This window comes from Sphingomonas silueang, from assembly GCF_040049155.1.
Classification (GTDB): Bacteria; Pseudomonadota; Alphaproteobacteria; order Sphingomonadales; family Sphingomonadaceae; genus Sphingomonas; species Sphingomonas silueang.
This window is the reverse complement of record NZ_JBDZDK010000003.1, coordinates 1-57,095: the sequence shown is the minus strand read 5'-3', so window position 1 is coordinate 57,095 and position 57,095 is coordinate 1. Positions and strand designations below refer to the sequence as shown.

General features: G+C 68.7%; 49 protein-coding genes (1 of these 49 running past the window's edge). 28 read left to right on the top strand and 21 right to left on the bottom strand.

The genetic code is table 11. The features are described 5' to 3' along the window. Positions 1-1,105, bottom strand: the 5' portion of a protein-coding gene (locus tag ABLE43_RS04020) for a hypothetical protein (RefSeq protein WP_348977192.1). 56 nt of this gene lie to the left of the window's left edge; only the first 1,105 of its 1,161 coding nucleotides appear in the window; the start codon lies at positions 1,103-1,105; the stop codon falls past the left edge of the window. 187 nt (positions 1,106-1,292) lie between these two features. Then, positions 1,293-2,819 (bottom strand): lipopolysaccharide biosynthesis protein, encoded by a 1,527-nt coding sequence (locus ABLE43_RS04015; protein ID WP_348977191.1) that lies wholly within the window; start codon positions 2,817-2,819, stop codon positions 1,293-1,295. Between the two features lie 168 nt (positions 2,820-2,987). Between ABLE43_RS04015 and ABLE43_RS04010 the strand changes: the two genes are divergently transcribed. Beyond that, positions 2,988-3,374: a DUF305 domain-containing protein gene (locus ABLE43_RS04010; protein WP_348977190.1), complete on the top strand. Its 387-nt coding sequence runs from the start codon at positions 2,988-2,990 to the stop codon at positions 3,372-3,374. Positions 3,375-3,654: 280 nt separating this feature from the next. Here the strand turns inward: ABLE43_RS04010 and polA are convergent, their stop codons facing one another. Continuing rightward, positions 3,655-6,411, bottom strand: coding sequence for a DNA polymerase I (polA, locus tag ABLE43_RS04005; RefSeq protein WP_348977189.1), 2,757 nt, complete (start codon positions 6,409-6,411; stop codon positions 3,655-3,657). Positions 6,412-6,506: 95 nt separating this feature from the next. Here polA and ABLE43_RS04000 point away from each other — a divergent pair, with 95 nt between their 5' ends. Together ABLE43_RS04000 and ABLE43_RS03995 are read left to right on the top strand one after the other, a co-directional pair. Next, a complete protein-coding gene (locus ABLE43_RS04000; RefSeq protein WP_348977188.1) occupies positions 6,507-7,004 on the top strand; it encodes a TlpA family protein disulfide reductase in 498 nt (165 codons plus the stop codon). A 106-nt stretch (positions 7,005-7,110) separates the two neighbouring features. After that, the gene (locus ABLE43_RS03995) at positions 7,111-7,863 is read left to right on the top strand and encodes a hypothetical protein (RefSeq protein WP_348977187.1); all 753 of its coding nucleotides are present in this window, start codon (positions 7,111-7,113) and stop codon (positions 7,861-7,863) included. Positions 7,864-7,986: 123 nt separating this feature from the next. Here ABLE43_RS03995 and typA read toward each other — a convergent pair whose 3' ends face one another. Together typA and ABLE43_RS03985 are read right to left on the bottom strand one after the other, a co-directional pair. After that, a complete protein-coding gene (typA, locus tag ABLE43_RS03990; RefSeq protein ID WP_348977186.1) occupies positions 7,987-9,828 on the bottom strand; it encodes a translational GTPase TypA in 1,842 nt (613 codons plus the stop codon). 434 nt (positions 9,829-10,262) lie between these two features. Continuing rightward, positions 10,263-11,495: a glycoside hydrolase family 27 protein gene (locus tag ABLE43_RS03985; RefSeq protein WP_348977185.1), complete on the bottom strand. Its 1,233-nt coding sequence runs from the start codon at positions 11,493-11,495 to the stop codon at positions 10,263-10,265. 143 nt (positions 11,496-11,638) lie between these two features. Between ABLE43_RS03985 and ABLE43_RS03980 the strand changes: the two genes are divergently transcribed. The 3 genes from ABLE43_RS03980 to ABLE43_RS03970 all read left to right on the top strand — a co-directional run bounded on the left by ABLE43_RS03980 (position 11,639) and on the right by ABLE43_RS03970 (position 14,285). Then, the gene (locus ABLE43_RS03980; RefSeq protein WP_348977184.1) at positions 11,639-12,841 is read left to right on the top strand and encodes a toxic anion resistance protein; all 1,203 of its coding nucleotides are present in this window, start codon (positions 11,639-11,641) and stop codon (positions 12,839-12,841) included. Between the two features lie 3 nt (positions 12,842-12,844). Further along, positions 12,845-13,543: an HAD family hydrolase gene (locus tag ABLE43_RS03975; RefSeq protein ID WP_348977183.1), complete on the top strand. Its 699-nt coding sequence runs from the start codon at positions 12,845-12,847 to the stop codon at positions 13,541-13,543. Positions 13,544-13,619: 76 nt separating this feature from the next. Further along, a complete protein-coding gene (locus ABLE43_RS03970) occupies positions 13,620-14,285 on the top strand; it encodes a hypothetical protein (RefSeq protein WP_348977182.1) in 666 nt (221 codons plus the stop codon). Between the two features lie 4 nt (positions 14,286-14,289). Here ABLE43_RS03970 and ABLE43_RS03965 read toward each other — a convergent pair whose 3' ends face one another. From ABLE43_RS03965 to carA, 5 genes are all read right to left on the bottom strand, one after another. Then, entirely contained in the window at positions 14,290-15,024 is a 735-nt protein-coding gene (locus ABLE43_RS03965; RefSeq protein ID WP_348977181.1) for an energy transducer TonB, read from the bottom strand. A gap of 624 nt (positions 15,025-15,648) precedes the next feature. Next, entirely contained in the window at positions 15,649-16,293 is a 645-nt protein-coding gene (locus ABLE43_RS03960) for a rhomboid family intramembrane serine protease (RefSeq protein ID WP_348977180.1), read from the bottom strand. A 5-nt stretch (positions 16,294-16,298) separates the two neighbouring features. Next, positions 16,299-16,775 (bottom strand): transcription elongation factor GreA, encoded by a 477-nt coding sequence (gene greA, locus ABLE43_RS03955; protein ID WP_348977179.1) that lies wholly within the window; start codon positions 16,773-16,775, stop codon positions 16,299-16,301. Between the two features lie 87 nt (positions 16,776-16,862). Then, positions 16,863-20,195: a carbamoyl-phosphate synthase large subunit gene (carB, locus tag ABLE43_RS03950; RefSeq protein ID WP_348977178.1), complete on the bottom strand. Its 3,333-nt coding sequence runs from the start codon at positions 20,193-20,195 to the stop codon at positions 16,863-16,865. Between the two features lie 276 nt (positions 20,196-20,471). Next, positions 20,472-21,662 (bottom strand): glutamine-hydrolyzing carbamoyl-phosphate synthase small subunit, encoded by a 1,191-nt coding sequence (gene carA, locus ABLE43_RS03945; RefSeq protein ID WP_348977177.1) that lies wholly within the window; start codon positions 21,660-21,662, stop codon positions 20,472-20,474. A gap of 147 nt (positions 21,663-21,809) precedes the next feature. Between carA and ABLE43_RS03940 the strand changes: the two genes are divergently transcribed. From ABLE43_RS03940 to ABLE43_RS03915, 6 genes are all read left to right on the top strand, one after another. Further along, on the top strand, positions 21,810-22,262 hold the full coding sequence (locus ABLE43_RS03940; RefSeq protein WP_348977176.1) for a GatB/YqeY domain-containing protein: 453 nt from the start codon (positions 21,810-21,812) through the stop codon (positions 22,260-22,262). A 59-nt stretch (positions 22,263-22,321) separates the two neighbouring features. Beyond that, positions 22,322-24,127 (top strand): DNA primase, encoded by a 1,806-nt coding sequence (dnaG, locus tag ABLE43_RS03935; RefSeq protein WP_348977175.1) that lies wholly within the window; start codon positions 22,322-22,324, stop codon positions 24,125-24,127. Between the two features lie 164 nt (positions 24,128-24,291). Beyond that, entirely contained in the window at positions 24,292-26,331 is a 2,040-nt protein-coding gene (gene rpoD / locus ABLE43_RS03930) for an RNA polymerase sigma factor RpoD (RefSeq protein WP_348977174.1), read from the top strand. Between the two features lie 250 nt (positions 26,332-26,581). Next, positions 26,582-27,238 (top strand): DUF6975 family protein, encoded by a 657-nt coding sequence (locus tag ABLE43_RS03925; protein ID WP_348977173.1) that lies wholly within the window; start codon positions 26,582-26,584, stop codon positions 27,236-27,238. Positions 27,239-27,325: 87 nt separating this feature from the next. Beyond that, positions 27,326-27,868 (top strand): CHAP domain-containing protein, encoded by a 543-nt coding sequence (locus tag ABLE43_RS03920; RefSeq protein ID WP_348977172.1) that lies wholly within the window; start codon positions 27,326-27,328, stop codon positions 27,866-27,868. A gap of 53 nt (positions 27,869-27,921) precedes the next feature. After that, positions 27,922-29,271: a hypothetical protein gene (locus tag ABLE43_RS03915; protein WP_348977171.1), complete on the top strand. Its 1,350-nt coding sequence runs from the start codon at positions 27,922-27,924 to the stop codon at positions 29,269-29,271. Between the two features lie 158 nt (positions 29,272-29,429). On the opposite strand, the gene ABLE43_RS03910 is transcribed toward ABLE43_RS03915, so the two are convergent. Beyond that, positions 29,430-29,720 (bottom strand): Hpt domain-containing protein, encoded by a 291-nt coding sequence (locus ABLE43_RS03910; RefSeq protein ID WP_348977170.1) that lies wholly within the window; start codon positions 29,718-29,720, stop codon positions 29,430-29,432. Positions 29,721-29,803: 83 nt separating this feature from the next. On the opposite strand from ABLE43_RS03910, the gene ABLE43_RS03905 reads away from it, so the two are divergent. Both ABLE43_RS03905 and ABLE43_RS03900 read left to right on the top strand, forming a co-directional pair. Then, complete coding sequence (locus ABLE43_RS03905) at positions 29,804-32,647, top strand: coiled-coil domain-containing protein (RefSeq protein WP_348977169.1); 2,844 nt, start codon at positions 29,804-29,806, stop codon at positions 32,645-32,647. A 45-nt stretch (positions 32,648-32,692) separates the two neighbouring features. Beyond that, complete coding sequence (locus ABLE43_RS03900) at positions 32,693-33,772, top strand: D-alanine--D-alanine ligase family protein (RefSeq protein WP_348977168.1); 1,080 nt, start codon at positions 32,693-32,695, stop codon at positions 33,770-33,772. A gap of 253 nt (positions 33,773-34,025) precedes the next feature. Here the strand turns inward: ABLE43_RS03900 and ABLE43_RS03895 are convergent, their stop codons facing one another. The 3 genes from ABLE43_RS03895 to ABLE43_RS03885 are packed head-to-tail and all read right to left on the bottom strand — an operon-like array spanning position 34,026 to position 36,784. Further along, positions 34,026-34,286, bottom strand: a complete 261-nt coding sequence (locus tag ABLE43_RS03895; RefSeq protein WP_348977167.1) for a DUF1467 family protein — start codon at positions 34,284-34,286, stop codon at positions 34,026-34,028. Positions 34,287-34,304: 18 nt separating this feature from the next. Further along, positions 34,305-35,945, bottom strand: coding sequence for a ribonuclease J (locus ABLE43_RS03890; RefSeq protein WP_348977166.1), 1,641 nt, complete (start codon positions 35,943-35,945; stop codon positions 34,305-34,307). A gap of 44 nt (positions 35,946-35,989) precedes the next feature. Continuing rightward, positions 35,990-36,784: a type III pantothenate kinase gene (locus ABLE43_RS03885; RefSeq protein ID WP_348977165.1), complete on the bottom strand. Its 795-nt coding sequence runs from the start codon at positions 36,782-36,784 to the stop codon at positions 35,990-35,992. Between the two features lie 390 nt (positions 36,785-37,174). Between ABLE43_RS03885 and ABLE43_RS03880 the strand changes: the two genes are divergently transcribed. From ABLE43_RS03880 to ABLE43_RS03855, 6 genes are all read left to right on the top strand, one after another. After that, positions 37,175-38,287 (top strand): DUF3089 domain-containing protein, encoded by a 1,113-nt coding sequence (locus ABLE43_RS03880; protein WP_348977164.1) that lies wholly within the window; start codon positions 37,175-37,177, stop codon positions 38,285-38,287. Further along, the gene (gene ruvX, locus ABLE43_RS03875; RefSeq protein ID WP_348977163.1) at positions 38,284-38,754 is read left to right on the top strand and encodes a Holliday junction resolvase RuvX; all 471 of its coding nucleotides are present in this window, start codon (positions 38,284-38,286) and stop codon (positions 38,752-38,754) included. Before ABLE43_RS03880 ends, ruvX begins: the two co-directional genes overlap by 4 nt. 37 nt (positions 38,755-38,791) lie before the next feature. Further along, a complete protein-coding gene (locus ABLE43_RS03870; protein WP_348977162.1) occupies positions 38,792-39,325 on the top strand; it encodes a hypothetical protein in 534 nt (177 codons plus the stop codon). A gap of 103 nt (positions 39,326-39,428) precedes the next feature. Then, entirely contained in the window at positions 39,429-40,364 is a 936-nt protein-coding gene (locus tag ABLE43_RS03865) for a cobalamin-binding protein (RefSeq protein ID WP_348977161.1), read from the top strand. Positions 40,365-40,375: 11 nt separating this feature from the next. Continuing rightward, positions 40,376-41,365 (top strand): aspartate carbamoyltransferase catalytic subunit, encoded by a 990-nt coding sequence (locus tag ABLE43_RS03860; protein WP_348977160.1) that lies wholly within the window; start codon positions 40,376-40,378, stop codon positions 41,363-41,365. Continuing rightward, complete coding sequence (locus ABLE43_RS03855) at positions 41,362-42,564, top strand: dihydroorotase (RefSeq protein ID WP_348977159.1); 1,203 nt, start codon at positions 41,362-41,364, stop codon at positions 42,562-42,564. The genes ABLE43_RS03860 and ABLE43_RS03855 overlap by 4 nt, the downstream gene beginning before the upstream one ends. Before the next feature lie 43 nt (positions 42,565-42,607). On the opposite strand, the gene ABLE43_RS03850 is transcribed toward ABLE43_RS03855, so the two are convergent. The 3 genes from ABLE43_RS03850 to ABLE43_RS03840 are packed head-to-tail and all read right to left on the bottom strand — an operon-like array spanning position 42,608 to position 44,906. Beyond that, a complete protein-coding gene (locus ABLE43_RS03850) occupies positions 42,608-43,852 on the bottom strand; it encodes an SPOR domain-containing protein (protein WP_348977158.1) in 1,245 nt (414 codons plus the stop codon). Continuing rightward, complete coding sequence (locus ABLE43_RS03845) at positions 43,849-44,196, bottom strand: hypothetical protein (protein WP_348977157.1); 348 nt, start codon at positions 44,194-44,196, stop codon at positions 43,849-43,851. The genes ABLE43_RS03850 and ABLE43_RS03845 overlap by 4 nt, the downstream gene beginning before the upstream one ends. After that, complete coding sequence (locus ABLE43_RS03840; RefSeq protein ID WP_348977156.1) at positions 44,196-44,906, bottom strand: AAA family ATPase; 711 nt, start codon at positions 44,904-44,906, stop codon at positions 44,196-44,198. Before ABLE43_RS03840 ends, ABLE43_RS03845 begins: the two co-directional genes overlap by 1 nt. 161 nt (positions 44,907-45,067) lie before the next feature. Between ABLE43_RS03840 and ABLE43_RS03835 the strand changes: the two genes are divergently transcribed. Together ABLE43_RS03835 and ABLE43_RS03830 are read left to right on the top strand one after the other, a co-directional pair. Then, positions 45,068-45,997 (top strand): SPOR domain-containing protein, encoded by a 930-nt coding sequence (locus ABLE43_RS03835; protein ID WP_348977155.1) that lies wholly within the window; start codon positions 45,068-45,070, stop codon positions 45,995-45,997. Next, on the top strand, positions 45,994-46,434 hold the full coding sequence (locus tag ABLE43_RS03830; protein WP_348977154.1) for a hypothetical protein: 441 nt from the start codon (positions 45,994-45,996) through the stop codon (positions 46,432-46,434). The genes ABLE43_RS03835 and ABLE43_RS03830 overlap by 4 nt, the downstream gene beginning before the upstream one ends. Before the next feature lie 100 nt (positions 46,435-46,534). On the opposite strand, the gene serB is transcribed toward ABLE43_RS03830, so the two are convergent. Continuing rightward, the gene (serB, locus tag ABLE43_RS03825) at positions 46,535-47,416 is read right to left on the bottom strand and encodes a phosphoserine phosphatase SerB (RefSeq protein WP_348977153.1); all 882 of its coding nucleotides are present in this window, start codon (positions 47,414-47,416) and stop codon (positions 46,535-46,537) included. Here serB and miaA point away from each other — a divergent pair. The 6 genes from miaA (at position 47,415) to leuA (ending at position 54,918) form a co-directional block, all read left to right on the top strand. After that, positions 47,415-48,347 (top strand): tRNA (adenosine(37)-N6)-dimethylallyltransferase MiaA, encoded by a 933-nt coding sequence (miaA, locus tag ABLE43_RS03820; protein WP_348977152.1) that lies wholly within the window; start codon positions 47,415-47,417, stop codon positions 48,345-48,347. The genes serB and miaA overlap by 2 nt on opposite strands. Before the next feature lie 89 nt (positions 48,348-48,436). After that, positions 48,437-50,182 carry an acetolactate synthase 3 large subunit gene (locus tag ABLE43_RS03815; RefSeq protein WP_348977151.1) on the top strand — a complete coding sequence of 582 codons (1,746 nt, stop codon included), beginning with the start codon at positions 48,437-48,439 and terminating at the stop codon, positions 50,180-50,182. Between the two features lie 145 nt (positions 50,183-50,327). Next, positions 50,328-50,843: an acetolactate synthase small subunit gene (ilvN, locus tag ABLE43_RS03810; RefSeq protein ID WP_348977150.1), complete on the top strand. Its 516-nt coding sequence runs from the start codon at positions 50,328-50,330 to the stop codon at positions 50,841-50,843. Positions 50,844-50,896: 53 nt separating this feature from the next. Further along, on the top strand, positions 50,897-51,916 hold the full coding sequence (gene ilvC, locus ABLE43_RS03805) for a ketol-acid reductoisomerase (protein ID WP_348977149.1): 1,020 nt from the start codon (positions 50,897-50,899) through the stop codon (positions 51,914-51,916). Between the two features lie 500 nt (positions 51,917-52,416). Beyond that, the gene (locus tag ABLE43_RS03800; protein ID WP_348977148.1) at positions 52,417-53,022 is read left to right on the top strand and encodes a YceI family protein; all 606 of its coding nucleotides are present in this window, start codon (positions 52,417-52,419) and stop codon (positions 53,020-53,022) included. A gap of 219 nt (positions 53,023-53,241) precedes the next feature. Beyond that, on the top strand, positions 53,242-54,918 hold the full coding sequence (leuA, locus tag ABLE43_RS03795) for a 2-isopropylmalate synthase (protein WP_348977147.1): 1,677 nt from the start codon (positions 53,242-53,244) through the stop codon (positions 54,916-54,918). A 164-nt stretch (positions 54,919-55,082) separates the two neighbouring features. Here leuA and ABLE43_RS03790 read toward each other — a convergent pair whose 3' ends face one another. From ABLE43_RS03790 to ABLE43_RS03780, 3 genes are all read right to left on the bottom strand, one after another. Further along, positions 55,083-55,814 (bottom strand): TorF family putative porin, encoded by a 732-nt coding sequence (locus ABLE43_RS03790; protein ID WP_348977146.1) that lies wholly within the window; start codon positions 55,812-55,814, stop codon positions 55,083-55,085. Further along, positions 55,811-56,257: a hypothetical protein gene (locus ABLE43_RS03785; protein WP_348977145.1), complete on the bottom strand. Its 447-nt coding sequence runs from the start codon at positions 56,255-56,257 to the stop codon at positions 55,811-55,813. Before ABLE43_RS03785 ends, ABLE43_RS03790 begins: the two co-directional genes overlap by 4 nt. Before the next feature lie 306 nt (positions 56,258-56,563). After that, the gene (locus ABLE43_RS03780) at positions 56,564-56,845 is read right to left on the bottom strand and encodes an SWIB/MDM2 domain-containing protein (protein ID WP_348977144.1); all 282 of its coding nucleotides are present in this window, start codon (positions 56,843-56,845) and stop codon (positions 56,564-56,566) included. Between the last annotated feature and the right edge of the window lie 250 nt (positions 56,846-57,095).

The window sequence follows — 57,095 nt, the reverse complement described above, 5'->3', positions numbered from 1 at the left end:
GCAGCGCCCCGCTGATCCGATCGACCGGCTGCCCGGCGCGCCCGTCGTGATAGTCGATGCGGAAACCGGTGAACGGCTTCCCGTCGGCAAGGCGCGGCAGGAGGCGGCAGGGACCGTCCTGCGCATTCACCCTGTCCGCGATACCCGCGAGCCAGCCCATCCCGTCGGGGTGCATCTTGCCCGCGCAGAAATACAGTTCGCGCTTTCCATGGTCCGGGCCGATATTGATCCGCAGCAGGATGCGTCCATGGTCGGTCGGGTGCCGGACGGTCACGGTCACGCGCGATGCATTGACCGGCAGTTCGATCGCGGTGGCAGGTCCGGCTACCGGACCGTTGCCGACCAGCTCGCGGATCAGGGCACGAAGCCCGGCCTGCTCCGCCTCGGTATACCAGCCCGGCCTGTCGCCGCCAAGCGGCGGCACCGGCCACACCGCACCGCCGGGCCGCGCCGCGATCGCCGCCGCGAGCGTGGGTTCACGCGACGCGAAACCGTCGAAATATGCCTCCACCACCGGTTGCAGGCCACGGAATAATGGTGACGCCGCCATACGATCGAAATGGTCCTGCCATGTGAACGCGGCGAGAACCTCGATCCGTTCGCCGGTGAAGCTGTCGTAGACGATCATCGGAGCTTCCTGCGCCATCCGCAGCGCCGGACCATAGTAGCGGGCGAACGGATACACCGGATCGGGATGGGTCTTTCGGTCGAGCCGGGCATCTTCGTGCGCGCCAACGAGGCAGACGGGCGTAAGCAGCGCGCGCGCGACCCGGTTGAGCCAAGGCAAGTCCGCCCATTCCGGTTCCAGCGGCGGTGCGATCGCCGCCTGCGGATCTAGCCGAAACGCATCTGCGTCGAGCGTGAACTGCAACGGCACGACATGCTCGAAACAGGATCCCCGTTCGTCAGGTACCAGCAGGTCGAGCGCAGCGGCATCGAGATCGGTCTGCTCGTGCAGAAACCGGTGGGTCACATACAGGGTCGGAATCCGCTTGGCGCGGTAGCTGCTGCCTTGGCGGATGAGGTCGAGCAGAACCTTGCCGGTCGGCAGCTGATGTTCCGGCAGGGCGAACGCCTGCATCGCCCGTTCCAGACGAGCGCGCATCGTCGCGGCCGCCTTTGCACCGACCACGGCATCATGCCCCCGCGGCCAGATTTGCGCGACCCGATCCCGTACTTCCTGCGGTGTGTATGGCATTGAGATTCCCTGCGGCGTGATCCGACAGGGATAGCGAGGCAATCCTTGCCGAAACCTTCCACCGTCCGCATCCCCACCGCAACGGCCGGGATGCTCAAACCTTGTACCGGTCCGTCGGGATCTGCGCCTCGCTCGCCGCCGCGCTCTTGTGGAACAGCGCCTTGTCCTCGGGGCGGAACGCCCAGCGCCACAGGATCGCGAAATAGGTGGCGAGGATCACGGGGATGCCGAACAGCATCTCCGCCCATTCGTACCGCCTGGGCAGTTGCATGATCGCCGATCCGACCAGCGCGGCGGCGAGCACCGCCCAGAGGAACGCCGGGCGGAAATCGCGCACGCTCTCGCCCAGCAGGCGCCCGAGCAGCCCCGACTTGATGACCGATCCGATCCCGACCGAGGTGACGAGCGCCACCGCAGGCCCCGCCGCCGCCCATTTCTCCGGCCAGCCGAGCGCGCGCATCACCGCGACCAGCGCGAAGCTGAGCAGCACCTGGAAGGTCAGCAGCCCGAGCGAGATCATCAGGTTGCGGTGCCGCGCCATATAGACCAGCGCCGCTTCGGACACCGCGCCGCGCGCCGCGAACACTTCGGCCACCAGCAGGAACGACAGTGCCCCTGCCCCGCCGACGAACTCGCGGCCCACCACGCCCATCACGCCCGATGCGGGGATGCTCCCGGCCAGCGCCAGCGCCGCCTGTGCCGCGATGATCCAGAAGCCGACCTGCCGCACCTGTCGCGCGACCGCCGCCTTGTCCCCCGCCGCAAGGCTGTGGGTGATGACCGGCCCGAGCACCGGATCGAAGCTGGTCTTGAGCTTCTGCGGCAGCGAGGCGACCTGCTGCGCCATGTAATAGACGCCGACGATCGCCGGGCCGAACAGCAGGCCGAGGATGAAGCGATCGACGTTGCGCGTCGCCCATTCGATCGCATCCGCCCCGGCCAGCGGCATGTTGCGCTTCACCAGCGCCAGCATCGGCCCCAGATGCGGCGACCAGCCATAGGGCAGGCCGTAGCTGCGGACGAACGGGATGAGCGAGGCGGTCAGCGCCGCCGCCATCGACAGGACGTAGGACATGATGAGCCCGTCGCGCGTCGAATAATAGCTGAAGCCCCATGCCGCGATCGAGATCGTCCACGGCTCGACGACGGCGCGCGCCGTCACCGCCGCCTTCACGTTCAGCCGGTAGGCGAGCGCCGCGAGGCTGACGTCGGACCAGGCGATGGCGAAGACGATCAGCGGCAGCAGCCGCTCGAACCCGATCACCCGGCTGTTGGGGTACATCACCTGCGGGAACACGAACAGCACCGCGCTCGCCGCGACCGAGAGGATGAAGGCGACGGCCAGCGCATCCCACACCACATGGGCATGGGGCCGCTCGGTCGCGGACAGTGCCTGCGCGAGGCCGCGTTTCAGGCCGAGCGTCGCGATCAACGCCGCCAGTTCGACCACCAGCACCGCGAGCGCGAACCGCCCGACGATCTCCGGCCCATAGATGCGCCCGGCGATGAACAGGAACGGCAGCCGCGCGACGAGGCGCAGGACGAAGCCGAACACGTTGGTCCGTCCGCCCTTGGCGAGGGCGGCGATATCGTCGGCGGGCGGGGTCGGCGCGTCGGTCATGCGGCGCGCGGGCGGCAGGTCATCGCCGGGTCATAGGCGATGGCGCGGGCGCGCCATAGCCCCGGTTTACGCTTTGGGCGGCAGGTGCGTCTTGGCTGCAACGGTCGGGAACGATCGGGGCGGTCGGCGAATTGATTTCCGTTACATGCGACAGCGAAAGGCGGGACGATGCGGACGATGATGGCGGCGGCGGCACTGCTGTTGCTGGCGGGTTGTTCCGGCAAGACGGAGACGGAGACGGAGACGGAGACGGGCGAGCGGCACGACGGGGCGATGACCGCGATGCAGCCCGCGGCGGGCGACAGCGCCGCGACGCAGGCGTACAAGGAAGCGATGGCGGCGATGATGCACGACGCGCCGGCCTATACCGGCGACGCCGATGTCGATTTCATGCGCCAGATGCGGGTGGATCATATCGCCGCCGTTGCGATGGCGCAGGCCGAACTGGCACACGGCAAGGACCGGCAGGCACGGCGGCTGGCGCAGGAGGTGATCGCCGCGCAACGCCGCGAGATCGCGGTCATCAACCGCTGGCTGGCGGCCAAGGGCGGGTAGCGCGGCGCGGTCGGGTACTGTGCATTGCCCGTCCGGGACCAAGCGTCGGGCGGAACGCCTCTGCACCGCGGCGAAGGCCGGGGTCCAGTTGGCGGGCGCTGGTACGGTAAAAAAACCATCCCGGCTGGACCCCGGCCTTCGCCGGGGTACGGATGGCTTCGGGTCAAGTGCGGGCGTCTCGCAGCGGTATCCCGAAAGCGGGGGGGGCGTCAGCCACGATGCAACCGGCTCCCGGCCTGCGCCGGGGCGCGTCAAGGGACGGCAACGGTCGCTCCACCCCTCAATGCGCCGCGCCCCAGCTCCTCCCAGTCCCGATCTCGACGCCCAGCGGCACCGACAGCTCGACCAGCGGTTCCGCCGCCGTCTCCATCACCCGGCGGATGACCGGGGTCGCTGCCTCGACCAGCCCCTCGGGCAGCTCGAACACCAGTTCGTCATGGACCTGGAGCAGCATCCGCACCTGGCCCAGACCCGCTTCGGCCAGCGCCGGGCCCATGCGGCACATCGCGCGCTTGATGATGTCGGCGCTGGTGCCCTGGATCGGGGCGTTGATCGCGGCGCGTTCCGCCCCCTGCCGCTCGTGCTGGACCTTCGACTGGATGCGCGGGAAATGCGTCTTGCGCCCGAACAGCGTGGTGGTGAAGCCCGACGAGCGCACGGCCTGTGTCGTCTCGGCGATGTAGCGGTTGATGCCGGGGAAGCGATCGAAATAGCGGTCGATCATTGCCTGCGCCTCGTCCGCGCTCACGTCCAGCCGCCCGGCCAGCCCCCAGCGGCTGATGCCGTAGAGGATCGCGAAGTTGATCGTCTTGGCCCGCCCGCGGGTGTCGCGGTTGACCTCGCCGAACAGTTCCTGTGCCGTGATGCTGTGGATGTCGTCGCCCCGCGCGAACGCCTCGCGCAGTTGCGGCACGTCGGCGATATGCGCCGCCAGCCGCAGCTCGATCTGCGAATAGTCGGCGGCGAGGATGACATTGCCCGCCTCCGCCACGAAGGCGTCGCGGATCTGGCGGCCGATCTCGGTGCGGATCGGGATATTCTGCAGGTTCGGATCGGTCGAGGACAGCCGCCCGGTCTGCGCGCCGGTCAGGCTGTAGGACGTATGGACGCGGCCCGTCGCCGGGTTGATCTGCGCCTGTAGCGCGTCGGTATAGGTGTTCTTGAGCTTGGTCAGCTGTCGCCAGTCGAGCACGCGGGCGGCGATCGTCGCGCCGGGGCCGTCCCTGTCGGCGGCGATGCGTTCCAGTTCGTTGACGTCGGTCGAATAGACGCCCGACTTGCCCTTGCGCCCGCCCTTGATCCCCATCGTCACGAACAGCACGTCGCCGAGCTGTTTCGGCGATCCGATGGTGAATTTCGTGCCCGCCAGCTCGTGGATCTCGGTTTCGAGGTCGGCGATGCGCGCGGAGAATTCGTCGGACAGGCGGGCGAGCGCGGCGGCATCGACCTTGATCCCGGCGATCTCCATGTCGGCGACCACCTGCACCAGCGGGCGATCGACCAGTTCGTAGACGCGGGTCACTTCCTCGAACGGCAGGCGGGGCTTGAAGCGCCGCCACAGCCGCAGCGTCACGTCGGCATCCTCGGCGGCATAGCGGGTGGCGGTCTTCAGGTCGATCTCGCCGAAGCCGACCTGCTTCTTCCCCGTCCCGACCACGTCCTTGTAGGCGATGCAGCTGTGCTGGAGATGCGTGGCGGCGAGTTCGTCCATGCCATGGCCGTGGTTCCCGGCGTCGAGGTCGAAGCTCATCACGATCGTATCGTCGTACGGCGCGACCGTCAGGCCGAGGCGCGACAGGACGATCAGGTCGTATTTCAGATTGTGCCCGATCTTCAGCACGGAGGGGTCGGCGAGCAGCGGCTGGAGCGCGGCGACGGCGGCGTCGCGGTCGATCTGCACCGGCTTTTCGGCGAACATGTCGGTGCCGCCATGCGCGAGGGGCACGTAACAGGCGCGGTTGGGGCCGAGCGCGAGGCTGAACCCGACCAGATCGGCGCGGGTGGCGTCCAGCCCGGTCGTCTCGGTATCGATCGCGACATGGCCCAGCGCGCGCGCCTCGGCGATCCAGCGGTCGAGGGTTTCGAGGTCGGTGACGGTTTCATAGGCGTCGGGGTCGCAGGCGACTTCCTCGTCCGGCGCGACCGGGGCGGCAGGCGCGGCGGGCGCGTCGGCGACGGTGCCGAGCTTGGTCAGCAGCGTGCGGAAGCCGTGGTGTTCGAGGAAGGCGCGCAAGGGCGCCTCCGGAATGCCCTGCATCGCCAGCGCATCGAGCGGTTCGGGCAGGCCCCCGTCGCACTTCAGCGTCACCAGCACCTTCGACAGCCGCGCGTTGTCGGCATGTTCGATCAGGTTGTCGCGCAGCTTCCCCTTCTTCATCTCCGGCGCGGCGGCGAGCACGGCTTCGAGGTCGCCGTGTTCGTTGATGAGCTTCGACGCGGTCTTGGGGCCGACGCCGGGGACGCCGGGCACATTGTCCACGCTGTCGCCCATCAGCGCCAGCACGTCGCCAAGCTTGTCGGGGGTCACGCCGAACTTCTCGACCACATGATCGGGGCCGAGCGTCCGGTTGTTCATCGTGTCGAGCATGTCGACCGACGGGTCGGTCATCAGCTGCATCAGATCCTTGTCCGAACTGACGATCGTGACCTGCCACCCCTCGGCCAGCGCCGCCTGGGTATAGCAGGCGATGATGTCGTCGGCCTCCAGCCCCTCTTCCTCGATGCAGGGGATGCTGAACGCGCGCGTCGCGTCGCGGATCATCGGGAATTGGGGCACGAGGTCTTCGGGCGGCGGCGGGCGGTGCGCCTTGTACTGGTCGTACAGGTCGTTGCGGAAGGTCCTGGACGACTTGTCGAGGATCACCGCCATGTGCGTCGGCCCGTCGGCCTTGTGCAGCGCATCGGCCAGCCGCCAGAGCATGGTCGTATAGCCATAGACCGCCCCGACCGGCTCGCCATGCTGGTTGGTGAGCGGGGGCAGCCGGTGATAGGCGCGAAAGATATAGCCGGAGCCGTCGACGAGATAGAGATGGGGCATGGGTGCCGGGATAGCAGCGCGGGGGGTGGGTTGCGAGCATCCTCTTGACCGCGCGCCGCACTCGGCGGAAGCTGCGCGCGGGGGGATAGGACGACATGCGCAACTGGATCGTGCCGCTGCTGGCGGGGATTCTGACGACCACGGCACCGGCGACGGCGAAGCCGATCAAGGTGGGCCAGCCCGCCCCGCCGATCGAACTGACGCTGACCGACGGGACCAAGGCGAACCTTGCCGACCTACGCGGGCAGGTGGTGCTCATCAACTTCTGGGCGACATGGTGCGTGCCGTGCCGGGTCGAGCTGCCGATGCTCGACGGCTATTACCGGGTGATGCGCAAGCACGGGCTCAGGATGTACGCGGTGACGACCGAGGGGTCGCTGCCGCTGTTCAAGCTCAAGCAGCTGTTCTCGGTCATGGCGATGCCCTCGGCCAAGGGGATCAAGGGCATTTCCGGGGACATGCCCGCCGTGCCGACCAACTATATCATCGATCGCAGCGGCATCGTCCGCTACGCCAAGGCCGGGGCGATGACGCTGGACGACCTGAACCGGGAGCTGGTGCCGCTGTTGCGGGAGGCGGCACCGGCGTCGTGATCGTCGGCGCACGATCGGGAACGCCGACGTAACGATCGCCTTTCGCCGAAACTTCCGCTAGGATGTCGTTCCGTGAGTTGTCGGGGGACGGCGCATGGCTACACGGATGATGTCGCGGTCGGTCGCGACGCGGGAACATCGGTTCTTTCTGGTTTCGGCGATCGCGATGGCGGTCGTGCTGGTCGCCGGGTTTTCGCTGAACCTCGCCGCCGGGCGATCGTCGTTCACGCTGCCGCTGATCTATCATGTCCACGGCGTCATGTTCCTCGGCTGGATCGCACTCTATGTGACGCAGACCGCGCTGGTCGCCGGGCGGGCCCTGCGCTGGCACCGGCAACTCGGCTGGCTGGCGCTGTTGTGGTTGCCGGTAATGGTCGCGCTCGCGCTGACGATCACCGTGCGGGCGGTCCGCGATCATGGCGGGCCGCCAGTGTTCGACGTCCATTCCTTCCTGATCGGCAATGCCGCCGGGATCATCGCCTTCGCCGCGCTCGCCGGTGCCGGGATCGTGCTGCGCCGACGCACCGACTGGCATCGCCGGATCATGTTCTGCGCGATGGCGGCGATCACCGGGCCGGGGTTCGGGCGGCTGCTGCCGATGCCGTTGCTGATCCCATGGGGCTGGTGGATCGCGGCGCTGGTCGCGCCGTCGGTCTTTCCGGTCGTCGGCATGATCGCCGATTGGCGGAGGACCGGGCGGGTCCATCCGGCATGGGTGCGGGGCTGGGGCTTCTTCGTCGCGATGTTCCTGCTCGCCGAACTGTTCGCCTACAGCCGCTGGGGCATGGCGCTGACGCAAGCGGTGATCGAGGGTACGCCGGGGGCCGCGCGGCCGATGACGGTGTTTTTTCCCGGATAGCAGACGGCCCCGGAATCGCTTCCGGGGCCGTTCCTGCTCCCATCGCCCGCCGCGGCGAAGCCGCGTCGTCGGTCCTTGCCTTGGCAAGGCCGGCCGGGCGAGCCTAGTTCGGCTCGGCGCGGCTTACGCCGCAGCCTTCGCCCGGCTCGCCTTCTTCCGCTCGTGCGGATCGAGGTGGCGCTTGCGCAGGCGGATCGACTTCGGGGTCACTTCGACCATCTCGTCGTCGTCGATGTACGCAATCGCCTGTTCCAGCGTCATCTTCTTTGGCGGGGTCAGGCGGATCGCGTCGTCCTTGCCGCCCGAAGCGCGGAAGTTGGTGAGCTGCTTCGCCTTCATCGGGTTGACTTCGAGGTCATCGTTCTTGGCGTTCTCGCCGATGATCATGCCCTCGTACAGCGCCTCGCCGTGGCCGACGAACAGGATGCCGCGCTCCTCGAGCGGCCCCAGCGCATAGCCCTGCGCCTCGCCCGCGCCGTTCGAGATCAGCACGCCGTTCTTGCGGCCCTCGATATTGCCCTTGTGGGGGCCGTACTTCTCGAACAGCCGGTTCATGATGCCGGTGCCGCGCGTATCCGACAGGAATTCGCCGTGATAGCCGATGAGGCCGCGCGACGGTGCCGAGAAGGTGATGCGCGTCTTGCCGCCGCCCGAGGGACGCATGTCGGTCATCTCGGCCTTGCGCTGGTTCATCTTGTCGACGACCGTGCCCGAGAATTCCTCGTCCACATCGATCACGACGGTTTCGTACGGCTCGGTCTTGCCGCCGTTCTCGTCGGTGCCGAACAGCACGCGCGGACGCGAGATGCCCAGCTCGAACCCTTCGCGGCGCATCGTCTCGATCAGCACGCCGAGCTGGAGTTCGCCGCGCCCGGCGACCTCGAAGCTGTCGCGGTCGTCGGCTTCCGTGACCTTCACCGCCACGTTCGATTCCGCCTCGCGGAACAGGCGGTCGCGGATCATGCGCGACGTGACCTTGGTGCCCTCGCGACCCGCCATCGGCGAGTCGTTGACGGCGAAGCGCATCGACAGCGTCGGCGGATCGATCGGCTGCGCGTGCAGCGGCTCGCTGACCGAGGTGTCGGCGATGGTGTTCGCCACGGTCGCGACCGCGAGGCCCGCGAGCGAGATGATGTCGCCCGCGCGCGCTTCGTCCACCGGCACGCGGTCCAGCCCGCGGAACGACATGATCTTCGACGCGCGGCCGGTTTCGATCACGTTGCCGTCGTTGTCGAGCGCGTGGATCGGCTGGTTCAGCTTCACCACCCCCGAGTTGACGCGACCGGTCAGGATGCGGCCGAGGAAGTTGTCACGGTCGAGCAGCGTCACGAGGAAGGTGAACGGCGCATCCTCGTCCAGCGCGGGCGGCGGCACGTGGTTGACGATCGTCTCGAACATCGGCTGGAGCGTGCCTTCGCGCGCGTCCATGTCGGTCGAGGCATAGCCGTTGCGGCCCGAGGCGTAGAGCACCGGGAAGTCGAGCTGGTCGTCGTTCGCGTCGAGCGACACGAACAGGTCGAACACCTCGTCCAGCACTTCCTGGATGCGCGCGTCGCTGCGGTCGACCTTGTTGACCACCACGATCGGGCGGAGGCCCAGCGCCAGCGCCTTGCCGGTCACGAACTTGGTCTGCGGCATCGCGCCTTCGGACGAATCGACCAGCAGCACCACGCCGTCGACCATCGAGAGGATGCGCTCCACCTCGCCGCCGAAGTCGGCGTGGCCCGGCGTGTCGACGATGTTGATCCGGACGGCCTCGCCACCGTTCGGCGGGGTCCATTCGACCGACGTCGGCTTGGCGAGAATGGTGATCCCGCGTTCCTTTTCGAGGTCGTTGGAATCCATCGCGCGCTCTTCGACGCGCTGGTTGTCGCGGAAGGTGCCGGACTGGCGGAACAGCTGATCGACGAGCGTGGTCTTGCCGTGATCGACGTGGGCGATGATCGCCACGTTGCGGAGGCTCATGATATTTCCTGGATCGTGCGGGAGTGCAGTTGGCCGCGCGCTTAGCGTATTTCTTCGGATTTCGGAAGGGGGGCGTTTTGTGCGCTGCGGCGTGGGGTGGAAGAAGAGTCGTTTTCACGCGAAGGCGCGGAGACGCGAAGCGGCGCGCCGGTCGAGCGGATCGCGTTCGGGAGACGCCGTACCACAGGTCAGGTATCGGAACGCGCTGCTTGCGGAGATGCCGGAGACGCGAACGCATTTCCTTCGCGTCTCCGCGCCTTCGCGTGGAAACTACCTTCTTCGTTCGGGGCGAGAAGAAGGAAGGATGGTTCGCGCGGAGACGCAGAGGCGCGGAGAGGGTGCCGGTGTCGCCTGCCTTCCGGTGCGACCGGGACGAAGGGTCTCCCGATCGCTCCTTCTCTGCGCCTCTGCGCCTCTGCGCGAAAAATCTTTCTCTACTTCCCCGGCGTGACCCGGACCATGACCACGCCGTGCGCAGGCACCGTCGCCGCGAACGCGCCCGCCATCCGCCCGAGCGACCGGTGCGCCCACAGGTCGCGGACCTCCGCCTTCACGCCTGCCGGATAGCCGATCTCCGGCCATGTCGCCGCGATCCGCGCCGGAGCCTCGCCCCGGTTGAACAGCAGCAGCGCGCGCGATCCGTCGGCGAGGGTGCGCGACCAGACCTCCTGATCGCCGTCGTCGCGCACCCTGCGGCCCTGTGCGCCGAGCGTGTCCTGGTCGACCGCGATCACTTCCCGGTTCAGCAGGATCGCCTTCGTCGCATCGTCCATGTTGGCGATGTCGTTGCCCGCGATCAGCGGTGCGGCCATCATGGCCCACAGGCTGAAGTGCGCGCGATATTCGGTGTCGGTCATGCCGCCGTTGCCGACCTCCAGCATGTCCGGATCGTTCCAGTGGCCGGGGCCTGCGTGCGGATAGAGCGGTTCGTTGAGATCGACGATATCGACCACGCCGATCGACCATTTCTCGCGCCCCTTCCATCCGTCGCGGATGTCGGACGCGGTGCGCCACAGGTTGCCGATCTTCTTCGCCCATTCCCACGGACGGTTGTTGCCCCATTCGCAGATCGCCAGCACGATCGGGCGTCCGCTCGCCTTCAGCGCGTCCGACATCAGCGCATAGGCTTCCTCGGCATTGCGCGATCCGGTCGCGCACCAGTCGTACTTCAGATAATCGACGCCCCAGCGGGCATAGGTCAGTGCGTCCTGATATTCATGCCCCTGGCTGCCGGGCTTGCCGCCGCAGGTCGTCCGGCCCGCATCGGAATAGATGCCGAACTTGAGGCCCTTCGCATGGATATAGTCGGCCAGCGCCTTGATCCCGCTCGGGAACTTGGCCGCGTCGGCGGTGATGAAACCGTCCGCGTCGCGTTTCCCGTGCCAGCAATCGTCGATGACGATATAGCGGTAGCCCGCGTCTTTCATGCCGTTGGTCGCCATCGCATCGGCCATGGCGCGCACGATTGTCTCGTCGATGGTGCAGCCGTATCTGTTCCAGCTGTTCCACCCCATCGGCGGGGTGCGCGCGAGGCCGTTGGCCTGCCGCGTCGGATCCAGCGAGGGCCGGAGGGTATTGGGATCGACGAACTGTTCCTGCGCCCGGGCAGGCTGGGCGACCAGCGCCAGCAGGACCGCAAGGAACAGGTTGGCAGCGGCTTTTACCATAGGATTCCCCCTCCTCCCTGCTGGCTATCGCGGATGACAGCGCAAGACAAGAACTTGCGGCGTACCGGTGTATTACCTAAATACCACAGTTGAACGCGGTCGCGTTCCCCGGCATTTAGGCGGGGACGACCGCTGGAGGGATTATGGCGACGCAGACGACCGACGAACCGACGCTGGTGCTGACCCCGCCCGATCCGGTGCCGACGGTGGCCCCGGCCAAGGCCGCCGGGCTGGTGCCGGTGGACGATACCAAGAAGACCGAGTTGCAGAACCGCGTCGACGATTTCATCGACCAGCTGATCGCGCAGGACGTGAACTCGCCCGAATTCGGCAAGCGCGTCGATGCGATCAGCAACCTCGGCGCGCGCGAGATCCGCGAGGCGGCGGGCCAGTCGAACCGCTTCCTCGACCGCCCGGTGCGGGCGATGGACCAGGAATCGGGCGTCGGCGCCGACCTGGCGCAGCTCCGCCGCACGATCGAGGACCTCGATCCGGGCAAACAGGGCAATCTGATGGAGCCCAAGCGGCTGTTCGGGATGATCCCGTTCGGCAGCAAGGTCCGCGACTATTTCGACGGCTATAAATCGGCGCAGAGCCACATCGCCGAAATCCTGAAGCGGTTGCAGTCCGGCAAGGACGAGCTGTTGATGGACAATGCCGCCATCGACACCGAACGCGCGAACCTGTGGACCGCGATGGGGCGGCTGGAGCAGATGATCTATCTCTCGAAGGAGATGGACCAGAAGCTGGAGGACAAGGCCAACGAACTGGACCACAGCGACCCGGCCAAGGCCAAGGCGATCCGCGAGACCGCGCTGTTCTATGTCCGCCAGCGTTCGCAGGACCTGCTGACGCAGATGGCGGTGACGGTGCAGGGCTATCTGGCGCTCGATCTGGTCAAGAAGAACAATGTCGAGCTGGTGAAGGGCGTCGATCGCGCCAGCACCACCACGGTCGGCGCGCTGCGCACGGCGGTGACGGTGGCGCAGGCGCTGACCAACCAGAAGCTGGTGCTCGAACAGATCACCGCGCTCAACACCACCACCGCCAACATCATCGATTCGACCGGCAAGCTGCTGCGGTCGCAGACCGCGCAGATCCACGAGCAGGCGGCGGCATCGGCGATTCCGGTCGAGGTGCTGCAACGCGCGTTCCAGAACGTCTACGACACGATGGACGCGATCGACACCTTCAAGCTGAAGGCGCTCGATTCGATGAAGACCACCGTCACCATCCTGTCGGGCGAGGTCGAGAAGTCGAAGGGCTATATCGCGCGGGCCGAGGGCGCGGCGCAGAATGCGGCGGCGGGCGGCCGGGGCGAGACGTTCAAGCTGGAGGCAATGTAGGCCATGGGCCGGTCCGACGAGGTGCTGGAGCGCGCCAGCCTGACGCTGGAGCGTGCGCGCGAACGCCACGGCGCGGTCGCCCCGCGCGCAAGGCGGCGGCGCGAGGCGGAGGTGCTCAGGCGCCTCGGGCGGATCGCGGCGGCGGACCTCGCGATCATTATCGGCGCGCTGGTGATCGGCTGGTTCGTGCCGCTGGGCCTTGGCGGCGCGATGCTGGTGATGGCGCTGCTGATCGCCGCCACCGCGCTGTTCGCGCTGATGCCGGTCACGCGCGAGGTGGTGGTCGAGCAGCTGGTGCAGGCGCCCTTGAAGTCGCTGCCCGCGCAGACCGAACGCTGGCTCTCGGCGCAGCGCCCCGCCCTACCCGCGCCCGCCGTCACGCTGGCGGATGCGATCGGGGTGAAGCTCGACACGCTCTCGGCGCAGCTGGCGGGATTGAACGAGGGCGAACCGGCGGCGGCGGAAGTGCGCAAGCTTGTGGGGGAACAGCTCCCCGAACTGGTGCGAGGCTACCAGCGCGTGCCCGAACCGCTGCGCCGGGTGCCCCGCAACGGCCGCACCCCCGACGAGCAGCTGGTCGAGGGGCTGAAGGTCATCGACGGCGAAATCGCGGCGATGACCGAACAGCTGGCGCAGGGCGATCTCGACAGCCTCGCGACGCGCGAGCGGTTCCTGCAGATCAAGTATCAGGGGGAGGAGTAGGCTCTACCGTTTGACCCTCAACCCATTGCACGCACCGATGTATTAACTACGTTTTACAGCGTGGCAGGAGGGTCAAATGGCGCTGAACCGTATCCAACTACGTAAACTCCTTAAAATATTATTCCTTGATCCGAATGCCAGACGCGGTGAAATAAGAGCAGATATTCGAGACGAGATTTCCCACGAAACCGGAACGTCCAGTAGCGGACCCGATTTTTATGGTCCATTTTGGTCGGACGCGAAGCGCCATGTGTTCGGCGTGGCAGATTTGCACGCGCTGGTCGAAGACCGGATTGAAGCCAATGATCGCCGGGCCAACCTCTATCCTCAACTGCGAGACGGGTTTTTAGCGTGGTGGAACGTCCGTCGCCGCTGGACAAACGAACCCTTCATGCCCGGACCATCAGTAAGCGGAACAGTAGATTTTCCCGACCTAAACGCGACGGTCAAGGTCGATAACGTATTGTGCGTAATAGATGGGACTGGCGAACGACATGTAATATACCCCTATTTTTCACCTTCCCCCGAACTATCTGCGGAGTCTGCTCGACTGGGAATTTGGCTGCTATCGATTGCACTTCCCAATGTGCCGTTTGAAGAGATACGAATCCTCGACATGATCAGAGGGATAACTTTTTCCGTTGACCGTTATCCGCTTCAAGGGAATGAAGAAACGGAATTCGTTAGGAGATACGCCGCAGCGCTAGACGAGCGGGCAATATTGCGTCGAGAATATCCTTGAGGCCCTACTCCCGCTCCACCGCCCAGTCGTAGCTCGACACCATGACCGCGGGCACCGCGCGTCCGCGTGCGTCGCGCGAGGGGCGGAAGCGGAAGGCGCGTTCGATCTGGCGGCAGGTTTCGATATCGATCGCGCGGTTGCCGCTCGAGCGGCGGATGCGGCAATCGGTGGCGCGGCCATTGGGTTCGACGAGGTAGTCGACCTCGACACTGCCCTCGAAGCCATATTCCTCCAGTTCGCGGGGCAGGCGCGCGCCCTGCATCGATCCGGCGATCTGTTCGGGGGGCGTGTCGCCGCCGCCCGATCCGTCGCCGTCGCCCTCCCCGCCGCTGCCGAGCCCGTCGCCGATCCCGCCCGCGCCGGTACCGGGGCCGACCGTATCGGTCGCGCCGGACGAGGCGTCGTTGCCCGGACCCGCCACCGGCGCGGTGACGACCGGCGGCGGCACCGGCAATGGCACGGCCGGGGGCGCGGCGACGATTTCGGTCGCCTTGGAGCGGATGTTGGGCGGGGCGGCGCGGCCCTCGGGGCGGCCCTGCCGTACGACCTGCGGCACCGGCGGGGGCGGCGGCGGATCGGGCGGCGGCGGGAGAATATCGAAGGTCGCCAGCGCACTCTGCGCCGCGCGCGGCACGTCCACCCCCAGCCCGACGATCAGCGCCCAGCCGAGCAGCACATGCAGGCCGATCGTTACCGCCAACGCGGTGCCTTTGGTCCGGTCGGGAAGCGTCGCGGTCATCGCCATGGTGGTGGCACAACGCCGATGAATGACGGGTGATCCGGGCGGCGCAACGCGGCATCCGCCCCCCCCCTGACAAGAGCGTCGGGCCGGTCATGCCCCCGGCATGGCCGTAACCGTGCGGGGCACCGTTTACCCGAAGCCGGGTCGGGGGTGGGTTGGCCGGGGGCGAGCGCGGCGGTTCCTCGCGGGCCGACCCACCGCGGTCCCTCCCTTGTCAGGATTGCCGTGCGAAAGTCGCGCTTCGCCCGAACCTGCCCGTACCCCGGCGAAGGCCGGGGTACGGAAGGGTGACGTTCGCAGGGCACTCCTTGTCAGGGAGGGGAGCGACAACCGTTCGTGTCGAGCGCAGTCGAGACACCGCGCGCGACGCCTGCGGCACGTCTCTCGACTTCGCTCGGGACGAACGGCACGAGCTTGGTGGCTCAGGCGCTATCGACATTCATAGCCACATCGTCACCCCGGACTTGTTCCGGGGTCCACCGGGCTGCAAACGCTGTCGATAGCGGCGCGAACCGTACCGATCGCCGCACCGTGGACCCCGGAACAAGTCCGGGGTGACGAGAGAATGGCGATCTCGATCGCGAGATATGCCGGAATTGCTGAATATCGATCCGGCTTGGCTCAGCCCGCCCGCTGCACGCGCCCCCAGCGCCACACCAGCAGCGGGCGCAGCAGCAGCATCCCCGCGAGGAACCCGCCGACATGTGCCGCGCCCGCGATCGGCATGCCACCCATCGCGCTGGTCCAGCCGACGAGCAGGTTGAGCACCGTCCAGCTCGCCCCCAGCCACAGTGCATGGACGACATGCGCCGGGACGGGTCCGATCGCCTTCGCCTTGCCCTGCCCGAACAGCAGCGCATAGGCCCCGATGATCGCCGAGATCGCCCCGCTCGCCCCGACCATCGCCACCGGCGACGACGGATCGATCGCCCACTCAGCGGCGACCGAGGCATAGGCCCCGACCAGCCACAGCACCGCCAGCCCCCGCTTGCCGACCGCGCGCTCGGTAGGCGTGGCGACGATCAGCAGCGACAGCAGGTTGAAGGCGAGGTGCAGCCAGCCGTCATGGATCAGCGTCGCGGTGAGCGGCGTGAGCACCAGCGGCACGTCCGCGGGCAGGCCGCCGCCCGCCCCGACGCGCCGGGGAATGAACCCGCCGAACGCAGCGGCGAAATCGACGTACCCGGTCAGGATCAGCACCGCGCCCGGCAGCGCCACGATCAGGGCGAGCAGCAGCACGAAGGGACTGGGCCGCCGCTCGAACATGGCGTTTAGATAAACTCGATCTTCGAGATCAGGTAATAGCGGTCGCCCGACGGCACCGTCACTTCCACCTCGTCGTCGACCTTGCGCCCGATCAGCGCCCGGCCGAGCGGCGAGTTGTACGAGATGCGGCCCGACTTGGCATCCGCCTCGGTCTGGCCGACGATCTGGTACTTCACCGGCTTGTCGTCCTCGTCGAGCATGGTGACGGTCGCGCCGAACACCACCTTGTCGCCCGACAGGTCGCGCGGGTCGATCACCTGCGCGCGGGTCAGCTTGTCCTCGATGTCGGCGATCGACGCCTCGATCTGGCCCTGGCGTTCCTTGGCGGCGTGATATTCGGCGTTTTCCGACAGATCGCCGTGGGCGCGCGCTTCCTCGATCGCGTCGATGATCTGCGGTCGTTCCACCTTCAGCTGCTTGAGGTGGGCAGTCAGGCGGTCATAGCCTTCCTGCAACATCGGCATCTTGTCGACCGTCGCCATCGCGCGCGCGTCCCTTTTGTCATGTACCCCGCTGCGGGCGGACCATGGCCGGTCCACCCGCACACAATCTTACGTCGCTGACGGGGATCAGTTGTGCGATTGCGAATAATAGGACTGGAGCGGTCGCACTTCAAGGGAGCGGTTGGCCAGCGCCTCGATCGCCCGCGCCACGGCGACGCTGGCAGGGGCGGTGGTGAAATAGGGGACCTTCTGCGATTGGGCCGAGGCGCGGATCGATTCCGAATCCTTCAGCGACTGCCACCCCTCGGTCGTGTTGAAGATCATCGCGATATCGCCGTCGAAGATCTTGTCGACGATGTGCGGGCGGCCTTGTGCGACCTTGTTGACCCGTTCCACCGGCACGCCGTGCTCGGCAAGGTAATCGGCGGTGCCGCCGGTCGCGACGATGCGGAAGCCCATCTGCACCAGCAGCTGGACGCCGGGCAGGATCACCGGCTTGTCGCTCGACTTGACCGACACGAACACCGTGCCCGTGGTCGGGAGCACGATGCTCGCCCCCATCTGCGCCTTGGCGAAGGCGGTGGCGAAATCGCGGTCGATGCCCATCACCTCGCCGGTCGACTTCATCTCCGGCGACAGCACCGGATCGACGCCGGGGAAGCGGCCCCATGGGAACACCGCTTCCTTGACCGCGACATGATCGATCGCGCGGTCGATCACCGGCAGGGCGCTGAGCTTCTCGCCCGCCATCACCCGCGCGGCGATCTTGGCGACCGGCGTGCCGATCGCCTTGGCGACGAAGGGCACGGTGCGGCTGGCGCGCGGGTTGACCTCGATCAGGTACACCTTGCCGTCCTTGACCGCGAACTGGATGTTCATCAGCCCCTTGACGTTCAGCGCACGGGCCAGCGCCACTGTCTGCCGCTCGATCTCGGCGATGATCTCGGCGGAGAGCGAATAGGGCGGCATCGAGCACGCGCTGTCGCCCGAATGGACGCCCGCTTCCTCGATATGCTGGAGCACGCCCGCGACGACCACATCGTCGCCGTCGGCCACCGCATCGACATCGACCTCGATCGCGTCGCGCAGATACTGGTCGATCAGGACCGGGCTGTCGCCCGACACCTGCACCGCGGTCTGGATATAGTCGTCGAGCTGCTGGAGCGAATCGACGATCTCCATCGCGCGCCCGCCCAGCACATAGCTGGGGCGCATCAGCACCGGATAGCCGATCCGCTCGGCGATCGCCGCCGCCTCGTCGCGGCTGCGCGCGAGGCCGTTGGCGGGCTGGAGCAGCCCCAGCCGCGTGACCAGATCGGCGAAGCGCTCGCGATCCTCGGCCAGATCGATCGAATCCGGGGTGGTGCCGAGGATCGGGATGCCCGCCGCTTCAAGGGCGCGGGCGAGGTTCAGCGGGGTCTGCCCGCCGAACTGCACGATCACGCCGACCAGCTCGCCCCGCGACGCCTCGACATGCAGGATCTCCAGCACGTCCTCGGCGGTCAGCGGCTCGAAATACAGCCGGTCGGAGGTGTCATAGTCGGTGCTGACCGTCTCCGGGTTGCAGTTGACCATGATGGTCTCATACCCCGCGTCGCTCAGCGCGAAGCACGCGTGGCAGCAGCAGTAGTCGAACTCGATCCCCTGCCCGATGCGGTTCGGCCCGCCGCCGAGGATCACGATCTTGCGGCGGTCGGACGGCTGGCTCTCGTCCTCCGGCTCGCCGAAGGTCGGCGCTTCGTAGGTCGAATACATGTACGGCGTCTTCGCCTCGAACTCGGCGGCGCAGGTGTCGATGCGCTTGAAGACCGGGCGCACGCCCAGCTTGTGGCGATGCGCGCGCACCTCGTCCTCGGTCACGCCGCCGGTCATCATCTTGACGACCTCATGGATCAGGCCCGATCCGCGGGCGATGCCGCGCTCCATGCCGCGCAGATTGGCCGATTGCAGCGCCAGCCACGCGAGGCGCTTGTCGCTGAAGCCCATCGCCTTCAGCCGCCGCATGCCCGCCGCATCCTGCGGCAGGCCGTTGGTGCAGACCTCGGTTTCCGCCGCCACGATCTCGGCGATGCGTTCGAGGAACCACGGGTCGTATTTCGCGATCGCATGGACCTCGGCGACCGAGAAGCCTTCGCGCAGCGCCTGTGCGGCGACCAGCAGCCGGTCCGGCGTGGCGACGGCCAGCGCCGCCTCGATCTCCGCGCGGGGCGCGCCGATCAGCCGCTCGACGCCGTTGAAGCCGGACAGGCCGGTCTCCAGCCCCCGCAGCGCCTTTTGCAGCGATTCATGGATGTTGCGGCCGATCGCCATCACCTCGCCGACCGACTTCATCGCGGTGGAGAGCACCGCCTGCGAGCCCTTGAACTTCTCGAAGGCGAAGCGCGGGATCTTGGTTACGACGTAATCGATCGTCGGCTCGAACGACGCGGGCGTGGCACCGGTGATGTCGTTGTCGATCTCGTCGAGGGTATAGCCGACCGCGAGCTTGGCGGCGACCTTGGCGATCGGGAAGCCGGTGGCCTTCGACGCCAGCGCGGAGGAACGCGACACGCGCGGGTTCATCTCGATGACGATCAGGCGGCCGTCCTTCGGGTTCACCGCGAACTGCACGTTCGACCCGCCGGTCTCGACGCCGATTTCCCGGAGTACCGCGATCGATGCGTTGCGCATGATCTGATATTCCTTGTCGGTCAGCGTCAGCGCCGGGGCGACGGTGATCGAATCGCCGGTGTGGACGCCCATCGGATCGATATTCTCGATCGAGCAGACGATGATGGCGTTGTCGGCGCGGTCGCGCACGACTTCCATCTCATATTCCTTCCAGCCGAGCAGCGATTCCTCGATCAGCACCTCGGTGGTGGGCGATGCGTCGAGGCCTTCGCGGACGATGCGCAGGAACTCGTCACGATTATAGGCGACGCCGCCGCCGGTGCCGCCCAGCGTGAACGACGGGCGGATGATCGCGGGCAGCCCGACATGCTCGAGGCCCGCCAGCGCCTCGGCCTCGCTATGGGCGATATGGCTGCGGGCGGATTCCAGCCCGATCTTCTCCATCGCCACCTTGAATTTCTGGCGGTCCTCGGCCTTGTCGATCGCTTCCGCATCGGCGCCGATCATCGTCACGCCGAACTTCGCGAGCGTGCCGTCATTGGCCAGCGCCAGCGCGGTGTTGAGCGCGGTCTGCCCGCCCATCGTCGGGAGGACGGCGTCGGGGCGCTCCTTCTCGATGATCCTGGCGACCACCGCCGGGGTGATCGGCTCGACATAGGTCGCGTCGGCCAGCTCCGGATCGGTCATGATCGTCGCGGGGTTGGAGTTGACGAGGACGATGCGATAGCCCTCCTCCTTCAACGCCTTGATCGCCTGCACGCCCGAATAATCGAACTCGCAGGCCTGGCCGATGACGATCGGCCCCGCGCCGATGACGAGGATGGACGAAATGTCGGTGCGTTTGGGCATTTTATTTGGTTTCCGACTGGTAGACTTCGTTTCCGACGAAGCCGAGCTTCGATCGGTACGGCGATTCAAAGAGTTTCTTCAGGCCGCAATCGGCAGCCTTCGACGGTGTGTCCGGGGTGAATCTGACGACCGTCAAGCCATCCGCCTGCAAGGCGAAGGAGCCGGCTGGCAACCCACAAGCCCGAGCAAACCTGTCCAGTTCTGCCTGGCCAGACTGGAGGTCCGTGGGAGCGCTGCACCCAGCCAGCATCAAGAACGATGGCAGAAGCGATTTCACTATCGCATCATCCCCACGAACCGCTCGAACAGGTAGAAGCTGTCCTGCGGCCCCGGCGACGCCTCGGGGTGGTACTGCACGCTGAACGCGCGACCGTCGGCCAGTTCCAGCCCGGCGTTCGATCCGTCGAACAGCGACACATGCGTCTCGCGCACACCCTCGGGCAAACTGTCGCGTTCGACCGCGAAGCCGTGGTTCATGCTGGTGATCTCGACCGCGCCGTCGCTCAGCCGCTTGACCGGGTGGTTCGCGCCGCGGTGGCCCTGATGCATCTTGGTGGTGGTCGCCCCCACCGCCAACCCCAGCAGCTGGTGGCCGAGACAGATGCCGAACAGCGGCTTGCCCGTCTCCAGCAACTGCCGGATCACCGGCACGGCGTACTCGCCGGTCGCGGCGGGATCGCCCGGACCGTTCGACAGGAAGATGCCGTCGGGGTTCGCCGCCATCACCTGTTCATAGGTCGCGGTGGCGGGCAGCACGGTTACTTCAGCACCCGCATGCACAAGGTTGCGGAAGATATTGCGCTTGCTGCCGTAATCGATCGCGACGACATGCGGGCGCGACGGGCTTTCTGCGGCAACTTCGCCAACTTCGGGCTGCGTGCTGTCGTCATAGCCCTTGCCGAGATGCCATGCCCCGCCCTGCCAGCCATAGTGCGTCTCGCACGACACGGTTTTCGCAAGGTCCATGCCTTCGAGGCCCGGCCACGCCCGCGCCTGTTTGAGCAGCGCGGGAATGTCGAACTCCCCCGTTGCCGAATGGGCGATGACGCCGTTGGGCGCCCCGCCCTGCCGGATGCGGCGGGTGAGCGCGCGGGTGTCGATGCCCGACAGGCCGATGCGGTTGTGCCGCGCCATCCAGCCGGTCAGATCCTCGCTCGCGCGGAAGTTGGACGGGGCGGTCACATCCTCGCGCACGATCATGCCGAGCGCGTGCGGATCGTTCGCCTCCACATCGTCGACGTTGGTGCCGACGTTGCCGATGTGCGGGAAGGTGAAGGTGATGATCTGCCCCGCGAACGACGGGTCGGTCATGATCTCCTGATAGCCGGTCATCGCGGTGTGGAAGCACACCTCGCCCACCGCTGCGCCCTCGGCCCCGAAGCCACGGCCCCACAGCACGCTGCCATCGGCAAGGACGAGGACCCCGGTGGCTCCTTCGGGCATGGCGAATGGCTTGGCGTCGGCCATGATGGGCGGGCACTCCTGATACTTGTCTGATGATGTCGCTAAGCGGTGGCGGCTAGTCGCATGGGGAGCCCCCGTCAATCCTGTGATCGCGGATCGATTGGCGCTAAGGGCGGTCGCTTGGACCCAATGAACGATATCGGACACCCCATGATTCGCGACACCATCAAGGACGCGCTCGTCACCGCCATGAAGGGCGGCGACAAGGAGACGACCGCCACGATCCGCCTGATCCAATCGGCGATCAAGAACCGCGACATCGAGGCACGCACCGGATCGGCCCCGGCGGACGACGACACGCTGGTCGTCGAGGTCCTGCAGAAGATGGTCAAGCAGCGCCGCGAATCGATCGAGATGTACGAAAAGGGCAACCGCCCCGAACTGGCGGCGGCGGAAGCGCGCGAGGTGGCGGTGATCGAACGCTTCCTGCCCGCGCAGATGGACGCCGAGGCGACGGCGGCGGCGATCGAGGCCATCAAGGCCGATCTGGGCGCATCGGGCATGAAGGACATGGGCCGGGTGATGGCCGAACTGAAGGCCCGCCACGGATCGCAGCTCGACATGAGCAAGGCGAGCGCGGCGGTGAAGGCGGCGCTGGCCTGAGGCTGCGAACCAATACGGAACGTATTGCCCAATACGTTCCGTATGGGCCATATGACGGCATGACTCTTTCGCCCCAATTTCTCGACGAACTTCGGGCGCGCACCACGCTGTCGGCGCTGGTGAGCAAGTCGGTGAAGCTCCAGCGCTCGGGCAACGAGTGGAAGGCCTGCTGCCCGTTCCATACCGAGAAGACGCCGAGCTTCTGGGTCAATGACGACAAGGGCTTCTACCATTGTTTCGGCTGCGGGGCGCATGGCGATGCGATCCGCTGGATGACCGACCAGCGGGGGCTGCCCTTCATCGATGCGGTGAAGGAACTGGTCGCCGCCGCCGGCATGGAGATGCCGCAGCAGGATGCCCGTTCGGCCCGGCAGGCGGAACGCGCCAGGGGCCTGCACGAGCTGATGGCCGACGCGCAGACGTGGTTCGCCGAGCGGCTCGGCGACGACGGTGCGGTCGCGCGCGATGCGCTGGCGAAGCGCGGCATCAAGCCCGAGACGGCGCGGGCGTTCGGCATGGGCTATGCCCCCGACTCGCGCGGGCGGCTGAAGGCGGCGCTCGCCTCCTACGGCGATGCGATGCTGGTCGAGAGCGGCATGCTGATCTCGGTCGAGGGCAAGGAGCCGTACGACCGGTTCCGCGGTCGCCTGATGATCCCGATCCGCGATGCGCGGGGGCGGACGATCGCGTTCGGCGGGCGGATTATCGGCGAGGGCGAGCCGAAGTATCTGAACTCGCCCGAAACCCCGCTGTTCGACAAGGGGCGCACCCTCTACAACATCGACCGGGCGCAGGCCGCCGCGCGCAAGGCCCGCCGCGTGATCGCGGTCGAGGGCTATATGGACGTCATTGCCCTCGCGCAGGCGGGCTATGACGAGGTGGTCGCCCCGCTCGGCACCGCGCTGACCGAACATCAGCTGGAGCGGCTGTGGCGGATGGCCGACTGCCCGATCCTGTGCTTCGACGGCGATGCGGCGGGGATCAAGGCCGCCAGGCGTGCGGCGGAACGCGCGCTGCCGCTGCTGACACCGGGCAAGAGCGTGGCGATCGTGACGATCCCGAACGGCATGGACCCCGACGATCTGGTCCGCGACCAGGGGCCGCAGGCGTTCGAGGAACTGCTGGCGACGAAGGAATCGCTCTCCGACTTCCTGTGGCGGATGGAACTCGCCAACCTGCCGCCGCAGGCCGGGCCGGACGAGCGCGCGGCGTTCGAGCATGAACTGGCGCGGCTGGCGGGCACCATCACGCACGAAGGCATCCGCCGCGAATATTTCCGCACCTTCAAGGACCATTTCTTCGCGCTGTTCGGGGCGAAGGACCGGCGGCTGCGCATCGTCGCCAACGACATGGCGCAGGCGGCGGAGATGCGGCAGGTCGATCTGGTCTTCGCGTTCCAGCGGGCGATCCTGATGGGGCTGATGCAGCATGTGTCGGTGCTCAAACAGCATTGCGAGCTGATCGCGCAGCTGCCGATCGTCAACGGCACGCTGCGGCGCTGGCGCGACCATCTGATCGACCTTGCGATCTACCGTGACGACCTGACCGACAGCCTGCTCCACGATGCGGTGATGACCGACCGGCAACTGGTGGAGGCGGCGCGGCGCGACGTGCAGACCGACCTCGCCTTCAGCTTCTGGCAGAAGAATGCCGACGCGGCCGTGGCGCAGACCGACCTGCTGCGCATGATCCAGATCCTTGTCGAGGAACATGCCTGCACCCGTGCCGAGCGCGCCGCGCACGAACGCTGCCGCCGCGACACGACCGAGCGGACCTTCGCCGATTTCCAGCAGGCGCGCCAGGACCATGCGGCGGTGCAGGCGCGCATCCGCGACTGGATGGACGAGCTGGACGAAGCGGCTTGATCCCTGCCCCTGCGGCTCCCATATCCGCGCCATATCGACACCCGTATGTTCGGCCATCTGTGCTTTGCACGGCGGGGCGACTTGCAAATCGCGGCGCGGCGGACGAAGACGGCGGGTAAAATAGGGCGCGAATACGGCGCTCCTGATTTCTTTGAGGGTTATTGATGGCCAAGGCGAATGGTGGCGGCGACGACACGATCGAAACGGGCGACGCGCCGCTGATCGACCTGAACGAGGGGTCGATCAAGAAGCTGGTCGCTCGCGCGAAGAAGCGCGGCTACATCACCGTCGACCAGCTCAACGAGATGCTGCCGCAGGACCAGATGACCTCGGAGCAGATCGAGGACATCATGTCGGCGCTGAACGACATGGGCGTCAACGTCGTCGAGAACGAGGACGCGGGCGAGGACGGCGAGAGCGACGAGCGCGCCAAGCAGGACGAGGCCGACGACGAGGAAGCCTCGGGCGAGCAGGACGACGCCTCCGCCGCGTTCGAGCCGGTCAAGAAGAAGGAAGTCGCCGACCGCACCGACGATCCGGTGCGCATGTACCTGCGCGAGATGGGCGCGGTCGAACTGCTGAGCCGCGAGGGCGAGATCGCCATCGCCAAGCGGATCGAGGCCGGTCGCGACACGATGATCTTCGGCCTGTGCGAATCGCCGATCACCTTCAACGCGATCATCGGCTGGTCGACCGCGCTGAACGAGGGCACGATGCAGCTGCGCGAGATCCTCGATCTCGACGCGATGCTGTCGAAGGATCCCGCGCCGGAGTCGCTGAGCGACGACGACGACGGCGACGACAACGGCGAGATTTCGTCGAAGAACGCCGGGCCGAGCTTCAAGGAAGAGGAAGAGCCGGAGGAAGCCTCGGCCGACGAGGACGACGACGGCGAGCGCCGTGCCCCGCGTCCCAGCGACGACGAGGACGAGGACAACACCCTCAGCCTCGCGCAGATGGAGGAACAGCTCAAGCCGCAGGCGCTGGAGAAGTTCGCCAACATCACCGCGATCTTCAAGAAATTCTCGAAGATGCAGTCGCAGCGGCTCGACGCGATGGCGACCGGCGACGGGCTGTCGACCGCCGAGGAGCGCAAGTACCAGAAGCTGCGCGAGGAGCTGACCGCCGAGGTGGAGAGCGTGCAGTTCCACCAGGCGAAGATCGAATATCTGGTCGATCAGCTCTATGCCTACAACCGCCGCCTGACGACGCTGGGCGGGCAGATGCTGCGCCTTGCCGAGCGGCACAAGGTGCCGCGCAAGGCGTTCCTCGACAGCTATGTCGACCATGAGCTGGACGAGCAGTGGCTGGCATCGGTCGCGAAGATCGACAAGAAGTGGAAGGCGTTCGCCGAGAACGAGGCCGGATCGGTCGACCGCATCCGCACCGAAATCGCCGAGATCGCGCAGCAGACCGGCATGGCGCTCGGCGAATTCCGTCGCATCGTCAACATGGTGCAGAAGGGCGAGCGCGAGGCGCGCATCGCCAAGAAGGAAATGGTCGAGGCCAACCTGCGCCTCGTCATCTCGATCGCGAAGAAATACACCAATCGCGGTCTGCAGTTCCTCGACCTGATCCAGGAGGGGAACATCGGGCTGATGAAGGCGGTCGACAAGTTCGAGTATCGCCGCGGCTACAAGTTCAGCACCTATGCGACATGGTGGATCCGGCAGGCGATCACCCGCTCGATCGCCGATCAGGCGCGCACCATCCGCATTCCCGTCCACATGATCGAGACGATCAACAAGCTGGTGCGGACCTCCCGCCAGTTCCTGCACGAGCAGGGCCGCGAACCGACCCCGGAGGAGATGGCCGAGCGCCTGTCCATGCCGCTGGAGAAGGTGCGCAAGGTGATGAAGATCGCCAAGGAGCCGATCTCCCTCGAAACGCCGATCGGCGACGAGGAGGATTCGCACCTCGGCGACTTCATCGAGGACAAGAACGCGATCATCCCGGTGGATGCGGCGATCCAGGCGAACCTGAAGGAGACGGTCACGCGGGTGCTGGCGTCGCTCACCCCGCGCGAGGAGCGCGTGCTGCGCATGCGCTTCGGCATCGGCATGAACACCGACCACACCCTCGAGGAAGTCGGCCAGCAGTTCAGCGTGACCCGCGAACGCATCCGTCAGATCGAGGCGAAGGCGCTGCGCAAGCTCAAGCACCCGAGCCGCAGCCGCAAGATGCGCTCGTTCCTCGACCAGTAGGTACGGGTCCGGACGGCAGCGGGGTCGGTCGATGCGACCATGGGTTTCGTCATCCCGGACCTGTTCCGGGGTGACGATCGGGAGGCGGTGACGGCCGTCCCCCAAGGGCAAATCGGCGGCGATCGGTACCCTTCGTACCGATCGCCGCGCGTTTACGATCCGTTAACCCTGTCTCTACCGGAATCGGCAAGGCTTTGCCGCCATGATGCCGCCATCGGTCCCGCGCCCTGGGACCATGGGGGGGTGAGCGATGATTGCGGCGGCAGGCGACAATGCGGCCTCCAGTCCGGGGAACGGGATCGCGCGGATGGTCGCGACCGACGGGACCGCCGCGCATCGCTTTCCCGCCAGGCTGGCCGAACGGATGCCGCCGCCGCAGGACGTGGCGGATACGCTGCACCAGCTGGCCGGGCTGCACGCGCGCCATCCCGGCGTGGTCGGCCATGCGTTGCGCGGCGCTGCCGGGGACCTGGCCGGGCCGTGGCTGCGCACCGCCGCCGCCGCCTTTGCCGACGAGCGCGGCTATCTGGTGCGTCTCGCCGCCGCTGCCGGTCCGGCGCCCAGCACGCCGGGACACGCCGCCGCCGAAGCCGCGATGTCGGCGCAGCGCCACGCCGTCGACCTGCTGGCACAATCGGCGCGTCCGGGCTGCGCGATCGGCACCGCCGCCGCGCTGGTGCTCGACTGGCCCGCGATCCGCCTGCCGCTCGACCGGGCGGCGCTGCGGCTGGGGATCGAGCCGCTCGAATCGGCGCTGCCCACGGCGATCGAGACGGTGCGGCTGATCGACCTGCTGGCGCGCGACGCCGTGCCGGTGCGGGCGATGACCTTCGGCGTACAGCAGTTGCTGGCGCAGCATCGCGGGCTGTGGGACCTGCTGGAGGCGCGGGCGGACGCACGCGGCTGAACCTCCCTTGCCCAAAATCGGCGCGCACTTCACCGTTAACCATTTTAAGCAATGGCTTCGTCACCCTTTCCGGTGCAGCCTCGGGCCATGTTCGGTACGCTTTTTCGGAGCGTTCTGCTCCTCGCCTTCGCCGTGGCCGCGGCGGTCCCGCTCCATGCGCGGTCGATCCTCGACTATGTCGGGCAGTGCGTGCCCTTCGCGCGCGCGGCTTCGGGCATCCAGATCTATGGCGACGCCTGGACGTGGTGGGACCAGGCAGCGGGCCGCTATCCGCGCGGCCATGAACCGAAGGTCGGCGCGGTCCTCGCCTTCGCCAAGACGCAGCGGCTGCCGCTCGGCCATGTGCTGGTGGTCAGCCGCGTGGTCGAGCCGCGGGTGGCGATGGTGACGCATGCCAACTGGTCGCGGATCAACGGCGTGCGCGGCGGCGTGGAACAGGACGTCACCGTGTTCGACGTGTCGCGCAAGGGCGACTGGACGCGCGTCAAGGTGTGGTACCGCGATTCGCAGGGGCTGGGCGGATCGGAATATCCGACGCACGGCTTCATCTACGGCCCCGGCCCGGTGAAGGGGATCAGCAGCGACAACCCGGATTATGTCGGATCGCTGATCGACGCCTATGCCCGCTGAGCTTTCGCCGCCCGCTCGCAGGCGTTAGTCCCCTGCCCTGAACGGGGGCGGCGATGGCGACTGGGGTACGGGCGATCACGGCGGGGTGGGTGGTCGCGATCACGCTGGCCGGACTGGCACTGCGCATCGCCGCCGCGCGCGGGGGATTGTGGCTGGACGAGGCATGGTCGGCATCGTTCGCCGCCGATGTCGCAACGCCTGCGGCCGTGTTCCTCGGCATCAACCACGACAACAACCATCATCTCAACAGCCTGTGGCTGCAATGGGTCGGCGCGGATGCCTCGCCGGTCGTGCAGCGCGCGCTGTCGATCCTGAGCGGCACGGCGACGATCCCGGTCGCGGCGGCGATCGCGGGGCGGCGCGGGCGCGCCGCAGCGATCGTCGCGGCGGTGGCGTTCGCGCTGTCGCCGTTCCTCGTCACCTATGGCGCGGAGGCGCGCGGCTATGCGCCGATGCTGTGCGCGTGGACGGTCGCGATCGGCATCGCCGACCGGTTCCTCGAACGGCCCGCCGAGCCGCCGCGCGCCACGGCGATGGCGCTGGCGGCGCTGCTCGGCTGCATGGCGCAGGCGACGATGGCGTTCGGTCTGGGCGCGCTGGGGCTGTGGGTGCTGATCGCCCGTATACGCGCGGCGGGCGTGCCGTCGGGCGTGATCGGCACCGCGCGGCTGTTCGCGCCCGCCGCCGTGCTGACGCTCGGCTTCGCGGTGCTGGTGTGGGCGGCGGCGGATGCGGCGGGCGGGCTGCGCTTCGGCAATCGCGAGGCGCACGACTGGCTGCGCTGGATGCAGGCGATGGTGCAGCTGTGGGACTATGGGCTGGGCGTCGCCGCGCTTGTCCTGCTGCTGGTCGCGCTGGGGGCGACGTCGCGCGACCGGCTGGGCGGGCTCGCGCTGGGCGCGGGCGTCGGACTGCCGCTGCTGGTCGCACTGGCGGCGCTGCCGAACAGCGGCGCGGCGCGCTATTATGCCGTGGCGGTGCCGCCGGTGCTGCTGTGGGCGGCGGTGCTGCTGCCGCGCGCGGCCATGCGCCCGGCGGCGGCGATCGTCGCCATCAGCTTTCTGACGGCGAGCATCGTGCGCGACGGGCAACTCGTCGCCAACCTGCGCGGCGACCCGGACCGTCCGGTCCGGGCGATGATCGCCGCCGCGCCGGGCGGGACGAACACATCGCTGGAGCAGGAGCGGTCGGGCGCGATCCTGATCGCCGCGGCGCGCACACACGGCTATGCCCTGGCGATCGCCCCGCCCTGCCCCGCCGCGGCGTTCCACTTCGTCGAGCGCGACGGCGATGCCGCCTTCCCCGCGCAACCGGCGGTCTGCGGCCATGCGTATGGCGAAGTGACGCGCGGCGATCCGAGCGGCCTGTCAGGCACCCACTGGCGGCTGTACGCCCGGCGCTGAGAAGTTGTTGGAAAACGTGCATGTTGCACGTTTTACGGTGCCTGCCCGCTCCCCCGCCCGGCCACCCACAGGGTACACTCGATGGGTGGCCGGGCGGGGGAGCGGGCAGGCACCGCGCGAAACTCGTCCTTCGGCGAGTTTCCGAACAGACTCAAAGATCAGACCCGCGCCACCGCGCGGTGCAGCTTGCGCAGGACCACCGCGTCGCCGACCGGCCCCGCCGCCGCCTGGGTCGCCAGCTCCATCATCCGGACCGCGCCGAAACTGGCCGCCAGCCCCTTCAGCCGGAAGGCCGCCCCGCTCCACTCGTCCGCACCCGCCGCGACCAGCACCGCCAGCGCGCGCTGCGCACTGTCGCGGAACGCCGCGCGCAGTTCGGCGATCAACTGCGGCTCGTCGCCCACCGCCGCCGCCAGCGCGGCGTCGATCGCTCCCGGATCATAGACCATGGCACCACGCCTAGCCGCCAAAAGGTTAAGCGGACGTTACGACATCTGTCACCGGTGGGAGGTTCATGGTAAGCGCCCTGCCCATGAACGGGGGCACTATCACCGGACTGCGCGAACAGACGCAGAACGACCACGATGAGGATGAATTCGTCGCGCAGGAGGCCGCCCCGCACTGGCTGGCCGAAGCACCGCTGGAGCCGGAACCGATGCCGCGCGAATGGATCGCGCCGACGCTGGCGATGGTCGCGGTCATCCTGTGGGTCGGCGGCATGCTGGTGTGGGCCGGGGCGACGCTCGGCCGGTTGCAACCCGTTGAGCTGGCGTCGTTCGTCGCGGCGCTGTGCGTGCCGCCGCTGCTGATCGGCATCGTCTGGCTGCTGCTGCGCCAGGGCAGCCGGGCGGAATCGCGCCGCTTCACCGCCACCGCGCAGGCGATGCGCAGCGAGGCGCTGGCGCTGGAACAGGTCGTCGTGACCGTGCGCCGCAACCTTGCCGAATCACGCCGCGAACTGGTCGAGCAGACCGGCGCGCTGATGCATCTGGGCGAGGGCGCGACCGACCGGCTGCGCGGCGTGCGTGCGGGGATCGCCGAGCAGGTGGCGGCGCTGGCGGCGACGACCGATGCGCTGGCGGGTGCCGCGACCCATGCCGAGCATCGGCTGGGCACCGTGCTCGACACCCTGCCCCGCGCCCATGCCGAGACCGAAGCGATCGCGCAGCGGCTGGAGGCCACCGGTCTCGCCGCCAGCGAACGGATCGCCGCGCTCGACGCCGCACTCGCGGCGGTGGCGGCGCGCGGGCGCGATGCGGACGAGGTCGCGGGCGGCGCGGCGCAGCGGCTGGCGGCGCATATCACCCGGATGGAAGCCACCAGCGAAAGCGCGGGCGCGCGGCTGGAATCGGTGATCGCCACCATGTCCGGCGCGATCGACGGCGTGCTCGACCGCGCGGCGGCGGCGATCGATGAATCGCGCAAGGCGATCACCGCGCAGGGCGATGCGACGATCGCGATGATCGAGGCGAACGGATCGGCGATCGAACGCGCGGGCCGTGAGGGCGCGGAACAGCTCGCCGAGCGGATGACCGAGATCGACGGCGCGATCGGCACGCTGGCCGCCAGGATCGATGCCCGCCGCCGCGACAGCGAGGCGCTGCTGGCGACGTTGCAGGGCGGGCTGGCGGCGTTCGACGAACGCTTCGCCGCGCTGGAGGCGAACGGGATCGCGCGGGTCGATGCGGTATCGCGCGAGATCGCGGCGCGGCTCGACGCGCGGCGTGCGGACGGCGATGCGATGCTGGCGGGCGTCGGGGCCGGGCTGGACGCGATCGACCAGCGGTTCGACCGGATGCGCGCCGCCGCCGAGATGCATGTCGATCAGGTCGCGACATCGGTCGCGAACCGGCTGGAGGCACGCCGCCGCGACGGCGAGGCGGTGCTGGCGACGCTGGACGCGGGGCTCGACGGGTTCGACCGGCGGTTCGACGCGCTGCGCGCCTCCGCCGAGGCGCAGGTCGAGGGGCTGTCGGCGGCGATCGAGGCGCGGCTCGACGCCCGGCGGCAGGACGGCGCGGCGATGCTGGAAACATTGGGCGCCGGGCTCGACGGGTTCGACCGGCGGTTCGACACGATGCGCGAGGACGGCATCGCGCGGGTCCAGTCGATCGCGGGCACGATCGAGGCGAAGCTGGCCGAGCGGCGGCGCGACGGCGAGGCGCTGATCGCGGCGCTGAACGACGGGCTGGACGGCTTCGACGACCGGTTCGACACGCTGCACGACCGCGGCGTGGCGCGGGTACAGGCGGTGGCGGGATCGATCGAGGTGCTGTCGCAGGTCGCCGACGCGCTGACCGAGGCGCTGGACGGCAACGACGCGACCGCGCGCCGGGTGATCGGCACCGCCGAGGAGGTGCTGACCGCACTCGACGCCGCCGCGCGCGAGATGGACGAGACGCTGCCCGGCGCGCTGGAACGGCTGGACCGGCGGATCGCGTCGAGCCGCGACGGGGTGGCGCGCGCCAAGCCCGAACTGCTGGCGCTCGTCACCGCCGCCGAGAGCACGCACGAGGCGATCGAGGCGATCGCGGGCGTGGTCGACATGCAGCGCCAGACGCTGTCGAGCGTGCAGCAGTCGCTGCTCGACACGCTCGACCTCGGCAAGGACCGCATCTCCGAGGTGCGCGGCATCGCCGACGAGACGATCGCGACCACGGTGCGCTTCGCCGAGGACGCCGCACCGCGCCTGGCGGAGGCGATGCTGCGCATCCGCGACACCGCCGAGACCGCCAGCGCCAAGGCGCGCCAGACGCTGGCCAAGGTGCTGCCCGACGTCGCCCGCGACCTCGAGGCGCAGGGCACCCGCGCGCTGGCCAATGCGGTCGACCGCGCGGTGGCGACGCAGGTGAGCGAGCTGTCGACCATCGCCGACCGCGCGGTCGCATCGACGGTCGAGGCGGCGGAGCGGTTGCAGCGCCAGATGGTGAAGATCACCGCGACCGGCGACGAGCTGGAGACGCGCATGGCCGCGGCCCGCGCCGAGCGCGAGGCGGCGGACAGCGAGCAATTCTCGCGCCGGGTCACCACGCTGATCGAGGCGATGCACTCCGCATCGATCGATATCGCCAAGTCGCTGTCGGCCGATGTGTCGGACACCGCATGGGCCGCGTACCTCAAGGGCGATCGCGGCGTGTTCACCCGGCGTGCGGTGCGGCTGGTCGACGGCGCCGAAGCGCGCGAGATCGCCGCGCTCTATGACGGCGACGCGACGTTCCGCGATCAGGTGAACCGCTACATCCATGATTTCGAGGCGATGCTGCGCCAGGTGCTGGGCCTGCGCGACGGATCGTCGATGGGAGTGACGTTGCTGTCGTCCGACATGGGCAAGCTGTACGTCGTGCTGGCGCAGGCGATCGAGCGGTTGCGGAACTAAGTATCGGGACTACAGCGGGATACTCCCTCCACGGAGCCTGTCCCCATGTCGCAACCCGCCGTCGCCATCCTCTATCAGGCGACCCCGCCCCCGGTGATCGACGGGCTGCGCAAGGATGCCAAGCCCGGCGGCTATTCCGACGGCGGGGCGGATATCGCGGTCGCGTTGCGGGCGCGCGGGGTACGGATCGTCACCCCGGTCGCCGCCCCCGATCCGGCGCGGGCGCTGGACTGGGTATTCCCCGATACGCCGGAGGGCATCGCCGCCGCGCTTGCCGCCGGGGCGGATACGCTGTGGGCCAATACCGTGCTGTTCACCGGGCATCCGATCGAGGCCGTTCCGCCGGGCACTGCGATCGTCGGGCAGGACGCGGCGGCGATGCAGCGGTTCGACGACAAGTTCGCCACCAACGCCATGCTCGCCGCCGCCGGACTGCCGGTAGCACGGTCGTTCCTGCTGGGCGGTACGGCCCGCGACGGTGTCCATGCGCTGACCGAGGTGGCCGGGGTGCTGGAGGCACACGCCCTCCCCTTCCCCCTGATCGTCAAGCCGGTGCGCGGGCGCGGCAGCCAGGGGGTGACGCTGGTCGCGGACCTGCCCGCGTTGCTCGCCGCGGCGGAGGCGCTGATCGCCGGGGCCCGGTTCGGCGACGTGCTGATGGTCGAGCAGTTTCTGGACGGCGAGGAGATGACGGTGACGATCCTGCCCGCGGCCTGTCCGCGCCCCGACGGCACGCACGGCGCCCGCCCGTTCGCGCTGCGCCCGGTGCGGCGGTTCGACCAGCGGGACGGGGTGGCCCCCTATAACGGCGACGTGCCCGTCACCGCCAACAGCGCGGCGATCGACGCCGGGCGGATGGGCGATCCGGCGGTGGCGGCGATGCTCGACGCCTGTATCGCGGCGGCGGAACGGGTGGATGCCCGCACCGCGATCCGCATCGATTGCCGCGCCGGTGCGGATGGGCGGTTGCTGCTGTTCGACCTGAACATGAAGCCCAACATGACCGGACCGGGCCGACCGGGGCGCGACGATCAGGACTGCCTGTCGGCGATCGCGGCGCGGGCGGACGGGTGGGACTATGGCGACCTGCTGCTGGCGATGCTGGCGGGACGGTGGGTGGTGTGAAGCTGCGGTCAGCCGCCACTACCCAAGCCGACCCGTTCGTCCCGAGCGAAGTCGAGGGACGGGCCTCGGGCGTCGCGCCGCGGTGTCTCGACTACGCTCGACACGAACGGTTCGATACGCAGGATTGCCTCTGGAGTTGATGACTTGAAGCGGACCCGTTCGTCCTGAGTAGCTGCTGAGCGACGTCGAAGCGGCGTATCGAAGGACCTGTGACCAGATGCTTCGATACGGGTCAACCTTCCGGCATCATGCTTCAGTTATAATAGTCCAGCATGTCGGCGGTCACCCAGCCGTAGACATAGTTCAGGTAGAAGCCCCCGAACAGCACGAGCGACACGATCGTCGTGCGCCACAGCATGCGGCCGACGCGGAAACCGGCGGGTGCGCTGTCGGCCTGTCCCGGGACCGGCGGCTCGCCCGCTTCATGCGTGGTGCGCACGCCGAAGGGGAGGACGAGGAACAGCGCCAGCACCCAGAACAGCATCCAGATGGCGAGCGCCGACTGCCATGCCATGCGCCCGCCCCCTCAGCCTCAGGCGTTGATGATGAGGACGTCGACCACCGGCTTCTTGCCGGTCCAGCGGGTCGCGACGCGGCGGACGGCGAGGCGGATCGCCTCGGGCAGCTTGCCGCGCTCGCGCCCCTTGGCGGCGACCGTCTCGGCGGCGGCGTCGACCGCTTCCTCGAGGAAGGGTTCGCGGTCTTCCTCGACCGGCACGCCCTGCACGCGGATCTGCGGATCGCCGACCAGCTGGCCCCGGCGATCGATCGCCACCGCGACCGACATGTGACCGAAGGCGGCGAGCTTGCGCCGTTCGTTGATCGTATTGCCGTCGGCGGGCAGGATCACGTCACCGTCGAGCGCGAGGCGACCGACCGTCGCATGGCCGACCTTGGTCGCGTTGCCCGGCGCGAGGCGCACGATATCGCCGTTGGTCTGGACCAGCGCCTGCCCGATGCCCTGCGCAAGGCCGTAGCGGGCATGCTCCATCAGGTGGCGCATCTCGCCGTGCACCGGCATCAGCACCTTCGGGCGCAGCCACTTGTACAGCTTGGCCAGTTCGGGGCGACCCGGATGGCCGGAGACATGGACGTGCGCCTGCCGGTCGGTGACCATCTCGATACCGGCGGCGGCCAGCCGGTTCTGGATGCGGCCGATTGCGACCTCGTTGCCCGGAATCTGCTTCGACGAGAAGATCACCCGGTCGCCCGATTCGAGCGACAGCTGATGCTCGCGGTTGGCGACGCGGGCGAGCGCGGCGCGCTCCTCCCCCTGCCCGCCGGTGGCGATGATGAGCAGCTGATCGCGCGGCAGGCGCATCGCGGTGTCGTAATCGACCGGCTGCGGGAAGTCCTTGAGATAGCCGGTGGCCTTGGCGACCTTCAGGATGCGGTCGAGCGAGCGGCCCGCGACGCAGATCTTGCGGTTGGTGTCGCGCGCCACCTGCCCCAGCGTGTGGAGCCGCGCGGCGTTCGAGGCGAAGCTCGTCACCATCACGCGGCGGCCCTTGGCCGACGACACCTGCTCGAACAGGCCCTTGCGGACATCGGCTTCGGAACCCGACGCCTCGTTGTTGAAGACGTTGGTCGAATCGCACACCAGCGCGAGAATGCCCTCGTCGCCGATCGCGGTCAGTTCCTCCGGGGTGGCGGGGGTGGCGACCATCGGTTCGCGGTCGAGCTTCCAGTCGCCCGAATGGAACACCTTGCCGTGCGGGGTGTCGATGACCAGTGCGGTCGCTTCGGGAATCGAATGCGCCATCGGCACGAAGCGGACGCCGAACGGGCCGACCTTCGTCTCGCCGCCGAGCGGCACGATCTTCAGTTTCACGCGGTCGGCGATGCCTTCCTCGTCCAGCTTGCCGCGGATGAGGCCCGCGGTGAACGGCGTGGCATAGATCGGCACGCCCAGATCGGCGGCGAGATACGGCAGCGCGCCGATATGATCCTCATGCCCATGGGTGATGACGATGCCGGTCAGCGCGTCGCCGCGTTCCTCGATGAACTGGAGGTCGGGGAGCATCACGTCGATGCCGGGATAGGCCGGGTCGGCGAAGGTCACGCCGCAATCGACCATCAGCCATTTGCCGGCGGTGCCGTACAGGTTGACGTTCATGCCGATCTCGCCCGATCCGCCGAGCGCGACGAAGAGCAATTCTTTCTTGGGGGTCACTCAGTCTCTTTCACTACTCGCGCCTATTCGCGAGGGTCTTGGTTTCAGTCGTTGTTTGCCGTGGATATATGGGTTCGGCGCCACAGCATCGCCAGTCCCGTGATCGTCAGGTCCTGTTCGATCGCATCGAAGACCTGCGTATGTTTCTCGAATAATATGGCGAGACCGCCGGTGGCGATCACGCGCACGGGTCGGCCGATCTCGGCCTTCATGCGCGCGACCAGCCCCTCGATCATCGCGATATAGCCCCAATAGATGCCGATGTGCATCTGGTCCACCGTATTGCGACCGATGACCGAGGTGGTCGCGGGCGCCTCGATCGCGATGCGCGGCAGCTTGGCGGCGGCGGTGACGAGCGCGTCGAGCGACAGGTTGATGCCCGGCGCGATGATCCCGCCCTTGTAGGCGCCGGTATAGTCAACCACGTCGAACGTGGCGGCGGTGCCGAAATCGACGACGATCAGGTCGCCCGCATGGGCGGCATGCGCGGCGATGGCGTTGAGCGCACGGTCCGCGCCCACCGCATGGGGTTCGTCCACGTCGAGCGCGATGCCGTAGTCGGCGTCGCCGCGCCCCGCGACCAGCGCCTCCACGCCGAAATATTTGGACGCCAGCACCTGGAGGTTGTGCAGCGCGCGCGGGACAACGGTGCCGATGATGACCGCCTCGACGCACGACCGGTCGCGCCCGTCGAGCGCGAGGAGCTGGTGCAGCCATACCGCATATTCGTCGGCGGTGCGACGCGGATCGGTGGCGATCCGCCAGCGCGCGACGATGGCGTCGCCGTCGACCAGCGCGCAGACCACGTTCGTATTGCCGGCGTCGATCGCGAGCAGCATGCGGATTCCCAGAGCGCCGGAAACGGGCGCGCGTGGGGGTATGCCCTAGAGAATGTGGGGCGTCGGGACAAGGATCGGCGTGAACGGGGCCGATTTCGTCATTCCCGCGGAGGCGGGAATCCATAGACGCTGGCGTAGCGGACAATCCGGCATCACCTGCGTCTATGGATTCCCGCCTTCGCGGGAATGACGAAGGGGGCGTCAGTTGCTTACCCCGCACCGTCATCCCGGCGGAGGCCGGGATCCATGGATGCGGGCGGCGTCGATGGGCCGCAACCGTGCCGTGTCCGTGGATTCCGGCCTGCGCCGGAATGACGGCGTTGGAGACGGGCCAAGCGTTGCACTCGCCCCCGCTTTCGCGCAGGTGATCTGCAACCAAGGGAGAGCCGGTTGGCGCGCAAGTTCCTGTATGTCGTGGCGGGTCTGATCGTCCTCGTGATCGTCGCCGCCTTCGCCTATCGCCTGTTCGGCGTCGACCTGATGCGCCGCGCGCTGGTGCCGGGCGTCGCGTTCCGCAGCGAACCGGCGATGGCGGCCAATGCCTATGCCGATCGCGGCATGTGGTTCGCGCGGCCCGGGCTCACCAACACGCCCGCCGACTGGCTGCCGCCCGGCGTCGCGCCGACCGCGCCGGGCGAGGCGGAGGTGTTCTTCATCCACCCGACCTCGTTCACCGGCACCGATCGCTGGAACGCGGCGCTGGACGACGGCGACACCAACGGGCGGGCGCAGGTCTTCCTGCGCGGACAGGCGAGCGCGTTCAGCGCCGCCGGGCGGGTATGGGCGCCGCGCTATCGCCAGGCGACGTTCGGCGCGTTCCTGACCGGCGAGGGTGCGGCGACCCAGGCGCTCGACCTCGCCTATCGCGACGTGGCGGCGGCGTTCGACCAGTTCGTGCGCGAGGCCGATCCGGAACGCCCGCTGATCCTCGCCGGACATAGCCAGGGGGCGCTGCACCTGACGCGGCTGCTGCGCGAGAAGGTGGCGGGCAGGCCACTGGCCGCCCGGGTGGTCGCGGCCTATGTCGTCGGCTGGCCGGTGTCGCGCAGCACCGATCTTGCCGCGCTGGGGCTGCCCGAATGTCGCAGCGCCGCGCAGGCCGGGTGCATCCTGTCGTGGCAGAGCTTCGGCGAGCCCGCCGATCCGTCGCTGATCTTCGACACCTATGACGCGACCACCGGGTTCGACGGCAGGCCGCGGGCGAATACGGCGATGGTGTGCACCAACCCGCTGACCGGCACGCCCGATGCCGCCGCCCCCGCCGGCGCCAATCGCGGGACGCTGGTGCCCGACAAGGCGCTGGAGAGCGCGACGCTGGTGCCGGGGCTGGTGCCTGCGCGGTGCGAGGGGCGCGGCATCCTGTCGATCGGGGCGGAGACGCCGGACCTCGGCCCCTATGTGCTGCCGGGCAACAACTGGCATGTGTACGACTACAGCCTGTTCTGGGCGAACGTCCGCGCCGATGCGCTGGCGCGGCTGGCGACGTGGAAGGCGAAGCGATGATTACCGAGGACCGCAGCCTGTTCCGCGAAGCGCTGCCCGAGGGCGGGCGGCTGATCGGGCTGGATGTCGGCACGAAGACGATCGGCACCGCGCTGTGCGACGCCGGGTGGAGCTTCGCCAGCCCGGCGGTACTGGTCAGTCGTACGAAGTTCGCCGCGGACAAGGCAAAGGTGCAGACGCTGATCCGGCAGCAGTCGGTGCGCGGGATCGTCATCGGCCTGCCGCTCAACATGGACGGCAGCGATTCCCCGCGCACCCAGTCGGTGCGGGCGTTCGCGCGCAACATGGCGGACCTGAACCTGCCGATCTTCCTGTGGGACGAACGCTGGTCGACCGTCGCGGTCGAGCGGCAGATGATCGCCGAGGATCTCAGCCGCGCCAAGCGTGCCGAGCGCGTCGACAAGCTGGCCGCCGCCTATATCCTGCAAGGGGCGATCGACGCTTTGGTCAATGTTCCGCTGGGGTGAGTGGACATAACGGGTACATTGCCGATACGGGGCGGCTATGGCCGCGTCCCTGTTCCTGTTGCTGAGCGTAATCCTGGCATTTACCGGCGGCGGCGCGCCATGGGTCACGGTGGCGACCGTGGCGAGTGCGACGATCGCGGGCACCCGCCTGCCCGATCTCGATACGCCGCTGAAGCTCGGCCATCGCAGCGCGGTGCTGCACGGCGTGCTGCCGATGCTGGTGGCGCTGCTCGATCCGCGGACATGGGGCGTAGCCGCCGGGCTGGGGTTCGGCATCGGGCTGCATCTCGCCGCCGACCTGTTTCCGGGCAGCATGCGCGGGTTCGCGACGATCAAGCTGCCGCTGTTCGGCTCGATCGGGACGGCGCTGTCCTATGGCTGGATCGCGGCCAATGCGGCTGGCAACCTGCTGGGCGGTGCGGTGGTGCTGGGGCAGATCGCCGACGGGGCGGCGCTGTCGGGGGCGTTGCTGACGGTCGGGGTATTCGGCGTCTTCTACCTGTTGCGCGCCGATGGCGGCTGGATGGCGCTGCTGCTGCTGGGTACGATCGGGTGGTGGTGGCTGGGGTGAGCCTGCCGGGCTCCCCTCCCTGGAAGGGAGGGGAGCGTTTGCGGTTCGGATCGGTCCAGCTTATCGGCGCTCTCAACCCCTTCGTATCCCGTCAGGAAACCCCATGGCCCGTATCGTCTCGCTCCTGCCCAGCGCCACCGAGATCGCGGTGGCGCTGGGCTTCGGCCCCGAACTGGTCGGGCGCAGTCATGAATGCGACTTTCCGCCGGAAGTCGCCGCCCTCCCCCGCCTGACCGCGACCAGGATCGAGAAGGGCCTGCCCTCCCGCCTGATCGACGATCGGGTGCAGGCGATCGTGACCGCCGGGCTGTCCTGCTACGAGGTCGATGCGCCGGGCTTGCGCGCGCTGCAGCCCAATGCGGTGCTGACCCAGTCGCAATGCGCGGTGTGTGCGGTCACGCCCGACGACCTGACCGAAGCACTCACCGACTGGCAGGGGAGCGCGCCGGTCCTCGTGTCGCTCGCGCCGGACGACCTGAGCGACGTGTGGGGCGATTTCCAGCGCGTGGCCGATGCACTGGGCGTGCCGGAGCGCGCCGCGCCGGTGGTGGCGGCGCTTCAGGCGCGGCTGTCCGCGATCGCCGCAACCGCCGCCGCGCAGCCGACGCGACCCACGGTGGCCGCGATCGAATGGATCGATCCGCTGATGGTCGCGGGCAACTGGGTGCCCGAGCTGATCGAGGCGGCGGGCGGGACCAGCCTGTTCGCCGAGGCCGGGCAGCATTCGCCATGGGCGGAATGGGATGCGCTGGTCGCCGCCGATCCCGACGTGATCGTGATGATGCCGTGCGGCTTCCAGATTCCGCAGACGCTGGGCGACCTGTCACCGCTGACCGACCGGCCGGGCTGGGCGAAGCTGAAGGCGGTGCGCGAGGATCGGGTGTTCGTGGCGGACGGACATCATTTCTTCAACCGCCCCGGCCCCCGGCTGGTCGAATCTGCCGAGATACTGGCGGAGGTGATCCACCCGGCGGCTTTTTCGTTCGGGCACGAGGGGCGCGGCTGGGTTCGGCTTGCGCGCGGCGGCGCGGCAGCCTAACGCCCGCGTTCATGCGCGCATCCGACCACCGCCCCGCCGCCATGATCGACGGCGGCGCCGTCTTTCCGCATCGCCATCTGACCGGCATCGAGGGATTGCAGCCGCACGAGATCCTGTTCCTGCTGGACGAGGCGGAACAATGGATCGAGGCGAACCGCAACCGCAGCGCCGGCGACCGGCGGCTGGCGGGCATCACCCAGATCAACGCCTTTTTCGAGAACAGCACCCGCACCCTGCTGTCGTTCGAGATCGCGGGCAAGCGGCTGGGCGCGGACGTGGTGAACATGCACGCGGGCCAGTCGAGCGTGAAGAAGGGCGAGACGCTGATCGATACGGCGGTGACGCTCAACGCGATGCGCGCCGACGTGATCGTCATCCGTCACAGCTCGTCGGGCGCGGTGCAGCTGATCGCCGACAAGGTCGACTGCCCGGTGCTGAACGCCGGCGACGGCTGGCACGAGCATCCGACGCAGGCTTTGCTAGATGCGCTGACGATCCGGCGGCGGCTGGGCGGGATCGCGCACAAGCGGGTCGTGATCTGCGGCGACATCCTCCACAGCCGGGTCGCACGCTCGAACATCCTCGCGCTGACCACGCTTGCCGCCGAGGTACGGGTGGTCGCGCCCACCACGCTGATGCCCGCCGCGATCGAGCGGATGGGCGTCACCCCCTTCACCGATTTCGACGCGGCATTGGCAGGCGCGGACGTGGTGATGATGCTCCGGCTTCAGAACGAGCGGATGAACGGCGGCTTCATCCCCTCCACCCGCGAATATCACCTGCGCTACGGCCTCACCCGCGAACGGCTGAAGCGCGCCGAGCCGGGGGCGCTGGTCATGCATCCGGGGCCGATGAACCGGGGGATCGAGATCACCAGCGACGTGGCCGACGATCCCAACGTGTCGGCGATCACCGAACAGGTCGAGATGGGCGTCGCGGTGCGCATGGCCTGCCTCGACGTGCTGACACGGCGAAGCCGCGGCGTGGAGGGCTGGGCATGAGCGTTTCCTTCCTGAACACGACGCGCGTGTGCCCGGCGGGCGGCGTCTCGACCGGCGACCTGCATGTCGCAGGCGACACGATCGTCGCCGACGCGCCGGGGGGCGAAGCGATCGACCTGTCGGGCAAGCTGCTGGCCCCCGCGATCGTCGATCTGGGCGTGTTCGCCAGCGACCCGGCGGCATGCCGCGCGGGCGGGATCGTGCGCGTCGGGCTGATGCCCGATCAGGCGCCGGTGCTCGACGATCCCGGCATCGTCGCGCGCGCCGCGCACATGGGCAAGCCCGACCTGTGGATTCACCCGATCGCGGCGGCGACGCAGGGGTTGCGGGGCACCGACCTCGCCGAAATGGCGATCAATGCCGAAGCGGGCGCGGGTGCGGTCGCGACCGGCAGGCGCTGGATCGCCGACAGCGGCGTGATGCGCAAGGTGCTGGCCTATGCCCGCGACTGCGGCCTCGTCGTGATCGCCCATGCCGAGGACGGCGGGCTTGCCGGTGACGCCGTGGCGACGGCGGGCGAAACCGCCTCACGCCTCGGCCTGCCCGCCGCCCCCGCGCTGGCCGAGGCGCTGGCGATCGCGCGCGACGTGATGCTGGCGGAGGAAACCGGCGCGCGGCTGCATTTCCGGCAGGTGACGACGGCGGCGGGGTTCGATCTGATCCGCAGCGCGAAGCGACGCGGCGTCCGGGTGACGTGCGGCATCACGCCTGCGCACCTGTACCTCTCCGACATCGCGATGAGCGATTTCCGCACCTTCGCCCACCTCTCGCCGCCGTTGCGTGACGAGAGCGACCGGCAGGCGGCACGCGCGGCCCTCTCCGACGGGACGGTCGACGTGCTGTGTTCGGGCCACGACCCGCGCGGGCCGGAGGCGAAGCGGCTGCCCTTCGCCGATTCGGAACCCGGCATGGCGGGGGCGGAGACGCTGCTGGCGCTGGGCCTCGGGCTGGTGCGCGACGGGCTGGTGACGCTGGAGCGGCTGTTCGCGCTGCTCAGCGCCAACCCGGCGAGGCTGCTGGGGCTGGACAGCGGCACGCTGGCGGTGGGCGCGCCCGCCGACCTGATCGTGATCGATGCCGATGCGCCGTGGCAGGTCCGCGCCGATGCGTTCGCGGGCAAGGCGGGCAATACCCCGTTCGACGGGCTGCCGGTGCAGGGCCGCGCGCTGCGCGTGATGAAAGGCGGCGCGTTCCTTTAGGGGGAACGCGCCGCCTCCTCCTGGGAGAGGCTCGGGAAACGGGTTAGCGGCGGGCGTATTGCGCAGGTCGTGCCCATTGCGCGAGCTGCTCGCCCGCACGGGCGCGTACGAAGCAGCGGGCACGCTGCGCGCGCAGGTCGCGGCACAGCCCGGCGGCGTCGGCGCGGGCGAGGCCGCCGACCGACAGGCGATAGAAACGGTTGCCGCCGATGCTCGCATGGATCCCCTGCGGCTGCATCCGCCCGAGCGCCGGGCTGCGGCGGCTGAGGCGGGTCCATGCGTCGCGCGCGACCGCCACATTCGCATACGCGCCGAGCTGGACGTAATAGCTGCTGGTTGCCGGGGTGCGGGGCTCGGGTGGCGCGGCACGGGCGGCGGTACGGACCGGCGCGGCCTGTGCGTATTGCGCGGGCAGCGCCTGCACGATCTCCTGCCGGGGGGCGAAGCGGATCGCCGGTTGCGGCGTGTCGGTCGCCGCAACCGCGACGGGGGTGGCGACGGCCGCGGGCGCGGCGAGCGGCGCGACGGCAGCGACCGCCGCCCGGGCGGGCACGGCGGGCGGTGGCGCGAGCGCCAGCTGCACCGGCTGGCCGCGATCCGCGACGGGCGTGACGCCGAGCAGCGTCGCGACCTGCTGCGCGGCATTGGCGGGCCGCGCGAACTGCGCCCATTCGCCGAGCCGCCGGTCGACCTGATCGCCGCTCATGTCGATCGATGCAACCGAGCGCGCCTCCACCCAGCGCCCGTCGAGCGCGAGTGCCAGCGCCAGATTCTGCCGCACGGTCGCGGTCGCGGCGGGATCGCGCGCGGCCTGCGCCAGGAGTGCGATGCCGCCCGCCGGGTCGCCCGCCAGCGCCAGCGCCAGCCCGCGATCCGCTGCGCCGATCCGCTCGGCATGGGCGGTAAGGGTGCCGCGCGCGCCGACCCAGTCGCCGGTCGCGGTCTGCGCCAGCGCGAGGTTCAGCGCGGATCGCCCGTCGGCGGGATCGATCGCCAGCACGTCGGAGAACGCCTGCACCGCCGAGGCGAAGCGTCCGGCGGCCAGATAGGCGCGCCCGAGCAGCGCGCGGCGCACGGCGTCCTGCGGTGCCAGCGCCACCGCCTGTTCGGCGAAGCGCACCGCGACCGCGCCGTTGCGCTTCGCCAGCGCGGCGGCAGCCCTGTCCGCATAGCGCGCGGCGTCGTCGCTCTCGACCGCGACCGCCCCGGTACCGGTGGCGACGAGGCCGAGCGCACCGCCGAGCATGGCGGCGGCGACGCCGATGGGCAGGAGAAGACGACGGTTCATGGTTCCACCCTGGAAGGATCGGGATCACCGGCGATCAGCCGGTCGATGAGGTCGGCGAGCAGCGCGTCGATCGTGCAGCCCCGCGCGGCGGCGACGGCGTGCAGCCGGGCGAGGCGGACGGCGTCCAATGCGACGTGCAGCGTCGCCCCGCTCGCATCGCTGCCGGTGTCGACCGGCGGCACGGCGGGCACGCGCGTGCCTTCGCCGCCGAAGTCGTTCCAGCCGAAGTCGTCGTCCTGCACCAGCGCGGCGGCGAGGCCGTTGTTGCGCATCGCCGGGCGCGCCTCCCCCTTGCGGGCGAGCAGGCCGGGGAGCATCGGCGCGGGGCGTTCGGGGGGCGCCATCAGCCCTGCCCCACCCCGCGCCGCCCGAAGCCGCCGGGGCCGCGCGGGCCTCGGACGCCGCCGGGGACGGCGAAGACGGTGCGGCGGAAATTCTTTTCCAGCCGGTCGTGCAGATAGGCCCAGAGCTGGGCGATCTCTTCGCTGGACTTCGATTCGGGATCGAGTTCCATCACGGTGCGCCCGTCGACCATCGACGAGGCGAAATCGACGCGGTGGTGGACGATGACCGGCGCGACCGTGCCGTGCGTCGACAGCGCCATGGTCGCCTCGGCGGTGACGCGCGTTCCCGGCGTCGCGGCGTTGACGACGAACACCAGCGGCTTGCCCGCGCGGTCGCACAGGTCGACGGTCGCGCCGACGGCGCGCAGATCGTGCGGGCTGGGGCGCGTCGGCACGACGACCAGTTCGGCGACGGCGATCACGCTCTGGATCGCCATGGTGATCGCGGGCGGCGTGTCGATCACCGCCAGCCTGAACCCGTGCGCGCGCAATATCTCCAGATCGGCGGCGAGGCGGGCGACCAGCGTCTGGGCGAAGGCGGGTTCGTCGGTCGCCCGCGCGTTCCACCAGTCTGCCAGCGACCCCTGCGGATCGATGTCGATCATCACCACCGGCCCGGCCCCGGCCCGTCCGGCCTGCACGGCAAGGTGGCCGGACAGCGTGGTCTTGCCCGATCCCCCCTTTTGCGATGCCACTGCCAGAACGCGCATGCCGTCCGCCGATCCCCGTCCCCGATACTCGCCAGCGTGATGCAACCGCCGGGGATAAAAACCGGTTAACGGGCACGGGCCGGTGCCGCGCCGCACACAGGGTCTTTCCGAACATGGTGAACGGCTGATATCGTCCGCGACGAACCGCAAAGGGGATGTACATGCGCGTAGCAATGGGTCTGGCAGTGGCGGGGGCGGCGTTGGCCGCGGTCCCGGCGCAGGCCGATGTGAAGGCCGGGGTGGACGCATGGACCCGCGGCGACTGGGCGACGGCGGTGCGCGAATGGCGGCAACCGGCGGTGGCGGGCGATGCCGATGCGCAGTTCAACCTGGGCCAGGCGTACAAGCTGGGCCGCGGCGTCCCGCTCGACCTGACGCAGGCGGAGCAATGGTATGCCAAGGCCGCGCTGCAGGGCCATCCGCAGGCGGAGGACAATTACGGCCTGATGCTGTTCCAGAACGGCAAGCGCGCCGAGGCGGTGCAATGGCTGGAGAAGTCCGCGAAGCGCGGCGAGGCGCGCAGCCAGTTCGTGCTGGGCACGATGCTGTTCAACGGCGATGCGGTGGCGAAGGACTGGCGGCGGGCCTATGCGCTGATGACGCGGGCGTCGTCGGCGGGCCTGCCGCAGGCGGCGGCGACGCTGGCGGAGATGGACCGCTATGTCCCCTTGGCCGATCGGCAGGCGGCGCTCACCGTGGCGCGCCAGTATGAAGCGAATGCGGGCAAGCTGGCGAGCACCACCGTCGCGCAGGTGCCTGCCGAAGCCCCACCGCGGATCACCACGCCCCGGCGTGCCCCGGTGCAGGTCGCCGACGCCGCCCCCGCCGCGCCGCCGTCCCGCCCCCGCGCGCCCGCGGCTGTCCCGGCGGCGAGCGGCGACTGGCGGGTACAGCTCGGCGCGTTCCGCGACGCGGGCAACGCGCGCAGCCTGTGGTCGCAGGTGTCGGGCAAGTTCGCCGGTCGCAAGCCGTTCTACGAAGCGGCGGGCGGCGTGACGCGGCTCCAGATCGGCCCGTTCGCCTCCGGCGCCGAGGCGAGCCGCGCCTGCGCGGCGATCCGCCCGACCACCTGCGTTCCGGTGAAGCGGTGATCGCCGCGCTGCTGCTGGCGGTGCAGGGCGCTGCGCCGGGCGCGGAGGCGCTGGCGCTCGGCGAGCGGCTGGCGCGCACCGGCATCCTCGCCACCGTCGCGCCGCTCCAGGCGCAGAAGGATATCGACGAACTGACCGAAACGCCGGGGCTGAGCGCAGCGGAACGGCAGCGGATCGCGGCGATCGGCGCGCAGGAACGCGACCGCGCGCTGGCCGGCGCGATGCGCGTGCTGACGGCGGCCTATGCGAAGCGGCTGACGATCGCCGAGCTGCGCGAACTCGTCGCACAGGCGGAGAGCCCGGCGGCGGTCCGGCGACGCGCGATCGAACCGGCGGTGATCGCCGAGACGATCGCGGGGCTGGGCGAGATCGACTTGCAGGACCGGATCGCCACCCGGATGTGTGCCGAGACGAAGAAGCTGTGCGATCGGGAGTGAACAGCAGCCTGCCCGTTCGGGTCCGGCCTGGCCGGGACGCGGCGCTTGCGGCACGTCCCTCGACTGCGCTCGGGACGAACGGGGTTCCGGGTAACGGGGGTCAGCCCGCGACCCATTCCCCCCGCGCAATCCCCTGAAGATACAGCAGCGCGGTCAGGTCGTTATGATCGATCCGCACCCCGGCCTCCGCCGCCACCACCGGCTTGGCGCGATAGGCGACGCCTACCCCTGCGCGGCGGATCATCGGCAGGTCGTTGGCCCCGTCGCCCACCGCCAGCGTCGCCTGGGGCTCGATGCCGAGTTCGTCGATCGCCGCCAGCAGCGTCACTTCCTTGGTCGTCGCATCGACGATCGGTTTGCGGACCTTGCCGGTCAGCCGTCCGTCCTCGATCAGCAGGCGGTTGGCGATCATGCGGTGGAAACCAAGCGCGTGGCCGACCGGCTCGGCGAAGCGGGTGAAGCCGCCCGACACGAGGATCGTCGTGGCGCCGCGCGCGCGCATGGTCTGAATGAGGGTCTTGGCACCGGGCATCAGCTTGACGCGCTCGTCGAGGCAGCGCCGGATCGCCGCTTCCTCCAGCCCCGCCAATAGCGCCACCCGCGCATCGAGCGCCGACGCGAAGTCGAGTTCGCCGCGCATCGCCCGTTCGGTCACTTCGGCGATCTGCGGCTTGATGCCCGCATAATCGGCCAGTTCGTCGATGCACTCGACGGTGATCATCGTCGAATCCATGTCGGCGACGAGCAGCGTCTTCTCGCGCGCAGCGGCGGGCTGCACCGCCACGTCGGTCGCGGGGAACACGCCCTCGATCGCGGCACGGGCGGCGGCGGGGTCGGTCGCGAAGCGGATATCGGCGGCGCGGCCCTCGTCCAGCCATTCCCGGCCGGTCACGCCGCAGCCCGCCGCATCCAGCCGGTCGGCGGCATCCGAAATATCGCCCGCGGCGATCGATTCGGCTGCTATCAGCGTGGCGATGAACATGGCGAACTCCCGTGACCGTCCAAGGGTGGCGCTCATCGCAGGCCCGACCGCCAGCGGCAAGTCCGCGCTGGCGATCGCGATCGCACGGGCGAAGGACGGCGTGGTCGTCAACGCCGACAGCGCGCAGGTGTACCGCGACCTGCGCATACTGTCCGCCCGCCCCTCGCCGGAGGAAGAAGCGAGCGCGCCGCACCGGCTGTTCGGCCATGTCGATGGTGCGGACAGCTATTCCGCCGCCGCCTGGGCGCGTGACGCGACGGCGGAAATCGACGCGGCGGTGGCGGCGGGCAAGCTGCCGGTGCTGGTCGGCGGGACCGGCCTGTATCTGCGCACCCTGCTCGACGGGATCGCACCGGTGCCGGAGATCGATCCCGACGTCCGTGCGGCGGTGCGCGCACTGCCGGTGGCAGCGGCGCATGCCGCACTTGCCGTCGCCGATCCGGCAGCGGCGGCACGGCTGCTGTCCGGCGACACGACGCGGGTGGCGCGCGCGCTGGAGGTGGTGCGATCGACGGGACGGACCCTCGCCGACTGGCAACAGGACCGCACCGGCGGCATCGGCGAGCGGATCGACGTGCGCGCCATGCTGCTGCTGCCCGAGCGCGACTGGCTGACCGAACGGTGCGACCGGCGGCTGGCGGCGATGTTCGACCATGGCGCGCGCGAGGAAGTGGCGGCGCTGCTCGCGCGCGACGACATAGCCCCCGACGCGCCGGTCCGCCGCGCGATCGGCGTGGGCGAGGTCGCGCGCTGGCTGTCGGGCGAATGGACCCACGATGCGGCACTCACCGCCGCCCGCTTCGCGACGCGGCAATATGCCAAGCGGCAGTATACCTGGTTCCGCAACCAGCCCCCCGCCGACTGGCTTCGCACCAGCGAAACCGAAACGTGCGCCCTTGCCGCCCAATTCGACACTTTATTACGCAATTAAGAGTTGACACGCACGTTTAATGCTACTAGCGACGCCACTCCAATTCTGGTATCGCGCCTGCGAAATTTGTTGGGTGAAGGAGCCGTCCCATGCCCGAGAAGAGCGGAGCCGACATATTGGTCGAAGCGCTGGTCGACCTCGGCGTGGAAGTCGTGTTCGGCTATCCCGGCGGGGCGGTGCTGCCGATCTATGACGCGCTGTTCCAGCACAGCCGGATCAAGCACATCCTCGTCCGCCACGAACAGGCGGCGACCCATGCGGCGGAGGGCTATGCCCGCTCGACCGGCAAGCCCGGCGTCGTGCTCGTCACCTCGGGTCCGGGCGCGACCAACGCGATCACCGGCATCACCGACGCGCTGCTCGATTCGATCCCGATGGTCGTCATCACCGGCCAGGTCCCGACCGCGCTGATCGGCACCGATGCGTTTCAGGAGGCCGATACCGTCGGCATCACGCGCCACTGCTGCAAGCATAATTACCTCGTGAAGGACCCGGCCAAGCTCGGCCATGTCATCCACGAGGCGTTCCATATCGCCACCGCGGGTCGTCCCGGCCCGGTCGTGGTCGACATCCCCAAGGACGTGCAGGTCGCGACCGCGCGCTACGCCAGGCCCGGCCCGATCCAGCACAAGACCTATCGCCCGAAGGTGAAGGCCGACCGTGCGGCGATCGAGCAGGTCGTCGACATGCTGGCCGCCGCCGAACGCCCGGTCCTCTACACCGGCGGCGGGATCATCAATTCGGGTCCGGCGGCGTCGCAGCTGCTGCGCGAACTGGCGCGGATCACCGGTGCGCCGGTCACGTCGACGCTGATGGGGCTGGGCGCCCTGCCCGCCTCCAGCCCACAATGGCTGGGGATGCTGGGGATGCACGGCACCTATGAGGCGAACCTCGCGATGAACGAGGCCGATCTGGTCGTCGCGATCGGCGCGCGCTTCGACGATCGCGTGACGGGGCGGCTCGACGCCTTCTCGCCCCGCAGCAGCAAGGTCCACATCGACATCGATCGCTCCAGCGTGAACAAGATCGTTCGCGCCGACCTCGGCATCATCGCCGATGCGGGCCATGCGATGGAGGACATGATCCGCGTGTGGAAGGCGCGGCAGCATCCCAAGCCCGATCTCAAGCCATGGTGGGCGAAAATCGAGGGCTGGCGCGCCAGGCGCTGCCTCGACTTCCCCGAGAACCGCAAGGAAATCATGCCGCAGCGCGCCGTCCGCGCGCTGTACGAGGCGACCAAGCACCGCGCCCCGATCGTCTCGACCGAGGTCGGCCAGCACCAGATGTGGGCTGCGCAGCATTTCGGGTTCGAGGCGCCGAACAAGTGGCTGACCAGCGGTGGCCTCGGCACCATGGGCTATGGCCTGCCCGCGGCGATCGGCGCGCAGCTGGGCAATCCGGGCGCCTTGTGCATCGACATCGCGGGCGAGGCGTCGATCCAGATGAACATTCAGGAACTGGCCACGGCGACGCAATATCGCCTGCCGGTCAAGGTGTTCATCCTGAACAACGAATATATGGGCATGGTCCGCCAGTGGCAGGAGCTGACCTATTCGTCGCGCTATTCGGAAAGCTATTCGGACTCGCTGCCCGATTTCGTGAAGCTGGCCGAGGCATACGGCTGGAAGGGCATCCGCATCGAGGGGCCGGACCAGCTCGACGCGGGCATCCAGGCGATGCTCGACCATGACGGACCGGTGCTGGTGGACTGCATGGTGGCGAAGCTCGCCAACTGCTTCCCGATGATCCCGTCGGGCGCGGCGCACACCGACATGATCCTGCAGGCCAACGAAGTCTCGGGCGAGATGGACGACGAGGCGAAGGCGCTGGTGTAATCTTTCAGCTCCTCCCCGGAACGGGGAGGGGGACCGCTCGAAGAGCGGTGGAGGGGGATCGCCCCAAGCGCATCGCCGGTGGAGGCCCCCTCCACCCCTCGCTGCGCGAGCGGTCCCCCTCCCCGTGCCGGGGAGGAACTTTCACATGCATATCAAGACCGAACAGACCGAACGGCACACGCTGGCCGTGCTCGTCGACAACGAACCCGGCATCCTCGCGCGGATCGCCGGGCTGTTCTCGGGCCGCGGCTACAATATCGAGAGCCTGACCGTGTCGGAGATCACGGCCGACAAGGCGGTCAGCCGGATCACCATCGTCACCAGCGCATCGCCGCCGGTGATGGAACAGATCATCGCCCAGCTCGACCGGCTGGTGCCCGTCCACAAGGTCATCGACCTGACGGTGCAGGGCGCGCATGTCGAGCGCGAGCTGGCGCTGGTCAAGGTCGTCGGCACCGGCGAGCAGCGGATCGAGGCGCTGCGTCTGGCCGAGGTCTACCGCGCCCGCGTGGTCGACGCGACGGTATCGAGCTTCGTGTTCGAGGTGACGGGATCGATCGAAAAGATCGACAAGTTCACCGAATTGATGGCCGAGGTGGGGCTGGTCGAGGTCGCCCGCACCGGAATCGCCGCCATCGCCCGCGGACGAGAGGCCGCCTGAACCCATCCGATGCGCCCGTGCGCGGCGCGACCAACATTGCAAAGGGAACCAACATGCGTGTCTATTACGATCGCGACGCCGATCTGAACCTGATCTCCGACAAGAAGATCGCGATCCTCGGCTACGGGTCGCAAGGCCATGCCCATGCGCAGAACCTGCGCGATTCGGGCGTGAAGAATGTCGCGATCGCGCTGCGCCCCGGTTCGGCCAGCGCCGCCAAGGCGGAGGGTGCGGGCTTCAAGGTGATGCCGAACGCCGAAGCCGCGGCATGGGCCGACATCCTGATGATCCTCGCCCCCGACGAGCATCAGGCGGCGATCTATGCCGACGATATCCACGCGAACCTGAAGCCGGGTTCGGCGCTGGCGTTCGCGCACGGCCTGAACGTCCACTTCGGGCTGATCGAGCCGCGCGCCGACGTCGACGTCATCATGATCGCGCCCAAGGGGCCCGGCCACACCGTGCGCAGCGAATATGTGAAGGGCGGCGGCGTCCCCTGCCTCGTCGCGATCCATCAGGATGCCAGCGGCAACGCGCACGACATCGCGCTCGCCTATGCCAGCGGCGTCGGCGGCGGGCGTTCGGGCATCATCGAGACGAACTTCCGCGAGGAATGCGAAACCGACCTGTTCGGCGAGCAGGCCGTGCTGTGCGGCGGCATCACCCACCTGATCCAGGCGGGTTTCGAGACGCTGGTCGAGGCGGGCTATGCCCCCGAAATGGCCTATTTCGAGTGCCTCCACGAAACCAAGCTGATCGTCGACCTGCTGTATGAGGGCGGCATCGCCAACATGCGCTATTCGATCTCGAACACCGCCGAATACGGCGACATCGTGACCGGTCCGCGGATCATCACCGACGAGACGAAGAAGGAAATGAAGCGTGTGCTGGCCGACATCCAGTCGGGCCGTTTCGTGCGCAACTTCGTGCTCGACAACCGCGCGGGCCAGCCCGAGCTGAAGGCGGCGCGCAAGCAGGCGGCGGCGCATCCGATCGAGAAGACCGGCAGCGAACTGCGCGCGATGATGCCGTGGATCGGCGCGAACAAGTTGGTCGATCAGACCAAGAACTAACGGCGTTAGTTCGTACTGATCGGCCAACCGGCCGGCGCGACGGAGCCCGCCCCTCGGGGCGCGGCTTCGCCGCGACCGACGGGCGGGCGGTAAAGGGAGCCAGCGCCTCCCCCACCCGTCCTTCCCGCGCAGGCGGGAATCGATAGACGCCGACCTGCCGGCTCCAACAGCGGCGCTGCGTGTATGGGTTCCCGCCTGCGCGGGAACGACGATAGCGCCCCCCGTCATCCCGGCGCAGGCCGGGATCCATGGACGCGGCACGGTCGCGGATCGATCGACAGCGCCCGACACAATGGATTCCGGCCTGCGCCGGAATGACGAAGCAGCGGCCGTTTACGGTTCGCGCCCCACGCCGGAATGACGAGACTGGTGCGGCGGCCCCCACCCCCACGGCACCATCCGCGAAACCGTTCGTTTCGCATCCGGTATTTGACCCGAAGGCCCCCGCCCCCGACAAGGCGGCATCGTCCTTCGCCCCCGAAACCGGAGAGCCTGTCCTCATGCGCACCCCCCTGATCCTCGCCGCCGCGCTGTTCGCGGTCGCCGCCCCCACGGTCGCCCAGATGCCCGGCGCGCCCGACAAGTCGCGCGTCGCTGCGGGCAACTACACCGTCGACACCGCGCATACCCAGGTCGCGTGGCGGGTGAACCACATGGGCTTCTCGATGCTCGACGGACTGTTCGGCGCGAGCGGCGGCAGCGCCGTGATCGATCCGAAGAACCCGGCGGCGAGCAAGGTCAGCATCGACTTCAACATCGCCGATTCGCTGACCGTCACCAGCCCGCAGTTCGCGGGCCATCTGAAGTCGAAGGATTTTTTCGACGTCGCGACCTATCCGACCGCCAAGTTCGTCTCCACCCGCATCACCCCGATGGGCGACCACTGGATGATGACCGGCAATCTGACGATCAAGGACCAGACGAAGCCGGTGCAGCTGACCGTCCGCTTCATGGGTGCCGGTCAGAACCCGATGAACAAGAAGGCGAACGTCGGCTTCACCGCCACCGGCAGCATCCAGCGCAGCCAGTTCGGCCTCGGCTACGCCGTGCCCGCCGTGTCGGACAAGGTCGACCTGACGATCAACGCCGCGTTCGTCGCCGCGTGAGGCCCCGGCGGGGCGGGCATCGCGCCTGCCCCGCATCGCTACTGGACATTCGCGCCGCCAGCCGCCACAGACGCAGCATGGCCGCGCTGGCGATCCGCATCCTACGACTTAGCCGCCCTTAGGGGAGGAACGCGCGTACGTGCGCCTTCCCTGAGGGAGTATCCGACCCATCGGCAGATACCGGCGCATCCCCTGCGCCCCTGACAGGCTAGAGACGACATGCTGCGTGATCCTTCGACCAAATATCGCCCCTTCCCCACCATCGACCTGCCCGACCGGCAGTGGCCGTCGCGCACGATCACCCGGGCGCCGCGCTGGCTCTCCACCGACCTGCGCGACGGCAACCAGGCGCTGATCGACCCGATGGGCGCGGAGAAGAAGACCCGCTTCTTCGACCTGCTGCTCAAGGTCGGCCTGAAGGAGATCGAGGTCGGCTTTCCCTCGGCGGGCGCGACCGAGTTCGACTTCATCTCCGGGCTGGTGCGCGAGGATCGCATCCCCGACGACGTATGGGTGCAGGTGCTGACCCAGTCACGCCGCGACCTGATCGAGCGCAGCTTCGAGAGCCTCGACGGTGCGAAACAGGCGATCGTCCACCTCTACAATGCGGTCAGCCCGGCATGGCGGCGGATCGTGTTCGGCATGGAGCGTAGCGAGGTAAAGGCGATCGCCGTCGCCGGGGCCAAGGTGCTGCGCGACGAGGCGGGCAAGCGCCCCGACACCGACTGGCGGTTCGAGTACAGCCCGGAAACCTTCTCCACCGCCGAGCTCGATTTCTCGGTCGAGGTCTGCGCGGCGGTAATGGACGTGCTCCGGCCGACGCCGGACAAGCCGCTGATCCTGAACCTGCCCGCGACCGTCGAGGCGGCGACGCCCAACGTCTATGCCGACCAGATCGAATGGTTCTGTCGCAACGTACCGAACCGCGACAGCGTGGTGATCTCGCTGCACACCCACAATGATCGCGGCACCGGCGTGGCGGCGGCGGAGCTGGGGCTGATGGCGGGCGCCGACCGGGTCGAGGGCTGCCTGCTCGGTAACGGCGAGCGTACCGGCAACTGCGACCTCGTGACCGTGGCGCTGAACCTGTACACGCAGGGCGTCGATCCCAGGCTCGACCTGTCGGACATCGATGCGGTGGTGAACACGGTCAACTATTGCACCAGCCTGCCGGTGCATCCGCGCACGCCGTACGCGGGCGACCTCGTGTTCACCGCCTTTTCGGGCAGCCATCAGGACGCGATCAAGAAGGGCATGGCGGCGCAGGCGGTGCGCAACGACGGGCTGTGGGAAGTCCCCTATCTGCCGATCGATCCCGCCGACCTTGGCCGCAGCTATGAAGCGGTGATCCGCGTCAATTCGCAATCGGGCAAGGGTGGCGTGGCCTGGGTGCTGGAACAGGACAAGGGGCTGAAGCTGCCCAAGCGGTTGCAGGCCGATTTCAGCCGCCATGTCCAGGCGATGGCCGACGATCTCGGCCGCGAACTCAACGCCGCCGATATCTGGACCGCCTTCGCCGCCGCCTATCTGCCCGGCGGCGCGGATCGCTATGCGCTGATCGACTATGCCGAGACGCACGGGCCGAACGGCGGGCCGCCGCGTACCTTCGTTGGGCGGGTCCGGCTGGACGGCGAGGAGCGCTCGATCTCGGGCAAGGGCAACGGGCTGCTCTCCGGCCTGCTCGCCGCGCTGCGCGAGGACGGCGGGATCGACATGGACGTGGTGGATTACAGCGAACATGCGATCGGCCACGGCGCAGACGCGCAGGCGGCGGCCTATCTCGAATGCAGCCTCCCCGACGGGCGGCGGGTGTTCGGCGTCGGCATCGACGGCGACGTGGCGACCGCGACGGTCCGCGCGGCGCTGAGCGCGGCGAATGCGGCGGGGCGGGGATAGTCTGACCGTCACGACCGGGTCGGGCCATCCCGTTCGTCCTGAGTAGCCGTTGCGCTTGCCGAAACGGCGTATCGGAGGACCGCGAACGGTGCTTCGATACGGGCCTTCGACTTCGCTCAGTCCCTACTCAGCACGAACGGTCCGGCTTGTTGGGCGGCGCAAGGTTAGAACGACAGCCGCGCCCGGGCCAGTACCGCGTCGCCGCTGTGCCGCCGGTCGCCGACCACCGGCACCACCGCATCGTCGCGGAGGTCGGTGCCGACATAGTCGACCCCCAGCGTCAGCGGCCCGGTCACGTGATCCACGCCCAGCCGCCAGTCGCTATACGCCCCGCCAGGCCGCAGCCGGTTGGCGCGTACCGGATCGTCGACCGTGCCCGACGACCGCCCTATCGAGGCGACCAGCGTGAACGGCGTCGCCGGGATACCCGCCACCGCCCTTGCCGACAGATACAGGTTGCTGCCCCCGATCGCGCGCTGCGGCGGGGCCCAGGTCGCGCCCGCGCTCGCCTCGACCGGGCCGAGAGTATAGCGCGCCTCCACGCCGACCTCGCCGTAATCGGCGCGCGTCATGGCACCGGCGAACACATGGCCGATCGCCAGCGCGCGCAGTTCGACCGGCCCCAGCGATTGTCCGAACGCCGCACCGATATCGGCCACCGCATCGGCGCCATACTGCCGGTCCGATTCCCGCAGCGCCGCGACCCGTGCGTCGAGATCGATCCCGCCGAGCGTCGCCGCGACATCGCCGGAGATCGACGCCCGCCCCCCGCTCCAGCTCAGGCCGCGACGGCGTTCGTCGCTCGTCGCTTCCACGCCGACCTGCGGCAGCGATTGCGCATGGGCGACGCTGCCGAGCAACGACAGCACCGCCACCGATACCGACCGGAGGATCATCCGGCCTGCGTCGTCCCGTGCAGGCGGTCGACCTCGGCATGGAGCACGCCGTGATCCTCCTGCGCCACGCGGACGAGCGCGGCGCGCAGTTCGTCGCTGCGGCTCGCGACCTCACGCGCGATTCCGGCCTTCTGCGCGCTGCACCAGCCCGGACGGCTGCCCGTGACCGCGTCGTCATGCGCGAACGAGCGCGCCATCGTCGCGCCCGACGCATGGCGCGCCGCCCGATCGACCACCAGCCCCGCGCGCCACAGGCAGCGCAGCGTGGACGGACGCCCGCCGACCCCGACGCTGCCGATCTGGCGATGCTCGATCCGCACGTCGGCGCGGTAATGCGTGTCGACCGCGCCGCTGGCGTGCGCCACCTGCGTGCGATGCTCGATGGCGCCGCCCTGCGCCGGGTTCACGGGTGCGATCGCGAGTGCGACCAAGGCGAAGAACATGTCCGTCTCCTTGCTTTCATCCTGCGGACGGCCCCGGCTCTACCGGTGGCCGTACGGGCAGCCTGCCCGCAAAAAACCAATCATTCCAGCGCGGAACGGTTCCATCCCGAAACGAACGACGCCGCCCGGAACCCATCGGCTCCGGGCGGCGTGCAGTTTGTCGGGAACCTCGCTACGCGCGAGGTTCGAGGCGGTGCCGGCCCGCTCCCCCACCCGGCCACCCACACGGTATCTTCGATGGGTGGCCGGGTGGGGGAGCGGGCCGGCACCGCAAAACGTGCCGTCAGCACGTTTTCAGAAAAGCGCTCACTTCATGTGCGCGCTGAGCAGCTTGTTCATCTCGAACATGCTGCACGACTTCTTGCCGAACAGCTTCTCCAGCGTCTCGTCGGCCAGGATCTCGCGCTTGTCCTTCGGGTTCTGAAGGTCGTGCTTCTTGATGTATTCCCACATCTTGCTCACGACCTCGCTGCGCGGCAGCGGATCGGAGCCGGTGATCTTGGCGAGTTCGACCGACGGCGTGACCGGCTTGGCGATCCCGCCCTTGGCACCGCCGGTGGCGGCGGTCGTCTTGGGTTCCTTGGCCATGATAATCTCCCTAAATCCCCCTACAGGGCCACACGCCTCGCTGGGCGCGCGGCAGGCTGGCGGTTATGCAGCGTTCGGGGCCGGTTGTCGCGGGGGAATTGCCGTCCCGGACCCCGAACGCCGTTCGATTATACGGTTTGCTCAAAGTCTGTTTGAAAACTCGCGGAAGTGCGAGTTTCGGGCGGCACCGGCCCGCTCCCCCACCCGGCCACCCATCAGGATACTCGCGTGGGTGGCCGGGTGGGGGAGC

Bases quoted from the DNA above. Each gene is read 5' to 3' on its own strand.
- ABLE43_RS04015 (WP_348977191.1), bottom strand. From the start codon at position 2,819: ATGACCGACGCGCCGACCCCGCCCGCCGACGATATCGCCGCCCTCGCC.
- ABLE43_RS04010 (WP_348977190.1), top strand. From the start codon at position 2,988: ATGCGGACGATGATGGCGGCGGCGGCACTGCTGTTGCTGGCGGGTTGT.
- polA (WP_348977189.1), bottom strand. From the start codon at position 6,411: ATGCCCCATCTCTATCTCGTCGACGGCTCCGGCTATATCTTTCGCGCC.
- ABLE43_RS04000 (WP_348977188.1), top strand. From the start codon at position 6,507: ATGCGCAACTGGATCGTGCCGCTGCTGGCGGGGATTCTGACGACCACG.
- ABLE43_RS03995 (WP_348977187.1), top strand. From the start codon at position 7,111: ATGATGTCGCGGTCGGTCGCGACGCGGGAACATCGGTTCTTTCTGGTT.
- typA (WP_348977186.1), bottom strand. From the start codon at position 9,828: ATGAGCCTCCGCAACGTGGCGATCATCGCCCACGTCGATCACGGCAAG.
- ABLE43_RS03985 (WP_348977185.1), bottom strand. From the start codon at position 11,495: ATGGTAAAAGCCGCTGCCAACCTGTTCCTTGCGGTCCTGCTGGCGCTG.
- ABLE43_RS03980 (WP_348977184.1), top strand. From the start codon at position 11,639: ATGGCGACGCAGACGACCGACGAACCGACGCTGGTGCTGACCCCGCCC.
- ABLE43_RS03975 (WP_348977183.1), top strand. From the start codon at position 12,845: ATGGGCCGGTCCGACGAGGTGCTGGAGCGCGCCAGCCTGACGCTGGAG.
- ABLE43_RS03970 (WP_348977182.1), top strand. From the start codon at position 13,620: ATGGCGCTGAACCGTATCCAACTACGTAAACTCCTTAAAATATTATTC.
- ABLE43_RS03965 (WP_348977181.1), bottom strand. From the start codon at position 15,024: ATGACCGCGACGCTTCCCGACCGGACCAAAGGCACCGCGTTGGCGGTA.
- ABLE43_RS03960 (WP_348977180.1), bottom strand. From the start codon at position 16,293: ATGTTCGAGCGGCGGCCCAGTCCCTTCGTGCTGCTGCTCGCCCTGATC.
- greA (WP_348977179.1), bottom strand. From the start codon at position 16,775: ATGGCGACGGTCGACAAGATGCCGATGTTGCAGGAAGGCTATGACCGC.
- carB (WP_348977178.1), bottom strand. From the start codon at position 20,195: ATGCCCAAACGCACCGACATTTCGTCCATCCTCGTCATCGGCGCGGGG.
- carA (WP_348977177.1), bottom strand. From the start codon at position 21,662: ATGGCCGACGCCAAGCCATTCGCCATGCCCGAAGGAGCCACCGGGGTC.
- ABLE43_RS03940 (WP_348977176.1), top strand. From the start codon at position 21,810: ATGATTCGCGACACCATCAAGGACGCGCTCGTCACCGCCATGAAGGGC.
- dnaG (WP_348977175.1), top strand. From the start codon at position 22,322: ATGACTCTTTCGCCCCAATTTCTCGACGAACTTCGGGCGCGCACCACG.
- rpoD (WP_348977174.1), top strand. From the start codon at position 24,292: ATGGCCAAGGCGAATGGTGGCGGCGACGACACGATCGAAACGGGCGAC.
- ABLE43_RS03925 (WP_348977173.1), top strand. From the start codon at position 26,582: ATGATTGCGGCGGCAGGCGACAATGCGGCCTCCAGTCCGGGGAACGGG.
- ABLE43_RS03920 (WP_348977172.1), top strand. From the start codon at position 27,326: ATGTTCGGTACGCTTTTTCGGAGCGTTCTGCTCCTCGCCTTCGCCGTG.
- ABLE43_RS03915 (WP_348977171.1), top strand. From the start codon at position 27,922: ATGGCGACTGGGGTACGGGCGATCACGGCGGGGTGGGTGGTCGCGATC.
- ABLE43_RS03910 (WP_348977170.1), bottom strand. From the start codon at position 29,720: ATGGTCTATGATCCGGGAGCGATCGACGCCGCGCTGGCGGCGGCGGTG.
- ABLE43_RS03905 (WP_348977169.1), top strand. From the start codon at position 29,804: ATGAACGGGGGCACTATCACCGGACTGCGCGAACAGACGCAGAACGAC.
- ABLE43_RS03900 (WP_348977168.1), top strand. From the start codon at position 32,693: ATGTCGCAACCCGCCGTCGCCATCCTCTATCAGGCGACCCCGCCCCCG.
- ABLE43_RS03895 (WP_348977167.1), bottom strand. From the start codon at position 34,286: ATGGCATGGCAGTCGGCGCTCGCCATCTGGATGCTGTTCTGGGTGCTG.
- ABLE43_RS03885 (WP_348977165.1), bottom strand. From the start codon at position 36,784: ATGCTGCTCGCGATCGACGCCGGCAATACGAACGTGGTCTGCGCGCTG.
- ruvX (WP_348977163.1), top strand. From the start codon at position 38,284: ATGATTACCGAGGACCGCAGCCTGTTCCGCGAAGCGCTGCCCGAGGGC.
- ABLE43_RS03870 (WP_348977162.1), top strand. From the start codon at position 38,792: ATGGCCGCGTCCCTGTTCCTGTTGCTGAGCGTAATCCTGGCATTTACC.
- ABLE43_RS03865 (WP_348977161.1), top strand. From the start codon at position 39,429: ATGGCCCGTATCGTCTCGCTCCTGCCCAGCGCCACCGAGATCGCGGTG.
- ABLE43_RS03860 (WP_348977160.1), top strand. From the start codon at position 40,376: ATGCGCGCATCCGACCACCGCCCCGCCGCCATGATCGACGGCGGCGCC.
- ABLE43_RS03855 (WP_348977159.1), top strand. From the start codon at position 41,362: ATGAGCGTTTCCTTCCTGAACACGACGCGCGTGTGCCCGGCGGGCGGC.
- ABLE43_RS03850 (WP_348977158.1), bottom strand. From the start codon at position 43,852: ATGAACCGTCGTCTTCTCCTGCCCATCGGCGTCGCCGCCGCCATGCTC.
- ABLE43_RS03845 (WP_348977157.1), bottom strand. From the start codon at position 44,196: ATGGCGCCCCCCGAACGCCCCGCGCCGATGCTCCCCGGCCTGCTCGCC.
- ABLE43_RS03840 (WP_348977156.1), bottom strand. From the start codon at position 44,906: ATGCGCGTTCTGGCAGTGGCATCGCAAAAGGGGGGATCGGGCAAGACC.
- ABLE43_RS03835 (WP_348977155.1), top strand. From the start codon at position 45,068: ATGCGCGTAGCAATGGGTCTGGCAGTGGCGGGGGCGGCGTTGGCCGCG.
- miaA (WP_348977152.1), top strand. From the start codon at position 47,415: ATGGCGAACTCCCGTGACCGTCCAAGGGTGGCGCTCATCGCAGGCCCG.
- serB (WP_348977153.1), bottom strand. From the start codon at position 47,416: ATGTTCATCGCCACGCTGATAGCAGCCGAATCGATCGCCGCGGGCGAT.
- ABLE43_RS03815 (WP_348977151.1), top strand. From the start codon at position 48,437: ATGCCCGAGAAGAGCGGAGCCGACATATTGGTCGAAGCGCTGGTCGAC.
- ilvN (WP_348977150.1), top strand. From the start codon at position 50,328: ATGCATATCAAGACCGAACAGACCGAACGGCACACGCTGGCCGTGCTC.
- ilvC (WP_348977149.1), top strand. From the start codon at position 50,897: ATGCGTGTCTATTACGATCGCGACGCCGATCTGAACCTGATCTCCGAC.
- ABLE43_RS03800 (WP_348977148.1), top strand. From the start codon at position 52,417: ATGCGCACCCCCCTGATCCTCGCCGCCGCGCTGTTCGCGGTCGCCGCC.
- leuA (WP_348977147.1), top strand. From the start codon at position 53,242: ATGCTGCGTGATCCTTCGACCAAATATCGCCCCTTCCCCACCATCGAC.
- ABLE43_RS03790 (WP_348977146.1), bottom strand. From the start codon at position 55,814: ATGATCCTCCGGTCGGTATCGGTGGCGGTGCTGTCGTTGCTCGGCAGC.
- ABLE43_RS03785 (WP_348977145.1), bottom strand. From the start codon at position 56,257: ATGTTCTTCGCCTTGGTCGCACTCGCGATCGCACCCGTGAACCCGGCG.
- ABLE43_RS03780 (WP_348977144.1), bottom strand. From the start codon at position 56,845: ATGGCCAAGGAACCCAAGACGACCGCCGCCACCGGCGGTGCCAAGGGC.